Genomic DNA, 56,753 nt, shown 5'->3' on the forward strand with positions numbered 1-56,753 from the left:
GAGGGCGCCTTCGACGCGGTGTGCGTCTACTTCTCGCTCCTGCAGATGTCACGGGAGGACCAGCGTGCGCTGGTCCGGCGGCTCGCCGGGGCGCTCCGGCCCGGCGGCCGTCTGGTGCTGGCCACGATCCCGCTGGACGTCGAGGGGGTGGAGGCCGTCTTCATGGGCCAGGAGGTGCGCGTGACCAGTTTCGGACCCGAGGAGTGCAGGGCCCTCGTCACCGGCGCCGGACTCACCCTCACGCAGGAGCACGACGCCGTGTTCACCCCCGGCCATCCGGGAGCCGTGCCCGAGCCGCACCTCTATCTCCACTGCCTGCGGGAACCGGTGTGACCGTGTGCACCCGTCCGGCCGCCGGCACTACGGCTGCAGAAGCTGTTCCGTCCAGATGACCTTGCCCCCGTCGTCCGTGTAACGGGTGCCCCAGCGCTCCGCCAACTGGGCGACGAGGAAGAGCCCCCGGCCGCCTTCGTCCATGCTGGCGGCCTGCCGCAGGTGGGGGGAGGTGCTGCTGCGGTCGGACACCTCGCAGATCAGCGTCCGGTCGCGGAGCAGGCGTACGCCGATGGGGCCCGTGGCGTAGCGGATGGAGTTGGTGACCAGCTCGCTGAAGATCAGCTCGGTCGTGAAGGCCTCCTCGGCCAGACCCCACTCACTCAGCTTGCGCGACACGTCGGCGCGTACCCGGGCGACCGCCGAGGGGTCGGAGGGCACCTCCCACTCCGCCACGTTCTCGGGGGCCATCCGGCGGGTGCGGCCGACCAGCAGGGCGACATCGTCGCGGGCGCGGGCGGGCACGAGGGTGCGCAGGACGGCCTCGCAGGTCTCCTCCGGGGTCCGCCCGGGGTGCCCGGCCAGCGTGGAGCGCAGGATCTCCAGCCCTTCGTCGATGTCACGGTGCCGGTCCTCGACGAGGCCGTCGGTGTAGAGCACCAGCCGGCTGTTCTCGGCGAGGTGCACGTCGAGGGTCTCGAAGGGCATCCCGCCCAGTCCCAGCGGGGGCCCGCCGGGCACGTCGGCGAACCGCGCGTCGCCGTCGGGGCTGACGACCACGGGCTGGAGGTGGCCGGCCCGCGCCATGCTGCAGCGCCCGGACACCGGGTCGTAGATCGCGTAGAGGCAGGTGGCACCGGTGACGCCGCCGCCCTCGGAGCCGTCGGCCGACTCGTCCTGGTCGATCCGGGCGACCAGTTCGTCCAGGTGCCACAGCAGTTCGTCCGGCGGCAGGTCCAGGGTGGAGAAGTTGTGGACCGCCGTACGCAGGCGCCCCATCGTGGCGGCCGCGTGCAGGCCGTGCCCCACGACGTCGCCGACCACGAGCGCGACCCGGGCGCCGGGCAGCGGGATGATGTCGAACCAGTCGCCGCCGACACCGCCGAGCCCGCCCAGCCCGGCCTGAGCGGGCAGGTACCGGTAGGCCGCGTCGATGGCGGTCTGGTCCGGAAGTCCGCGCGGCAGCAGGCTGCGCTGCAGGGTGACGGCGACGTTGTGCTCGCGCGAGTAGCGGCGCGCGTTGTCGATGCTCACCGCGGCGCGGGCCACCAGTTCCTCGGCGACCGACAGGTCCTCGTCCTCGAACGGTTCGGGCCGCTCGGACCGCCAGAACAGCGCCACTCCGAGGATCACTCCCCTGGCCCGCATGGGGACGGCGATCAGTGAGTGGAGGCCGCAGGCGACGATCCGCGCGCCCCGCTCCGGATCGGGCTGCTGCCAGCCGGTGTGCTGTGCCAGATCGGGTACGAGGACCGCCTCGCCCCTGAGGAGACCCGCCCCGAGTTCGGTGTCCGGCAGGAAGCGGACCACCGAGCCCAGCGGGTGGAGTCCGGTGTCGTCGCGGAGCCCGCTGAAGGCGGACCGCCGCAGCCCGCCGGAGGTCCCGCCGGCCGATGTCGGCTCCTCGCCGCGCAGCACCGCCTCGGCGAGGTCGACGGTGGCGTAGTCGGCGAATCTCGCGGTGGCGAAGTCGGCCAGCTCCTCGCACGTCCGGATGACGTCGAGCGCGGTGCCGATCTCGGTGCCCGCGTCGTAGAGGAGCTTGAGCCGTCCGCGCGCCATGGCGGCCTTGCCGGTGAGGGCCTGCAGCTCGGTCGTGTCGCGCAGGGTCGTCACGCTGCCCGGCGGGCCTCCGTCCCTGTCGGTGGCGCGCTGGCTGACGGCGAGCAGCCTGTCGCCGACGGAGTACACCTCGTCGGTCGCACTGCGTCCGGAGGCCAGCAGCCCGGTGGTGACCTGGTCGAGGCCGAGGTCCGTGACACGTCGGCCGTCGAGGTCGGGGGGCAGCGCCAGGAGTCTCCGTGCCTCGTCGTTGGCCAGCAGCAGCCGTCCGTCGCCGCCGACGATGACGACGCCCTCCCGCACGGAGTGCAGAACCGCGTCGTGGTGCTCGTACATCCGGGTCATCTCGGTGGGGCCGAGGCCGTGGGTCTGCCGCTTCAGGCGCCGCGTGACGAGCGCCGTGCCGCCCATGGTGAGCAGCAGGATCCCGGCTGCCGAGCCGAAGAGGAGGGGGAACTGGTTGTCCGCCACCCCGCTGACGCTCTTGATGGTGATTCCCGCGGACACCAGCCCGATCACCTTGCCGTCGGCGCCGGACACGGGGACGACCGCCTGGATCAGCGGCCCGATGGTCCCGGTGAGCTTCTCGGTGACGACGCGGCCGTCGAGTGCGGGGCCCACCTCGCCGACGAACTTCTTGCCGATCCGGTCGGGCAGCGGGTGGGTGAAGCGGATGGCGTCCCGGTTCAGGACGACGATGAAGTCGACCCCGGAGGCCTTGCGCGCGGCTTCGGCCTTCGGCTGGAGCACCGCGGTGGGATCGGGGCTCTTCAGGGCCGCTTCCATGCCCGGGGAGTTCGCGAAGGTCTCGGCCACGGCGACCGAGCGGTTGCGGGCCTCACGCTCGCTGTCCGCCCGGGACTGCAGCACGAGCGCGGCCACGGCGGCTGCGACGAGCAACACCACGATCGCCACTTGGAGGAGAAAGACCTGACCGGCGAGGCTTCTCATGCCGAGAAACGAACGCGGGCGGCCGTCGCGTCCGGCCATGTCCCCCTTTCTACACCCTGCCCATACGCCGGGCGAGCCGTGCGGGACGGTCCGCGCGGCCCCGACGGCCGGAACCGGTCATCGCGTACGGGCCCGGCCGCGGGCACCGGGCGCAGCCGTCCCGGGCCCCGTCCGCAGGGCTCCCGGCCGCGGGCACCGGGCGCAGCCGTCCCGCGCCGTCGGCGTCCGCTACGGGCGGGCCGGGCGTCCGAAGCACACCCGGACGCCGGGCGAGTACAACACGCTCTCCGGCTCCCCGGCGGGCGCGGGGAGTCCCGCGGCCGTTACGAGGTCCTCGTCGCACGCGAGGAGGTGCGCACGGTGCAGGGGCCAGCGGGGATGGGCGTTCGGGAGGTACATCGTGCGTCCGCGGAAGGTGCTGTGCATGCCCCAGCGGGCCGTCACGAAGTGTTCGAGTGCGCTGGGGGTGCGGATGCGGTCGCCGGTGCGCACCACGATCCGGCTGTGGGCGCCCCTGGGGCCGGGGGCCAGCCGCGAGCTGGTGTACGTGAGGGTGCCGCCGTCGCGCCGGATCGCCATGCGGGACCAGACGTACGGGAGCCGGAACCCCGCGCGGGCGACGCCCACGGGGATCAGGCGCGAGGCGTCGAGGGAGCGGAAGACCACCCCGCGCCGGCCGTGCGCGTCCCGCGAGTAGAGGCGGACGTTGGTCTCGGGGAACGTGCCGAGGTAGGGGATGCCGGGCAGGCGCAGCCATCCGACGCGGTACATGCGGAAGGCGACCAGTCCGACGTAGGTGACGCCGTCCAGCGTGTCCGGTTCGGTGCCCGCGGGGAGCAGTGGCGCCACGTCGGCCGGGTCGGCGGCCCAGTGCAGGAACGCGAGGTCCTGCCAGGACTGCGTCATCAGTGGTCTCATCGCCGGGTCAGGCGGGTCGGGGGTGACGGCCTGCGGCGTGCGGAAGGTGGGCGGCACCCGTCCAGAATGGCAGAGCCGGGGACCCCGCACCGGGGGCAATGACCTGGTGACCTGATCATCGAAAGGCCGGGCCCCGCGCCCGTCCCCTCTGCACACGGCGGCCGACGTCGCTCCGCTGGTGGCGGAGTGGTCGGGCAGGCTGCCCACGCCACGCGTGAACGCAGACGCGGCAGCAGCTCAGAGCGCGCGCGTGTGCGCTGCTGCCTGTGGCTCACCATCTTGCAGTGGCCCGGGCCCGTGGAAGGTGCTGCGGCCGTCGTGCACGAACTGGTACGCAATGCCGTCCTGCACGGCTCCACTGCGCGGAACCGGCACGTCACGCTCGGATTCGAGGCCCTCCCGAAGCTCCGGCAGGCGCGGCCCGGGCACCGTTGCCGTCCGCACCGGGCGCGCCGGCGCCGTCCGAGGCGCAGACCGTGTTGGTCAGCGCCGTGCCGTCGCAGATCCTGCCGCCCGGTCCGCCGTCCGCGTGCGCGGCCGGAGCGAGAACGCCGGCCAGGATCACTGCGGCCGCCAGCACCGCTGCGCACCAGCGGCTCGCGTCTGTCCGTCGGTCAGGCAGCCACAGGGACGCCGAGCATCGCGGAAGCCTGCTGCACGGGCTGAGAACCCGGGTGGGTGCCGTGGCCGGGACTGGAGTGCGGCAGGTAAGCCGAGTTGGGGGTCATGGCCCGCAGGACTTCTCCTGCGCTGGAGCCTCGGCGGTCCTGGCGTGTGACGCCCTGGCCGACCTGTTTGTCGGGGCAGGTGCGTCGGCCGATGATCACGGCTCGCCGGAAACATGCTCGGGCTTGATGCCGTTCATCGATTCGAGGACGCCGCTCCTGGTCAGGTCGAACGGGAAGCGGGCGATGACACAGCGCACGGTGCCTCACAAGGAGAGGCACGAAGAGGGAGCGGTTCCACCGCGGACGAGGCGACTCAGCGGGCGAGGGCGAGAACGCCCAGGGCACTGCCGTATTCGTCGACCACAGGCAGAGCATCGACGTCGCTGTGGCGCATCATGTGCCCGGCTTCGGCGATGGTGGTCACGGGCGAGGTGAACGGCCCTCGGCCGCTGAGGATGTCCCGCAGCCGGACCCTGTCCGAGTACGCGGAGCCGTCACGGAACGCTGCGAGCCGGGACCGGGTGACCAGCCCGGTGCACAGGCCGCCGTCGTCGCAGACAAGTAGATGTCCGGTACGGGCACTGGCCATGACGGACAGGGCCTCGACGGTCATGTCGTCACAGACCTGAGGTCCGGCGGTGTCCATCGCGTCGGCCACCGTCCTTCCTGCGGCTGTGGCATCGGTCGAGCGGGGCTGCATCTGGACCAGCATCAATAGGTGCCTCCTGCACAGGTGGGTCAACTTCCGGATCACGACGTTCTCAGGCAGCGGCGTCGAAGGAAGCCTGATGCGCGGTCACTCGCCCGGCCGCCGAGGCGGAGCTGCGCCGACCGCGTGAGGGCGCGCGGCGCCGGCGCCGCTCGACCACCGGCGCGGTGATCGTCACAGGAATACCTGAGGGGGCCTGGGCGCCGGTGATGCGACCGAGTGCCTCTTCGCCGGAGCGGACCTGGGTCGTCTGGGCCACGATGCCGGCGGCGGTCATGAGGCGGGTCATGTCCCGGCGCTGGTTGGGGGTGACAAGGGTGACGACGCTGCCGGACTCCCCCGCCCGCGCGGTTCGGCCGCCGCGGTGCAGGTAGTCCTTGTGGTCGGTCGGCGGGTCCACGTTGACGACGAGGTCGAGGTTGTCGACGTGGATGCCGCGGGCGGCGACGTTCGTGGCCACGAGTACGGTGACGTGCCCCGTCTTGAACTGGGTCAGGGTCCGGGTGCGCTGCGACTGCGCCTTCCCGCCATGCAGAGCGGCGGCCCTCACACCGCTGGCCAGCAGGTGGTCGGTGAGCTTGTCCACGGCCCGCTTGGTGTCAAGGAACATGATCACCCGGCCGTCGCGGGCTGCGATCTCGGTGGTCGTACGGTTCTTGTCCGCGCCGTGGACGTGGAGCACGTGGTGCTCCATTGTGGTGACCGCACCGGCGGAGGGGTCGACGGAGTGGACGACCGGGTCGCTGAGGTACCGGCGGACCAGGCGGTCGACGTTACGGTCCAGGGTGGCGGAGAACAGCATCCTCTGCCCCTTGGGGCGTACTTGGTCCAGAAGTTCGGTGACTTGGGGCATGAAGCCCATGTCAGCCATTTGGTCGGCCTCGTCCAGCACGGTGATCGCGACCTGGTCGAGTCGGCAGTCACCGCGGTCGATGAGGTCCTTGAGCCGGCCAGGCGTCGCCACGACGACCTCGGCGCCACCGCGCAGCGCGTTGGCCTGCCGGCCGATCGGCATCCCGCCGACGACGGTGGCCATGCGCAGCTTGACCGAGCGGGCGTATGGGGCCAGGGCGTCGGTCACCTGCTGGGCCAGCTCACGCGTCGGCACGAGGACCAGGGCCAGTGGCCGGCGGGGCTCGGCACGCTGACCGGCGGTGCGGGCCAACAGCGCCAGGCCGAAGGCGAGGGTCTTTCCGGAGCCGGTGCGCCCACGTCCCAGGGCGTCGCGACCCGCGAGGGTGTCGGGCAGGGTCGCCCCCTGGATCGGGAACGGGACGCTCACCCCCTGGGCGGTCAGCGCCGCCAGCAACTGCCCCGGCATGTCGAGGTCGGCGAACGCCTCGACGGCAGGCAGCGCGGGAGTGACCGTGAGCGGCAGAGCGAACTCGCCCTGAACCGCGGCGCGCCGCCGCCCATTGCCGGCCGAGCGGCCCGAACCGCCGGAACGGGCCGGGGCAGCGGAACGGGTCGAGGCGGTCGAGCTGAAGCGGCTACCGCCCCGGCCGGGGTCGGCGGCACGGCTGCGGGAGGAACGATTGTTCGTACGTGTGGGGTTCATTCAGAACCTTCCTTGATACGGCACGTATCAAGGAATTCTCGCAGCGGAAGAACAGCGCAGGGAATCACAAGAACGGGCCGAGCGGAATGAGAAATAAAATGAGATCTTCGAGTGCCCCGAACGGGATGCCGACCACGGAATGAGTGACGCCATATCGGCGAGGCATCCAGTTCCACCAACAGGCGGAACTCGGAAGGATCGGGCAACGAGAAGGCTCTGCGGGCGGAAGTTTTCACCGCAGATGGCACCACTCACAGAGAATGCCCGTAGTTGGGGCCCGCACGCCTAAGATGCGGATCCCGGCTACGAAGTACGCGTCAGCGTCAGGAGGGAACGATGTTCTCGGCCGTCGGGCCCTTCTGGCCCGGTGCGATGTCGAAGGTGACCTTCTGACCTTCGAGCAGCTCACGGAAGCCCTGGGCGGCGATGTTCGAGAAGTGGGCGAACACGTCAGCGCCGCCGCCGTCCTGCTCGATGAAGCCGAAACCCTTGGCTGCGTTGAACCATTTCACAGTGCCTGACGCCATGTCATATCTCCTCTGGGGGGGCAGGTACGTCGGAATCCGTGATGCACGGATGCCGCGTCGCCGCGATGATGCCCCGCCCGGAGAGAAACCGGAAATACAATGAAGCTTCCGCTGGTCGAAAATACCTACGCGGAAGCTTTAAGTTTTGGGAACCACAACTGCAACCGAGATCGACAGTAGCATGCCGTAATGGTCCGCGTACGGTGAAAAAATGCCACTCCCTTCGCCGCGGTAGGAACACTCCCAGCGCGGCGCACCGAACCCTCACGCCGTGGCCATAGATATCGGCCCGCCCCGAGCACAGCGTTGCAGGAAGGATGCGCACCCTCACCGCGCAGGGATGCCGACCGCTCGGGTAGAGGTCAGCGCACCAGCGCTTCACCCGTCAGAACGGAGTGTCAGGGTAGGCGCACCTGTTGCCCAACAGCCCAGAAGCGCGGCCGATGTTCGCGGGCTGGAGCTACGCGGCCCGGGATGTCGCACATGACGGCCTGCCCAGCCTGGCGCCCCGAAGGGCACATCACGAGCTGAGCGGCACGCGGCAGGGAAGCTGCCCCTTGTTCCCAGGCGAAGCCCTGACTGTGTCGAAGCCGCTCCACGGACGCCGCCCTGACCAGCCGATGGACATCTTGCGCGAAGAGGCAACGGCAGGACGGAGCACTCACGCCGAAGACGAGAGCATGCTTTCGAGTACGACAACCGCAGCGGAACTGCCCTTGAGCGCACTTCCGGCAGGCGGGTTCGGCATCTGCCGGTTTCCTACCGGACACGCAGGGCTTCAGGCCGAGGTCGGCGTGCTGGGCGGTTTGGTGTACCTCTCTTGCGGAACGCATGGAGGGGCCCCGGTGCCATGGCACCGGGGCCCCGAAGGAACTGCTACACCATCCGCCGACCCTGATCCTGCGCCGGCCTGCCGAGCCAGGGGCCGGGGCTCGCAACGCCGGCCTTCCCCTTCGTTCGCTTTTTCAACGTGGAACGATCAAGTGACGCCGGGGTCACGACGGCTCACGTACGCCCGCGCCGCCAGGGTCTCCCGTCGAACTGCTCATGAAGGTGCTCCAGCGCCCAGGCGACGACCTAGGCGAGCGGGTCGGCGCCGATCTCCTCCGGTAAAGACCTGTCGAGGTAGCGCTCCTGACCGCCGAGCGGCGCGGCGGGACCACCGGTCGGCGGGCCAGGGCCCCTGCCGCCTCGTTGCAGTGGTCCGTCCGCACGATGTGGAGAGAATCGCCTCAGGCACCCGGCGTGTCAGCCAAGTCGACAACGCCCGCTGAACCGCTCCGGATCGATGGAGGCCCGGGTGAGGCTTCGCACTGACAGCGGTGGGTACATCCGCAAGCATGGACGCCGGCGCATGGATATCGCTGATAGCTACGGGGATCGTCTTGCTCATCGGGGCGGGGCTCATCTGCTACGAGCATTGGGGATCCGGCGCGAACCAGACCCGGGAGCATGACCTCGGTCCGGACAACACCAGCGGCGGAGGCGGAGGCGGCTGACGCCCACGGTTCGGCCGAACCGCCACAGCCCGGACCTGCCGTCGATCTCACGACCGCACAGCAGCAGAGCCTCGAACAGCGGCCTGGATCTCGTCGGGCTCCCATCGCGACAATCGGTGCCTTGGGTTCAGCGTCGCCGCTTCAGGGTGAGGACGGCTGCAGCGATTGACGACATTCGATTCGGGCTGCACCGGGCCTTGCGGAAGATCCGCCACAACTTCAGCCGTGCGACACCACGCCCGACCGGAGCCAGTGCCGCGGACAGCACGCGGTTGACGGTCTGTCGGGTGGGCGTGAGGCCACGGCACGGTGGGCGTCCGAGGGGCGTCGTCACCCTCGGTCCGGCTCCCGCGTAGGCGCGGTCGGCCAGGACTGGAACACCCTGACGCTCGCAGATACTGATGATCCGGTGCGTACGGGCCGCGGTCAGGTCATGCGTGCGGCGGGGCAGTGCAGGCGAGATCCGCAGCAGCCGACCATCTGGAGCCGTCACCACCTGCACGTTCACCCCATGGGCGGTGCTTGTGGGAGTGGTCGGCCCGGCTGTCGCCGACCCGGTCGCACTCCGCCAGAGCGCCGTCGAGCAGAACGTGGTCACGTTCGGCCTCGCGCAGGGTGCACAGCAGGCCGGGCGCGTCGTCGGCCGGCATGCCGACGACGGCTGCCACGTAGGCGTGCGGGTGCCGACGGAGATACCGAACCCGTCAGCGAGCCGGGGTGCGGCTACTCGGACGAGCCACAGCTCGCCGGACCGCCAAGATCACACGCAGCCACCTCGCCGTCCGATCGGCGACTGTGACGTGGGCCGGCCCTACGGGCGGCCGGCCCGCACCGACACCACCAAAAGCGCAGATACGGTTCTGCGCAAGCGGGAACGTCGGACGAGCCCTACTGGTCACGACCCCATTCCTCGGGCTGGGTGTTGTAGAAGTAGTCGCGGTTCCAGGTGATCTTGCCGTTCTCCACGCGCGTGAGAGCCATCACGTCGAATACGAGCAGAACGCTCCCGTCCTTTGCCAATATCTTCTCGATGCGTTGACTGAGGACGACATCCCCCTGCGTGGCGATGAACTTGACGTCGAACTGATAGCCCTCGGCGCCCAGGTCACGGCGAGCCCGTTCGAGGTCGTTCACCAGTTCTTCGAGGGTGCCGACGGGGTTGGCGTCTGCGAGAACCGATTCCCAGGCGACCTTGTCGGCGACGAGCCGCTTGCAGGTGGCGATCGCCTCATCACAGGTAGGACCGAAGCTCTCCCAGAACTCCCGCACTACGGATTCAGATTCGGCGACACTCACGTCAGTTCCCTTCTCTGTTCACCTTTGCGCCTGACGACCGGTCATCCGGATATGACGCCAAAGACTACTTTCCCGATGATCCAAGAATGACGATAACAAGTTGCTTGGTCAAGTGATTGGGGGCGTGCCGCGGAGTCCGAGCGCGCGGCGGCCTGCCGCGGCGCCTCCTGTGTGACTCCGCCCCAAGGTGCTCCGGAGGGGATACGTCACCGCGTACGGTTGCCCGGCTTCTCCGGGCCCGCCCGTCCGGGAGACCTGCACTGGCCGTGGCCCGAGCCCGGCCTCAGGGGGCAGGGGGCAGGGGGCAGGCCAGCAGAGGGCCGGCGCCGTGTCGGCAGCGGCCCGTCCGCTCCCGCGCAGCGCTCCGCGGCACCTGCGTACGGTCACCGGCTATGAGCACACCGCGCAGACCCTTGGGCTACGGCCCTCAAGCCCAGCCCAGGCCGGTCGGCGGGCACGGGTATCACCCGGCGAGTCCGCGCCGCTCAGGCCGACATCGACACCGCCCCGTTGTACCGGCCAGGCACCACGGACCACCTGGGCCTGGATAGGTGTGCCGTTGCTTCAGGTGAACCCGTGCCCGCAACGGCGCGGGGACCCGAACCCCGACCTGAGGCACGGCCAAGAGCCGTTTCGGAGTTGACCTGCGGCCAACCGCCTCCGGCGCTCCGATGCGGACGCCTGGTTCCTGGCGGTACCTGCGGACGGCTCGGGTTGGTGGTGGTCACGAGCCCAGGTTGTGGTACATGACATGCAGGCCGACCGGACCCAGCACTGGATGCCGGAACGCGCCGGGAACGGTGCCGATCATGGCGAACCCGAGACGCTCATACAGCCTGACCGCCGGTGTGTTGGAGGCCGCGACAGCGTTGAACTGCACGCCGGCGAATCCGCTGCTTCGCGCCCAGTCCAGCAGATACTCGCCCAATGCTTGGCCGACACCCCGACCGCGCGCTTCTGGCGCGACCATGAGGTTTCCGCTGGCGATGTGCGAACCCGGTCCTGGCCGGTTGGCGTACATGTTGGAGGTGCCGAGTACGCGCTGGTCCTCCACAGCGACCACGACGTGCCCTGGCGGCGGTACCACCCACAAGTCGTGCGCCTGCACCTCAGTTTGTAGCGGGTCGTAGCAGAAGGTGTCCCCTTTGCGGATGATCTGCTCGACGACCGGCCAGACCTGCGGCCAATCAGGCTCCTCGAACGTTCGGATCTCCATCTGCGTGAGATTAACCAACGGTGTGGCACTCCCACCGGTTATTTCCCGTGGCGTGCTGCCGGCCAGGCTGCTCACCGGCGACGGAACAAGTTCGCCACGCGGCTGTTCACGCCCGCAGCCTCCGGTTGGTACCCGAAGACGGTGCCGCAGGAGCCCGGCCTGTTCCCGTGCTCGTGGACCCGTGGCCCGGCGTGCCCGCTCGGGACAGGGGAGCCCAAGGCCGATGCGACACACCGCCCAAGTCGGACGGCGGCACCATCACCGCTCCTCATCCGCCGACCGACCCGGTGACGGCCACACAAGCTGGCTCCGGCGGGGCCGCCCCCTACGAAACCGGCGGCCTCGTGAGTCCGGCCCCGCGTGTCCTCAGCGCGTGGCTGCGTTGAGCACGTCCAGAACGCTCTGCTGGCAGCCGTAGCCGGTGGTGCTGCTACCTCCGGCCCAGTGCGGGCCGTATTGGTCGAGCGGGTTGCGGTTGCGGTCGTAGGCGCTGTTCGCCCAGCGGGTGAGGGCCGCGGCGTAAGGGCGGTCCGACAGCCGGCGGTTGAGGACGCCGAGGCCGCGTACGTAGGCGCCCTTGAAGCTCGGGCCATCTCCCGTGCAGTTGTCGCCCTCCCCTGGTTCGCGCAGGACGCCGCCGGCCTCGAGCCGGGCGGTGGAGGCGTCGGCCAGGCCGCGCGCCGTCGTCAGGAGGCCGGCGTCACCGGTGGCCTTGTGGAACTCGGTCAGTGCGCCCAGGATGACGCCCTGGTTATAAGTCCAAGTGGGTTGACCGTTGTTGGCGCAGGAGTCGGTGAGACCGTCGTTGATCATTCGCTCAGCGTTGATCATGCCGCTGCGCTGGAACCAGTTCCATTCGCTCTTCGCCCGCTCCAGGTAGGCGGTGTCACCCGGTATCCGGTTGTGCAGGGCCGAGGTGAGATGAAGGAACAGCTCGTTGGTTATGGCGTTCTTGTAGTTGCCGTTGGTGCTCCACCGGACACCGCCACCGCATGTGCTGTTCCAGTTCGCGTACATGTGGTCCGCGTCCGCCCGGGCGGTGTCGAGGTACCTGCGGTCGCCGGTCAGGTCGTAAGCGGCGATCCAGGCCAGGCCCCACCACCCGGTATCGTCGAGGTACTCGTTGCGGAACTGCCCTCCTTGCGCGTTGACGTTCTTCTCGTACGTCTCGGCGATGGCGTAGGCATAGCTGTTCATGCCGCTGATCCGGATGTTGTCGATGATCGCGGTGAGCGCGTTGGCGCCGGTCCACCAGCCGTTGCCACCGAAGAGTTTGCTGCCCCGGTCGAACGACATCATCAGGGCGGTTGCCGCGGCCGTGCTCCTGCTGCCCGCGTTCCAGGTGGTACGCGCCCAAGGCGTGCACGCGATGGGGCCTCCGGCCGGCTGGCCGCAGGCCCGAAGGGCTCCGACGCCCTGATTGTTCCAGTCGTCGACGTTGTACATCTGTGTGCGCCAGCCCCGCCCTCCGGCAGGCACCGAGGTGTCGCCGAGAGCGCTTCCAGCCGCCCAGGTCAGGCCGCCGTCCAGCGACCGGTCCAGCCAAACACGGTCGTTGGGACCGCCGTTGTCGATGGATGCCCAACCCATCGCGTCGGCGTCGTTGAAGTGCAGCGCGATCGACCGCGCGGAGACCGTGGCCGTGGCGGGGACACGGTCCTGGGCACTCAGCGCTGGATCCCGCGCGTCGCAGTACTTGTTGCACACGACCGCGGACGCCGCCGCGGCGGGGGCTGATGACAGTCCGCCGACAGCAAGGGTCGACAACGTTGTCAGAGCGGCGCAGAGGGCGGCAGACATGGAACGCACTGGCTTCATGGGGAAGGCTCCCATACGTCTGGTCACGAGAAGGAGCGCCCTGCGACAGGGAGAGAGCGCTCTCCGAAAGTAGCCATGCATCATGCCCACGTCAACGTATTGGGCAGTGCCGGTGGATCGGACATCGACGAGCCCGGCTTATTGACAGGCCTTCAGGATGGCGGTCTGATGTGATTGCTTTCGCGGGGCGGGTTCACCTTGTGACGTCACCGTCGGGGGGACGCTTGTCACGAACACGAAGTGGCCGACCGTACCGGTCGGCCTCTCTCGCCCCCGAACGCACTTCGATCCGACAGCGACGGTCACACCGACGGTGTGACCTCCTAGTGGACAGAGCATCGGGACCTGGGCGGCGACACAGGAAGTCGGCCCACCGCGCTCCTCCCCGTGGCGGCGCGGGCTTCCTCCCCCGGCGTCCGCTTCCGCGCGGCCCGCCGGATCGATCCAGCGCTCGCACGAGTCCGGGTCGCATCGGCCGGGCTTCGGAGAGCCGACCAGCCCGTACCGACGGCGCCCCGGCCGACCCGACCGGCCGGTCGTCACCGGCCACCCACGTCCGCCCGGGCCCCGCACCGTCCTTCCATCACAACACCATGGAGCCGCAGCGATGAAACGATGGCGCATCCCCCTGACGTTCTGCCTCATATTCCTGGGGTTCACCGCACCGGTCACCGTTGCCGAGGCGGCGCCGGCGTCCGATCCCGCGTCGCTGGTCAACCCGCTCCTGGGCACCTCGAACGAGGGCAACACCTTCCCGGGCGCCGACGCCCCGTTCGGGATGGTGCAGTGGAGCCCCGACACGCCGTCGCGTCCACCCGGCGGCTTCTACGCGTACTCCGACAACGTTGTCACGGGCTTTAGCCTGAATCATCTGTCCGGCCCCGGATGCGGCGCCCTCGGTGACATCCCGATCCTTCCCACCACGGGCGCAATCGACGGCAACGCGACGGTGGGCTTCTCGCACGCCAACGAGTCGGCGGACGCTGGGGCGTACTCGGTCGCGCTCGACAACGGCGTCAAGACCGAACTGACAGCCACGCTCCGCTCCGGGATGGCACGTTTCACGTTCCCCGCGACCACTCAGGCGAACCTGCTGTTCAAGATGGGGTCGGGCAAGGGCAGCAACATCCGCTTCGACCGGGTGAGCAGCACCGAGGTCAGCGGGTCGCTCACCAACGGCTTCTTCTGCGCCTCGAGCCCGACCTACACCGTCCACTTCAACATGGTCTTCGACCGGCCGATGACCAGCAACGGGACGTTCAACGGCGGTAACTCGGTCACGTTCGACACGACGGGCAACCGGGTGGTCCATGCGAAGGTCGGGCTGTCGTACGTGTCCGTCAGCGGGGCCAAGGGGAACCGGACGGATGAGAACTCCGGCTGGAACTTCGACGCGACCCGCGATGCCACCCACACATCGTGGAACGCCCTGCTGGGCAAGGTTGCGGTCGCCGGAGGGACGACGGCCCAGCAGGAGGTGTTCTACACCGCCCTGTACCACTCGTTACTGCATCCGAACCTGCTGAGCGACAGCGACGGGAAGTACTGGGGCTTCGACAAGAAGGTGCACACCGTCAGCGGCAACCAGAAGGCCCAGTACGGCACCTACTCCGGCTGGGACATCTACCGGACCCAGGCGCAACTCCACGCGCTCGTCGCACCCCAGCAGGCGAGCGACAGCGCCCAGTCCCTGGTCAACGACTACGCGCAGGGCGGGTTCCTGCCCAAGTGGTCACTGAACTCGGCCGAGACGCAGGTCATGAACGGTGACCCCGGTCCGGCCGTCATCGCGGACTACCACGCCTTCGGCGCACGCGCCTTCGACACCGCGGCCGCCAAGAACGCGATGGTCAGTCAGGGCACCACGTCGAACCCCATCCGGATGGGTCTCGACCTCCAGACCAAGCACGGGTACCTGCCCTCGGACGGCACGTACCCACGCGACTTCTACGGTTCGGTGGCGACCCTGCTGGAGTACAGCGCGCAGGACTTCGCGACTGCCGCGTTCGCCGGGGCCCTGGGTGACACGACCACGCGGGACCAGTTCGCCAACCGGGCACAGGACTGGCGCAACGTCTTCAACCCCGCGAGCGGCTTCATGCAGCCGAAGCTCGCTGACGGTGCCTGGCGGCCGGGCTTCAGTCCCACGAGTAGTGACCAGTTCGTGGAGGGTACCTCCTGGCAGTACACGGGCGCGGTGCCCCACAACGTTCGTGGACTGGCTGACGCCATGGGCGGCAATGCGAAGATGGCTGCCTACCTGGACAACGTGTTGTCGGACATCCGGGGGGGCCGGCGGCTCGCACGCCGACATGCGCAACGAACCGTCCATCGCACTGCCCTGGGAGTACACCTACATCGGGCAGCCCTGGAAGACCCAGCGGATCGTCCGCCAGGTGCAGAACGAACTGTGGAACAACTCGCCAGCCAACTGGGGGGTGGGCAATGACGACCTGGGCACGATGAGCGCCTGGTACGTCTGGTCGGCCATGGGGTTCTATCCCCAGACACCTGGCACGGCCGACCTGGCTCTGGGCAGCCCTCTGTTCACCAACGTCACGATCACTCTCGGCAACGGCAAGAAGATGGTCGTCAACGCCCCGAAGGCCGCGACCGACGCGCCGTACGTCCAGAGCGCCACACTCAACGGCTCCACCTGGAACAACGCCTACCTTCCGCCGTCGTTCGTGAGCGACGGCGGCACCCTGAACCTCGACCTCGGCACCAGCGCGAACACAGGCTGGGCCACCGCTCCGTCCTCCGCTCCCCCGTCCTACGGTGGCAACGGCGGCCCCAAGCCGCCGGGCCCGCAGCCGCTGCCCACCGGTCCGGTGAGGTCCGGCATCGCCGGAAAGTGCCTGGACGTCGACCAGGGTTCCTCGGCCGACGGAACGAGAATACAGACATGGTCGTGCAACAACTCCGCCGCTCAGCAGTTCGCCCTGACGCCCGACGGCAACCTGCGGGGCCTCGGCAAGTGTGCGGATATCAGTGGCGGTACCGAGAACCATGCTTCGGTGGTCCTCTGGTCCTGCCACGGGGGACCGAACCAGAAGTGGACCTACAACGCCTCCACCAAGGCACTGGTGAACCCGCAGTCCGGCCGTTGCCTGGATATCCCCGAATCCAGTGACCGGGACGGCACCCAGCTCCAGATATTCGACTGCAACAGCACTGCGGCCCAGCAGTGGTCGCTGCCGTCCTGATCCCACGACACCTCGCCGGCACTGAACCGGCGAAACGGAGACAGCTCGGACCGGCACCACCAGTCGGCGGTGCCGGTCCGAGCTCTTTCGAGCAGGCCGGTTCCGGCCCTACCCGCGTGTTCCCGTCGACCATTCGGCCCCGCATCCGGCGACACCGCTCGGGAAGTCGCGCAGCTGCGGTGCTGTTCAGGCTGCCTGAATGAGTTCTGCTCGGCCGAACAGCAGGGCGTAACCAGGCGGAAGCTGTGCGAGGACGTCGTCCACGAGGCCGGGGCCCGCGATGCGGGTAACGGCCGCCAGGACAGCTCCGGCGTCCCAGCGCGCGGTGGCGGGTGTGCCGCCGGTGCGGGTGGCGAGGTCCTTGACGAATTCCCAGCCGGTGAGCGAGTCGGCGTCGGGGTTCTGTGCCGTGAGAGTAAGGGCGGCCTCGGCAGGAAGGCAGGCGGCAAGGTCGGCGCGTGTGTCTCTCGTGAGCTGACGGCCGAGACCTGCCAGCACAGCGTGTGTCACGGCCTCGGCTCGCTCGCGTGTGGGGTACGCGCCCTCGTACCTGATCCTCTCCAGTATCTGATCGAACGTCATACCCGATGCGGTGCAGTTCCGTTCACGCATGGAGCGCATGGGCACAGGGCCTTTCTCGGCTGGGGCTGCCGCTCAGCGAGGACCAAGCGGCAGCCGCTGGACTGGTCATGGGGGTGAGCGCGCCGTGTCGGACCCGCAGGAGGCTTCGGCCGCCCCACCGGAATGTCATTGAGGGGCGGCAGGCCAGGCTGCAGCCCCTGCCCTGACCAGCGGGCTGCCCAGAGGGATGGTTCGCGGGTCGGGGCATGCGCGTCCCGTGCAGAGCGCGCGCCGTGGGCCGGGCGGCCGAGCTTGCGGAAGGACTCACGCGCGTACGCGCGCAGAAGTGCTGGGCAGGGCGCCCGATGGTCACGTTCGGGCGCCCTGAGCAGAGCCGGTTCAGGTAGAGATCTGCCGGCGGGTGGCGCCTTCGCCGATGGCGATCTTGCGGGGCTTGGCACGCTCCGCGATCGGGATGCGCAGGGTCAGGACACCTGCGTCGTAGTCGGCATGGATGCGCTCGGTGTCCAGGGAGTCGGCCAGGACGATCTGCCGGGAGAAGACACCGAGGGGGCGCTCGGAGAGTTCCACCTTCACCGTGTCGGCCTTCGCGACCGGTCGGCGTTCCGCCTTCACAGTCAGCATGTTCCGCTCGACGTCGATATCGATCGCCTCGGTGCTCACACCGGGGAGATCGAAAGCGATCACGTAGTCGTCGCCCTCACGGTAGGCGTCCATCGGCATGACGGACGGCTTCGACCAGGTCCCGGACGTACCCGACAGCTGCTGGACGATCCGGTCCATCTCGCGGAACGGGTCAGTGCGCATCAACATCGCGAAACACCTCCAGTTGGTTCAGGCAGAAACTGCCAATGCGCTTCAACGTGCATCCGTTGTAACATGTCATCCAAGCGATGACAAGCAAGACGTCATCAAAAGGATGACGAAGCGACGGAGGTCCCCATGACCGAAGCCACCCCACCGACCTCACCAGTCCCCTTCCCCGCCGCCGCAGCCGCACTGGAGGCCATCGACCAGTCCGTGCGGGACGCACAGACTTCCCCCGCACAGACACCCACAGCCGCGACGCCGCACCCAACCGACTCCGGCCCGCACCCTGCACTGGCCGCGCTGCTGATGCTGCGCAAGGTCCGCGAGGAGCTCGCCGGCTGGGAGAGCGCACTGATCGAGACCGCCCGCGGACAGGGCGCAAGCTGGGCCGAGCTCGCCGGGCCTCTCGGGGTCGCCAGCCGCCAGGCTGCCGAACGCCGCTACCTGAGGCTGCGGCCCGGCGCGGCCGGGAGCACGGGAGAGGAACGCGTCCAGGCCACCCGTGACACCCGCGCCGCCGACCGCACCGTCACCGTCTGGGCCCGCGACAACGCCGCCGACCTCCGCCGCCTCGCCGCACAGATCACCGCCCTCACCAACCTCCCCGACAGCGCCGCAGAAGCGGTCGGCGACCTGAATCTGGCCCTCGCCGACAGCGATGCCGCCCGCCTCGTGCAACCCTTGACCGGCTTCCGACCCCACTTGCAACCCGAGGACAGCGGCCTCGCCGAACGCATCGACGCCCTGACCCAGCACACCGACCAACTCCGCCAGAACACCCACGACCAACGCAGCGCTTGAACCACCGCTTCGCCGACGAAGTCGACGAGGTTCGGCACAAGGGTCGCTACGATCGGCCTCACCGCAGCGCGCCCGCCCCCGAGGTCTAGGGCGATGAAGCCATTCATGACTGGCGTCGCGCGGTTTCAGCGACGTGCCGATCCCACCCGGCTCCAGTCCCTGGCCGACGCGAAAGGCACGATCGTCTGGGACCTGAGCGTCGACCACATCGGACAGATCCGTGTCGTAGACCCAGGGCCGGCCCAGCCCGTCTCCCGCGTCCCGAACCGATGAGCGAGACAATCGCACGACACGGCAACCGAGTTGAACTCCGTGGCCTCGACCGCGTACAACAAGGTCAACAGGGTCTCCTGATGCAGGTTCGTTGTCCTCAACAACTCCGGACTGCACCAGGGACCCTGACTTCGTGCATGGCCGGGGGCCGGAATCACCCATCGCGAACCCCACATTCGAACACATCGCACTCAAGATCGATAGAACCGCTCTACGATGGGTAGCTGCCTTTCCCACGCGTGCACCTAGAGCCCAGGGGGGCCATGGATATGGTTCGGCACCGCGCCTCTCCAGGAGATTCGTCTTGACCCGGCACACCGCGCACGCCGCCGACCCCGACCTGCAGGCCGACTGCGCGCACTGCTTCGGTCTGTGCTGCGTGGCGCTGCCCTTCGCCCGCTCGGCTGACTTCGCCGCGGACAAGGCCGCTGCCGCCCCGTGCGGAAACCTTCGACAGGACTTCAGCTGCGGCATTCACGAGCAACTGCGCGGCAACGGTTACAACGGCTGTACGGTCTTCGACTGCTTCGGGGCCGGGCAGAAAGTCTCGCAGGTGACCTTCAGAGGGCGCAGCTGGCGCGAGGAGCCAGAGGCGGCCCGCACGATGTACGAGGTTTTCCCGGTGATGCGGAACCTGCACGAACTGCTGCGCTACATCGCGGAGGCCCTGGATCTCCACGCCGCCCGGCCGCTCCGCCGCGATCTGCGCCGCGCCCACGACAGGCTCGACGCGATGACGCGCGACACGGCCCAGTCGCTGCTCGCCATCGACGTGATGGCGTTGCGCGCCGAAGTGAACCCGCTGCTGCTGCGGGCCAGTGAACTCGCCCGCGCCTCGGTGCCCGGCAAGAAGAGGGACCACCGGAACGCCGACCTTATGGGCAAGCACATGGCGACCGCCAAACTGCGCGGCGCCAGTATGCGCGGCGCCTACCTGATCGCCGCCGACCTCTCCGGGGCGGACCTGCGCGACGCGGACTTCATCGGCGCGGACCTTCGGGACGCAAACCTGTGCGGGGCAGACCTTACGGGAGCCCTGTTTCTCACCCAGCCCCAGCTCAATGCCGCTCGAGGCGACCAGGCGACCCGGATCCCAGCGGCGTTGCAGCGACCGGGCCACTGGGCCGCGTAACGCACGGATCCCTGTCGCGCTCCGCAGGGAGCGGCCCGCTCCGGCAGATCCCTCACTGCACGCCCGTCCGGACCCGGTAGAGAACCCCGTTGATCACCCGACGGTGATCACTCCACCGCCCCCCGCGGGGCCCCACCAGGAGGCAGGAACGACTCCAGCCGGTCCACTCCGCATTCGTCAGATCCGTCCATGCCGCGTTCACCTGGCGGTGGATGGCCGTGGCCCGCCCCTGTCGTTGGTCGTGACGGCCGGGAACGTGAACGACTCCACGATGTTCGACGCGGTGCTGGGCGCCGTCAAGGTGCCCCGCACCACGGTTGGCAGGCCCCGACGCCGTCCCGACCAGGTGCTGGCCGACAAGGCGTATTCCTCTCGGGCCATCCGGGCCAGCCTGCGGCGACGCGGCATGCGGGCCACGATCCCCGAACGGTCCGACCAGGTGGCCCATCGCAAGCGGCGCAGCACCCGCGGCGGCCGGCCACCGCCTTCGACGAAGAGCAGCACAAGGGCCGCAACGTGGTCGAGCGCTGCTTCAACCGTCTCAAGCAGTTCCGTGGGATCGCGACCCGCTTCGACAAGCTCGCCGTCCGCTACCAGACGGGACTCCACCTGGCCTCGCTCATCTTGTGGCTCCGCGACACCGCACCATGATCACCGTCGTTCCGTCGCGAGGGGCGGCCAACGTGCCAGGACAACTCACGTCAAGCCGTAACTCGCGTGGGCCGGTATCGCTGGGCTACCGCACCCGACCGGAACTCATGGCGGTCCACGGGCTCGAGCTGGATGCGCTCACGCAGACCGGCGAGCAACGTCGGCCCGTGTCCGGCAAGGACCGGCTGAACAAGGAACTCGTACTCGTCGATCAGTCCCAGCTCCGCCAACGCTCTGGGAAGCGTCACGCCACCCACCCACAGGCCCTCGCCCGACTCCTGCTTGAGCCGCTGAACCGCTTGCCCCAAGTCGCCTCGCACCAGGTCGGCATTCCAATCGACCCCGCTCAGCGTGCTCGACACGACGTACTTCTTCGCCCGGTCGATGCTCTCGGCGAACGGGATCTGCCACTCACCCATCCAGTCAGGCCACGTGCCCGTGGTCGGCTTCCGCCACGCCGACTCCATCATCTCGTAGGTCACCCGGCCGAACAGCAGGGCATCGGCTCGCTCCATCTCAGCGGTCCAGTAGCGCATCGACTCCTCGTCCGGGGGGAGCCCTGCCTCGTGATGGCAGCAGCCGTCGAGGGTGACGTTGATCGAGTATCGAAGTGGTCTCATCTAGGTGCTCTCCCTTGATGCATGCTCCGCGATTCACCGGACCGTACTCAGACGACTGCCGACGCCGTTTCTCATCGGCGCCCCGATCGCACATACTTTGACGCCGTCGCGATGCGCACCGCAACGTCGTCATGATGCGAACCGGACCGCAGACCGAACGCGCCACCGATTCGGCGCTCGGAGCGTGCAGGTTCGCAAAGGGATGGCGCCCTCAGCGCTCGACTTCGATGCACCGTGCCGCGTCACCTTCCGTCGGCTCAGGGTCAGCGACAAACGTCGCGAACATTGCCTGACGCGGCACTGATCCAGAGGTGCTCGTGGGCAATGCGCCGACCCGATGCACACCCGCTCACTTGGCCAAGCACATAGGGGCACCCCCCGGGCGGCGCTCAGTGGCGGAAGCGATCCTTCGCGCCCTCCTTGGTCGCCCGGGCCTTCCCCCGTGCCTCCAGAGCGGCCCCCTTGGCTGCGGTGGTGTTTTTGCCCATCGCCTGGGCCAACTTCCTCACAGCCTTCCCGACAACCTGCTCGGTCGTGGCCTTCGCCTTCTCTCCGGCGCTCATGTCAGCCCTTTCGTCGATGCTCTGCGACGCCCGTGCCCCGTTGACGGTAGAGAGGTGTGTCGTGAGATCAGCAACCTGGCCTTGCGGCGATCCGTTGTACCGGCGATCCCGCTCGAAAGGTTCTTGATCCCCGACCCGCCGCCCTTGGACAGCCGGCCAACGTCCTTCCCGCGCACAACTCGGAGCGGTTGCACACCGCGGTGCAAGCAGTCGGAGTCGGTCGCGGGTCTCAAAACCCTGCGTCCCCGCCCGCAGGGTTTTGATGCCCTACGGCGACCGGTCGCCGCCAAGCTCGTGGGCAGAATACGCTACTCATAACCATACTGAATACTTCGAATACAATTCAGATAGAGGTGCAGGATTTCTCGTCGGAGGATTCACTCGCTCTCCGGCGACGGCATCACTAAAGATCGTTTCGACGGCATCACGATGTCACCGTGCGATGCGGAAGACGTGGTCTTCGCTCCGGAGCCGAGGCGGCCTGGAACAGAAGACGACATCGCAGGGGGCGACGCGAAGCCGGCCCCATCACGAGGACGAAGGGGGAAGAGCGGCAGCCGGTCCGGTGGAAGGAAGTGGACCGCCGTTCGAGCGAAGGAGCATGTGATGAGTAGAGCCGTGGTCGGCTTGATGGCCGGAATGGCGCTGGGTTTCGCCGCGTACTTCGGTGACTTCTGGGCGTTCCTGCTCGTGCTGGGGCTTGGTGTCGTCGGTCTTGTGGTCGGGCGTGTGCTGGAAGGCGATGACGGACCGGGGGACTTCGTCCGCCGCCGAGACCGACAGCAGCGGATCCGCGACGACCGCCGACGGACGCGGGGAGACTGGCAGTTCTGACCCACACCGTTCCCCCGCGAGGCGTGCGATCACGAAGTGATCGTCACAGGCAGCGTTGTGGGTCCGGAGCGAGCGACTGGGGGTCGCGGGCCATCACTGCATGGCGTGGCCTACGCAGCGGGCGTAGCGTGGGCCGGGGGGCGAGATACGGCACACGGGAGTCTGCGTGCAGCAATCCGATTCCGCCGGGAGGTCACGGCATGGGACGGGGTATCCGCAACACCATTGGACTGATCTTGGCGGTCATCGGCGCTGCTGCAGCGCTCTGGGCGCCCTTCCGCAGTTGGTACAGCGGCCGGCTGGGTGAGGACTTCCGGGTCGGGGAACTCTTTACCGGAACCGGCGTGACGGACGCCGGCGCGGGCCTGTTCGCGTCCATGTTCTTGCCTCTCCTGGTCGCCGCGGTCCTCACGCTTCTCGGCGTGGTGTTCCGATCGAGATTGCTGGTCCTTGTCGCCGGAGTCATCACCCTCGGGTTCGCCATCCTGTGGATGATCCGACAGGGTCAGGCACAGGGCGGCCTGACTGTCTCCGGGGAGAGCAACGGGCTCGGCATCGGAATAGGGCTCGCCCTTCTCGGCGGTGTCCTGATGCTGATCGGATCGGCCATCATGCAGGGCCGCGAGCGCCGGGCCGTTCGGAAGGAGCGCCACGGGCAACAACAGCAGGAGCGCGACGCGGTGTACGACGACGACCGGGATCGCCGCGGCGTCGAGGCCGATCGCCCATATGGCGTGGCGGCCCGGGACCGGAGCATGCCTGACGCAACTGGGCGGGGCAACGCCGAGGATATGCGGCCCGTGGACACGTCCTCCGCCGGACAAAACACAACTGGCACGGGCACGCCGCGAGGGTTTGCCCGGAAACCGCAGCAACAACCATCGGCGCCGCTCGGCCGGCCGGTCCCGGCCAGGGAGGCGGACGGCGAAGCTCGCGGGCACGGTGATCGCGACCGCACCCAGTACGAGGAGAATGACGATGCCAGGGGCGGCTCCCACCCCGCCGGCGAGCACCGCTCGGGCCGAGGGTCCACGTACCGCCGGGACCAGATCTGAGCGTCGCCGCTCCCGGCGGGAATCCAGGAGCGTTGACCAGGAGAGTGGCCGTGGGTGAGGCCTCGACATGGTGGCCCATCGCAAAGAGTCGCGGTGAGGCCGTAGTCGCAGGTATCCCCTGCGATGGAGTCGGTCGGTACCAAGGCCGCGGCGAGGGCGAACGGGGCTTCCTCGCAGGAGGGGGCCGAGGGTAGAAGCTGGCGCTGGATCTCGGCAGCCAGGCTGAGCAGGGTGGTGCGCCGGCCCCAGTGACAGCGAGCTGCCGATTGGGATCGCGGCGAGGTCACCCGGCTCGGGTCGAAGCTACGAGTTGTGGTGAAACTCCCTGCGCCCTTGCCTGTACTCAGAAACCAAAGCATCGGCATTTTCGTAGGATGGAGAGGTCTGCGGATTCAAACCCGTTGATTGTCCGCCCTCTTCTTGCCAGGAACTCAGCAATTGCGCCTGCTGTTCTTCGGACAATTTTTCAACCCACCTCCGATTTTCCGAGGAAAGCTGGCCCAAGAAGGGTTCCAATGGGAGTGACACAGGCGCCCCAATCCTTGTGACTGATCACTATCGATGTGCTGCGGTGGGACCGGCAGGGGCCGAGATTACCGCTCCCTCGCGCTCTTGCCGCACGCCCGGGCAGCGCCGCGCGTCGTCGCAGTGCCGAAATCACTCCACCAGACCCGGTGAGCCGCTGAGACGATGGCTGGACATGAGGGGTGAGCTGTGAGGTACCCCCTGGCACGCTGAGGGTGTCACCCGCCGCGCGTTCGTCAGCGCACCCGCACACCGGCGCGGAAGACCGCCTGGACGTCCGGAAGCGAGGCGGGGTCCATCGCGGGGTTGCCGCGCACCGCGAGGAAGTCGGCACCGGCGCCCACGACGATCCGTCCCTCGCGCCCCTCGACCCCGCACGCACGGGCGGCCACGCTCGTCACGCAGGCGAGCGCGTCGAGGGCCGGCACGGGGGGCGCCGCCGTGATGCGCGCGGCGCCATTCCGGACGCCGCGCCCGGCGCATGCCTCACTGCAGGGCGCGCACGGCGGCGGCGAAGAGCGGGGGCAGGTGCTGGGCGGCGGGCACGATCATCCGCGCGGTAACCGGGCGGCCCGCCAAGCCCAGCAGCGCCCGGGTGAGCAGACGATGACGGCGGGTCAGCCGGGTCCATCGCGCGGGATACGCCTCGGGCCGGCCCGCGACGAGGCAGTCGACCGCCGCCGTGGCGGTCGCCGCCGCCAGGGCGATGCCCTCACCGGTGAGGGCGTCGACGTACCCGGCGGCGTCACCGACGAGCAGGACCCGGCCCGCGCCCTGCGTGCTGGCGGTCCGGCGCAGCGGACCCGCGCCGCGGACGGCGCCGTCCTCCCGTCCGCGCAGCGCACGGGCCAGGGCGGGGAACGCGTCGAGGTGCTCCCCGTGGGAGCGCCGGTGGCCGCTGAGCACGGCGACCCCGACCAGCCCGTCGCCGACGGGGGTCACGTACGCCTCGCCGTGCGGGGACCAGTGCACCTCGACGAGGTCGGTCCAGGGCGCCACCCGGTAGTGGCGGCGCAGTCCGTACCGGCGTGGCGCGGCGGGGGCGCGTTCGAGTCCGAGCGCGCGGCGCGTGGGTGAGTGGAGGCCGTCGGCGGCGATCATCCAGCGGGCCGTGAGCCCGGCCGCCGTGACGCGGTCCTCCCCCTGACGCACCCCGTCCACCCGGCCCGCGACGAAGCGCACGCCGAGATCCGCCGCGCGGTGGTGCAGCGCGGCGTGCAGCGTGGTGCGCCGGACGCCGAGCCCGGGACCTCCCCGGAAGCGCGCCTCGGCGCGCCGGTCGCCCTGGACGTACCGGATCCCCCGGAGTTCCCGGCCGGCCGGGGAGACTCCCAGCGCCTTCAGAGCCGCCACCCCGCTGGGCATGACGCCTTCGCCGCAGGCCTTGTCCACGGGTACGGCGCGGGGTTCCACCACCACGGTTTCCAGACCCGCGGCGGCCGCCCGGATGGCGGCCGCGAGACCGGCCGGCCCGCCGCCCGCGACCAGGACGTCGATCACGCGCGCACCCCGGCCTGCGCGGGACGTGCGAGAGCGTCGTCCTCGCACGGGATGCGTACGGCCATGAGGGCCGCGTTGAGCACGGTGAACAGGACGGCGGTCATCCAGGCGCCGTGCACCAGGGGCAGCGCGGCCCCTTCGGCCGCGACGGCCACGTAGTTCGGGTGGCGGATCAGCCGGTAGGGCCCGCCGGTGACCAGGGGGAGGCCGGGGACGACGATGACCCGCGTGTTCCAGCGCCGGCCCAGCGTGCGGACGCACCACCAGCGCAGTCCCTGAGCGGCGGCCACCACCGCCACCATGGTCCAGCCGAGCCACGGGACGAAGGCGCGGTCCGCCCGCCAGGTCTCGGCGATGCAGGCGGCGAGCAGCCCGGTGTGGAGGGCGACCATCGCCGGGTAGTGGCCGCGGCCGGCCTCCGTGCCGCCCTGCGCGAGGCTCCAGCGCGCGTTGCGAAGCGCGATCCCCAGCTCGGCGAGACGTTCGGCCGCGACCGCCGCCACCAGGGCCGTGTACCAGATCATGTGTCCCTCCGGACTACCAGCGCAGCAGCACCAGTTCGCAGCAGAAGCCGGGTCCCATGGCCAGCAGCAGCCCGGGCGATCCGGGCTCGGGCCTGCGCTGTTCCATGGTGTCGCGCAGGACGTGCAGGACCGACGAGGACGAGAGGTTGCCGGTCTCGGCCAGAGAGCGCCGGGTGACGTCCAGGGCCTCCTCCGGCAGGGTCAGAGCCTCGGTGACCGCTTCCAGGACCTTGGGGCCTCCGGGGTGGCAGACCCAGCGGGCGATGTCCTTCGGTTTCAGCCCGTGCGGTTCGAGGAAGCCGCCGACGTCCCCGGCGAGGTGGCGGCGCACGACATCGGGGACGGCGGGGTCCAGCACCACGGTGAAGCCGGAGCCGCGGATGTCCCAGCCCATGACGTGGCCGGTGTCCGGGTAGAGGCGGCTGCGGGTGTCCAGCACCTCGGGTCCGTCCCCGGGGGCCGGGTGGTCGCCGCCGACGAGGACCGCGGCGGCGGCGCCGTCCCCGAACAGTCCTGTGGCGACCATGTTGGCGGGCGTCGGGTCGTCCCGCTGGAGGGTGAGGGAGCAGAGCTCGACCGAGAGGAGTACGGCCACCTGCCCCGGCCGGCCGAGCAGGTAGTCGTGCAGCCGGGCGATCCCCGCGGCCCCCGCGACGCAGCCGAGCCCGAAGACGGGGAGTCGCTTCACGTCGGGGCGCAGACCGAGGCGCCCGACGAGCCGTGCGTCGACGGAGGGTGCCGCGATGCCCGTCACGGAGGTGAACATGAGCAGATCCACGTCGCAGGGCCGCAGCCCGGCCTTGTGCAGCGCGCCCCGGATCGCCTCCGCTCCCAGTTCGACGGCGGCGCCGATGAACACGTCGTTCGCCGCCCCGAAACCGTCCAGTCCGGCGTACTGCTCCAGGGGCAGCACGGTGTGCCGGGTGCGCACTCCCGCGTTCGCGTGGACGCGGTCGAGCAGGCGTCTGTCCGCACCCTGGGGCAGACAGGCCCGCGCCGTCATGTCGGTGATCTCGGCCTGGGTGTGGCGGTACGGCGGCAGGACGCCGTGGACGGCCGCGATCCGGGTCATCCTGGCCACCGCTTCGGGAACGTCATGGCCACATCCTGACTGCATACCGGGGCAAATCCGCGCACATGCGGTTCGCGGCAGCCGTGTTCGCGGCAGCCCGGGCTGCCCAGGGGCTGTCCCGGCGCGCCTGGTCGCGCGCTCACCGGGAAGGCGGAGGCGGCGCCCGAGGGCTGTCCCGCCATCCCCGGTGGATCAGCGCGCGGCGTCGGATGCGGTGCATCGCAAGGCGGCGGGACGTCCGCATACTGGGTGCATTCGGGCGTTCCGACGACGCGGCGAGGCGCCGTAGCTGTCGTCGCGCGCCCGCCGGGGATTACGGGAGAGCCCTTAGGATCGCCGGGTGGACACCACGCACGGGTCGGCGGCGCCCGCCCCCGTCGCGCGACGGCCCGGCACGGCACGGGGACTGCTGCTCTCCTGCCATCCGGGTCCCTCCTGTGCGGTGACCGTGCTGATCGCCGCACTGGCCGTCAGCTCCGGTCTGAGCGGCGGCCGTTGCGCGCTCGTCGCCGCGGCGGTGCTCGCCGGACAGCTCTCCGTGGGCTGGTGCAACGACGCCTTCGACGCCCGGCGCGATGCCGAGGCCCGCCGCCCGGGGAAGCCGGTCGCCGGAGGCGCGGTCAGCCGCAGGACGGTGTGGGGCGCGGCGTTCACCGCGCTCCTCCTGTGTGTGCCGCTGTCGCTCGCGTGCGGCGCGGCGGCGGGCGTGGCGCATCTGACGGGCGTGGCGGCTGCCTGGGCGTACAACCTGAGGCTGAAGGCGACGGTCCTGTCCTGGCTCCCCTATGCGATCGGCTTCGCCGCCCTTCCCTGCCTGGTCGCCCTGAGCCTGCCCGGCGGTGCCCCGCCCGCGTGGTGGGTGGTGTCGGCGGGCGCCCTGCTGGGGGTGGGGGCCCATCTGGGCGACGTATTACCCGACATCGAGGACGACCTGAGGGCGGGGGTCCGCGGCCTGCCCCAGTGCTGGGGACCGGTCCGCACCAGGCTGCTGCTGCCCGTTCCCCTTGTCGCGGCGACCGCGCTGCTGGTGTTCGGGCCTCCCGGCGGGCCCGGCGGACCGGGCGTCGTCGCACTCGCCGCCGTCGCCCTGTGCGGGACGGCGGCGACGGTCGCGGGGGCCGCGCCCCGCCGCGAAGGGCCGTGGCGCCAGGCCGCGCTGGCCGGCACGGTCGTCGTGGCCTCGGCGGATGTCGCGCTGCTGCTGGTGCGGGGTGCGGGAATCGCGTGACGGGTCCACGGACGCCGTGCCGCCCTCGAATGCGGCGGTGATGCGCTCACCTTTCGAGGATGCGCTCACATTTCTTACTGAGGGGTAGGCCCGCCCCGAGTCCTTGCTATACCTTGCGTCTAACAAGCGGGACGGAAGGCGGCCGGGCGAGGCGTGCGCCCAGCCCTCTCGCCCGGCCCTGCCGCCATGCCCCCTCACGGGCACGGCACATGACGGCCCGTCTCCCCGACCACGCTGTGACAGCGCCGAGGAACATCACTGACGAACCGAGGAGCCGCACCATGGCAAGCAGCACCGTCCGGCCGGACGCGCAGGACCGGCCCTCCGAGAACGACCTCACCCGCCGCCTGCTCGCATCCGCGGCGACGCTCGCCTACGACCCCGCCACCGAGGTCGACTGGGACACCCCGCTCGACAAGGCGCACCACGGCGCGAGCCCGGAGTGGAGCACCCTCTACGGCACCGCTTACTGGGCGGAGCTGACGGAGGAGCAGCGCACGGAACTCACCCGCCAGGAAGCCGCGTCGGTCGCGAGCACCGGCATCTGGTTCGAGATGATCCTGCAGCAGATGATCCTGCGCGACGTCTACGCGAAGGACCCGACGAGCGCGGACGTCCAGTGGGCCCTGACCGAGATAGCCGAGGAGTGCCGGCACTCGATCATGTTCGCCCGCGGTGCGCAGAAGCTCGGCGCCCCGGCCTACCGGCCGCGCCGCCTCGCGGTGGAGCTGGGCAGGGCCTTCAAGACACTCGCGTTCGGCGAGGCCGCGTACGCCGCGATCCTCGTCGCCGAGGAGGTCCTCGACGTCATGCAGCGCGACTGGATGCGGGACGAGCGGGTCGCGCCCTTCGTGCGCACGATCAACAACATCCATGTGGTCGAGGAGTCCCGCCACATGAAGTTCGCCCGCGCGGAGACCCGCAAGCACCTGAGCGGCGCCGGGCCGGTCCGGCGCCGCGTCAACGCGCTGGTCATCGCCATCGCCTCGTACGTCATCGTCACGAGCATGGTCAGCAAGGACGTCTACGCCAACGCGGGACTCGACCCGGAGCGCGCCATCGGCGAGGCGAGGGCCAACGAGCACCACAAGTCGATGATGCGGTCGAGCTGTTCGGGCCTCATGGACTTCCTGGCCTCCGCCCGCCTGCTCACCAAGCCCGCCCTGCTGTTCTACAAGCGCGCCCACCTGATCTGAGCGGACGACATGACCTACGCCATCACCCAGACGTGCTGCAGCGACGCCACCTGTGTCTCGGTGTGCCCCGTGAACTGCATCCATCCGACGCCCGGGGAACCCGGCTTCGGCAGGACGGAGATGCTGTACATCGACCCGGAGTCCTGCATCGACTGCGGCGCCTGCGCCGACGCATGCCCGGTGGACGCGGTCTTCCCGCTGGACTCCCTGCCCGCCGCACAGCGCGAGTACGGCCCCCTCAACGCGGCCTACTTCGCGGACCATGAGCCCGCGCCGGCACCCACCGGGCCGAACTTCCACGCGTGGGCCCGGCCGTCCTTCGAGCGCAGCCTGCCGTCGGACTTCGGCCCGCTCCGGGTCGCGGTGGTCGGCACGGGGCCGGCGGGGATGTACGCCGCCGAGGACCTGCTGCTGCACACCGCCGCCGAGGTGACGCTGATCGACCGGCTGCCGGTCGCGGGCGGCCTGATCCGCTACGGCGTGGCGCCCGACCACCTGTCGACCCGCAAGGCCGGCGACACCTTCGCCAGGTTCCACTCCCACCCCCGGGTGCGCATGCACCTCGGCCTGGAGGTCGGCCGGGACGTCACCCCCGCGGAACTGGCGGCGCACCACGACGCCGTGATCTACGCGGTGGGCGCACCGGCGGGCCGCCGGCTCGGGATACCGGGCGAGGACCTGCCCGGCAGTGTCGGCGCCTCGACGTTCGTCTCCTGGTACAACGCCCACCCGGACGTCGCCGCGGACGCGGTCGTCCTGTCCGCCGAGCGGGTCGTCGTGGCCGGCAACGGCAACGTCGCCCTGGACGTGGCGAGGATCCTGGTGTCGGACCCGGGCGCACTCGCCGCCGGCGACATCGCGGGCCACGCGCTCCACGCCCTGCGGGACGGCGCCGTCCGCGAGGTCGTGGTACTCGGGCGGCGCGGCCCCGAGGACGCGGCGTACACGCGGTCGGAGCTGCTCGCCCTGAAGCATCTGCCGGGTGTGGAGCTGGTCGTGGACGACCACGACGCGAGGGTGGGCGCGGCGATCGACGCCGCGCTCCCGGGAGAGCGGGCGGCCCTGCTGGCCGGTGTCGGGCGCGCGCGGGTGGACTGGTCCCGCCCGCCGTCCGAGGGGCGTCGGATCGTGTTCCGCTTCCACTCCTCGCCGCTGGCGGCACTCGGCGACCGAGCGGTCACCGGCGTGCGGGTCACGGAGGCGGGGAGCGGCGCGGAGACCCGGGAGATCGCGGCCGGAATGCTGCTGAGCGCCGTCGGCCAGCGCGGCGTCGCGGTCGCGGGGCTGCCGTTCGACGAGGCGGCCGGCACCGTTCCGCATGTGGCGGGCCGGGTGGCGGGGCGGCCCGGGACGTACGTCGTGGGATGGATCAAGCGGGGTCCGTCGGGTGGCATCGGGGCCAACAGGACATGCGCGGCCGAGACGATCGGCGCCCTGCTGGAGGACGCCGTCGCGGGCACCCCGCCGGAACACGGGCCGAAGGCCTTCGGGCGGCTTGCCCGGCGCCGTAACCGCGAGATCGTGGACGCCTGCGGCCTGGCGCGGATCGAGCGGGCCGAACTGGCCCTGGGGCACCGGGACGGACGCCCGAGACTGAAACTGGCGACGACGTCCGAACTGGTCGCCGCGGCGAAGGGCCGGCGGCGGACTGCGAGCTGAGCCCTCCCTGCCCTCACCCTGCTCCCCGTCCGGCCCGCCGACCAGTCGGCGGGCCGGACGGCGTTCCGCTTCCCATTCCGTTTCCGCGTGCGGCCGATTCCGTTTCCGCGTGCGGCCGATTCCGTTTCCGCGTGCGGCCGATTCCCTTCCCACCCCCGCCCTGGGAGGTGACGTGACATCAACTCCGTCCCGGGTGAACCCGGTTACACACTAAGGTTAGGCTTGCTTAACTAAGCATTCGAGCCGCATCGCGGTGTCCGAGGAGGAAGAACCATGCGCCAGTCGGCCTCCCCCGGGGCGGAACGCGACACACCGGACCCCCAGGGCTCAGGGAGACCCGGCCCCTCGCCCCTCACCACACCCCCGAGCGTGCTCGGGCTGAACGCCTACCTGATGTACGCCACGGGCAAGGCCGCACGCCGCAGACTCACGGAGCGGCTGTCGGCCCACGGGCTGCGCCTGTGGCACCTCACCATCCTGGCCATGCCGGAGGACGCCGGCCGGGTCTCCAAGGGCGACCTCGCCTCCCGGCTGGACATGAACCAGAGCGACCTCACCAGGACGGTCACCGACCTCGAACGCGCCGGTCACGTCCGGTGCGCCCGCGACCCCTCCGACCGCCGCCGCATAGAGGTCACGCTGACGCCGGCAGGCAGAAGCACCCTGACCGCACTCAACGCCGACGTCGCGGCGGCCGAGTCGGAACTCCTCGCGCCACTGGACGCGGACGACCGCGAGCGTTTCGCCCTGCTGCTCCGCCGCGTGCACGCGCACCTCGAACACGACAGGGCGGGCACGCCGTCCGACGTCGTCCCCAGGGCCCCGGCGTCACCCCGCAACGGGTGACAGGCATCCCGGGACCACTCGCGGCACCGAGTGAACGAGCGTTTTCGGGTGTGGTTAACATATGAGCACCGCCTAGCTCGAAAGATGGACTTGTGACTGCCACCGAGGACTCGTTCACCAACTGGAAGACCCGTGAGGAGATCGCGGAGTCGATGATCCCGATCATCGGGAAGCTGCACCGGGAGCGGGACGTCACGATCCTGCTCCACAGCCGCTCCCTGGTGAACAAGTCGGTGGTCAGCATCCTCAAGACCCACCGCTTCGCCCGGCAGATCGCCGGCGAGGAGCTTTCGGTCACGGAGACGCTGCCCTTCCTGCACGCACTGAGCTCCCTCGACCTCGGCCCGTCCCAGATCGACCTCGGCATGCTCGCCGCGACCTACCGGAGCGACGACCACGGCCTGTCGGTCGAGGAGTTCACCGCCGAGGCCGTGGCCGGGGCCACCGGCGCCAACAAGACCGAGCGCCGTGAGTCGCGTGACGTCGTCCTCTACGGTTTCGGCCGCATCGGCCGCCTGCTGGCCCGCCTGCTCATCGAGAAGACCGGCTCGGGCAACGGCCTGCGGCTGCGCGCCATCGTCGTACGCCGGGGAGCCGGGCAGGACATCGTCAAGCGCGCCTCCCTGCTGCGCCGCGACTCGATCCACGGGCAGTTCCAGGGCACCATCACCGTCGACGAGGCGAACGACCGGATCATCGCCAACGGCAACGAGATCCAGGTGATCTACTCCGACGACCCGACGACCGTGGACTACACGGCACACGGGATCAAGGACGCCATCCTCATCGACAACACCGGCCGCTGGCGCGACCGCGAGGGCCTGTCCAAGCACCTGGTCCCCGGCATCGCGAAGGTCGTCCTGACCGCGCCCGGCAAGGGGGACGTCCCCAACATCGTCCACGGCGTCAACCACGAGACGATCAAGCCGGACGAGCAGATCATCTCCTGCGCCTCCTGCACCACCAACGCGATCGTCCCGCCGCTGAAGGCGATGGCCGACGAGTACGGCGTGCTGCGCGGGCACGTGGAGACCGTCCACTCGTTCACCAACGACCAGAACCTGCTGGACAACTACCACGACTCCGACCGTCGCGGCCGCTCGGCGCCCCTCAACATGGTCATCACCGAGACGGGTGCCGCTTCGGCCGTCACCAAGGCGCTGCCCGACCTCGACGCCAAGATCACCGGCAGTTCGATCCGCGTGCCGGTGCCGGACGTGTCCATCGCGATCCTCAATCTGCAGCTCGGCCGCGGAACGGACCGCCAGGAGGTCCTCGACCACCTCCGTAACGTGTCGCTGACCTCGCCGCTCCGCCGGCAGATCGACTTCATCACCGCGCCCGACGCGGTCTCCAGCGACTTCATCGGTTCGCGCCACGCCTCGATCGTCGACGCGGGCGCGACGAAGGTCGAGGGCGACAACGCGATCCTCTACCTCTGGTACGACAACGAGTTCGGCTACTCCTCCCAGGTCATCCGGGTCGTCCAGCACGTCTCCGGCGTGGAGTACCCGACCTACCCGGCTCCGGCGGCCTGACTCCGCAGCCCCCGGCCGAAGGCCCCCGGCTCGCGCCGGGGGCCTTCGGCGTACCCCGGGCGGTGCGGCCGGCGGCGCGCGGCCGGCCCCGGGTGCGGACGCGGCGGCCTCGTTGCTCGACCGCCCGGGCCGCAGGGCGGACGGGAAGGCGTGAGCGCACGGGACGCCTCGGGCCGGCGTCCCCCTCTCCGGCTCGGCATGGAGTCCGGGTGCACGGGACGGCCCCGGACACGCCGCGTCCCACGAGAATGACCGCGTGACCGCCACCGCCCAACCGGCAGGAGACGCCATGTCCGTCCGCAGGGTCGTACCCGACATCACCTCGGAGGCCACCATGGAGGAGAACCGGGAGTTCTACGGCCGGCTCGGCTTCGAGGAGGTCATGAACCTCGGCTGGGTGATGACGCTCGCCTCGCCCACCGACCCCGCCGCGCAGGTCACCTTCATGGAGCACGACGCCACCGCACCGGTCGTACCCGACATGAGCATCGAGGTGGACGACGTCGACGCGGTCCACGCGGCGGTGCTGGCCGCCGGTGCGGAGATCGTCCACCCGCTGCGGGACGAGGCGTGGGGGGTGCGCAGGTTCTTCGTCCGGGATCCCAACGGCCGGGTGATCAACGTGCTGAGCCACCGATGACGGGTGCGGACGCGATCGTGGGGCTCTCGGACCGGCTGCCGCCGCGGGCTGAGGTGCCACCGTCCGGGCAGGCCGGCCGGTAGCGCCCCGTGGTCACCGGGGGCGGCCGCGCCCCTCTCGCCTGGTTCCGGGCGTGACGCGGTACACGTCCCGCACCGGGCATGTCCCGCTCCGCTCGGGACAGTCTCTGGAGTGGACCGCCTGCCGGGACCGAGCGGTCCCGGCAGGCCGTCCGCCGACCAGCTGAACACCGGAACGGACGTCGCGACCGGCTCAGGGGCCACGGCGGCCCGGGAGCGCGATCGCCCTGCCCGCACCCCCGTCGACCAGGTGAGAGATGACAAGCCACACAGACGAGATGCCCACCTCCTCCGGAGCCGTCGACTCGCTCCACGCAGAACGCACCCAGCGGCTCCGCAGACGGCTGGAGCGTCTGATCGGGATCGCGGCCACCGAGGGCAACGAGGTCGTCCCCCTGCGCAACGGTGACGAGATCTTCGCCGCGATGCTGGGCGCCATCCGCGGGGCTGAGCACACCGTGGACATGATGACGTTCGTGTACTGGCGCGGCGACATAGCGCGGGACTTCGCGGAGGCGTTGTCGGAGCGCGCGCGTGCGGGTGTGCGGGTGCGGCTGCTGCTCGACGGCTTCGGGAGCCGGCTGATCGAGAAGGACCAGCTGGCGATGATGGAGGACGCCGGAGTCGATGTGGCGTGGTTCCGCAAGCCGCTGTACCTCTCGCCGCTGAAGCAGAACCACCGCTGCCACCGCAAGGTCCTCATCACCGACGAGGAGGCGGCGTTCACGGGCGGGGTGGGCATAGCCGAGGAGTGGTGCGGCGACGCCCGGGACGAGAACGAGTGGCGGGACACCCACGTACGGGTGAAGGGCCCGGCGGTGGACGGCCTGGCGGCCGCGTTCGCCCAGAACTGGGCCGAGTGCCATGACGAACTCTTCACCGACCGGGACAGGTTCGTCGACGCCACGCACCACGGCGACGCCGTCGTGCAGGTGGTGCGGGGTTCGGCCAGCTTCGGCTGGCAGGACATGCAGACCCTGCTGCGTGTCGTCCTGGAGTCCGCCGAGGAGCGGGTGCGCCTGACGACGGCGTACTTCGCGCCGGACACGTATTTCATCGAGCTGCTGTGCGCCACCGCCCGGCGCGGTGTGACCGTCGAGATCCTGCTGCCCGGCCCGCACACCGACAAGCGGGTGTGCCAGCTGGCCGGACAGCACCACTACGAGGACCTCACCGCCTGCGGCGTGAAGATCTACCAGTACCAGCCCACCATGCTCCACACGAAGGCGCTCACGGTCGACGGCGTCGCCTCGCTCATCGGGTCCACGAACTTCAACCGGCGCTCCCTCGACCACGACGAGGAGGTGATGCTCACCGTCCTGGACCCCGCCTTCACCGCGACCCTGGACGAGCACTTCGAGGAGGACGTGCGGCGGAGCGTCCTCATTGAGGAGGGCCGCTGGAAGCGCCGTCCCGTCGGCCAGCGGGTGCGGGAGGCCGCGATCCTGCCGATCCGCCGCTGGCTCTGAGGCGTACGGACCCGGGAGTGTGGCGGCCCGCGCGCGGGGCATACGGGCATTCACCTGCCGTTCAGCGGGCGAGAGGGAGTGGAATCATGATCGAGTCTGTCGAAGCACAGTCGGGTGCGACCGCGGTGACGACGGAGCCCGTGCCCGATCTGCAACTGCAGTTGCTCATTCAGCTGCTGGACAGGGAGATGCGTTCCAGCCTGCCCATCACCCTCACCCTGACCGGGGGCGTCCTGCACGGCGACGTGATCGGGCACGAGGCGTGGAAGGCCGACTGGGCCAGGAGTCTGCGCCAGGTCGAGGGTGAGGGCGCGAACCTGATCGCGGAGTTCCCGGAGACCGTCGACCAGGGAATCCGGGAGCTGGGGGCCGGTGACGGCACCTCTCAGTTGCCCCGCTGGATCCATCTCCGGGACGCGACGCTGCTGTTCGGCGGCTCGGGTTCGCTGGGGCTCCCCCTGTGGCGTGGCCGGCTGGCCGACGTGTCGGGCTGGGCCCTGGGCCGCCCGCAGTGACGGACGGTCCCCAGCAGCCGACGCCGCGGGGCGCGTGGTCCCGGGCCGGCCGGCCGAATGCGCCGCCGAGCGGGCGTCGCCGGCGGAACCGGTCGGTCACCACGGGCACCAGGGGCCCGGCGCGCGCCGGGCGCTGACGTGATCGACGGCTCAGCCGCCTGTGGTCGCGAACGGGCCGCCCGCGGCGAACACCAGCCCGGCGAACCGTTCGCCCATGCGCGAGTGCGTGGCGGCGTCGGGGTGGAGACCGTCGGGCAGCGGGAGTTCGGCGTGGTCCTCCTCGCCGTAGAGTTCGCGTCCGTCGAGGTGGTGCAGGTGGGGGTCTTCCGCCGCACGCTGCTCGACGATGCGCGCGAGTTCGTCCCTGATGATGTTCAGGGTGAGCTTCCCGGTGGCGGTCTCCGCCGGATCGCCCGCCGCGCGGAACCGCAGCCTGCCCTCGCCGAGTGCGGTGAGGTCGGGAGCGCTCGGGCCCGGCGTGTTCTCGTGGATGGGGCACAGGACGGGTGAGACGACCAGCAGCGGTGTGGTCGGGTGTCCCTCCCGGATGATGTCGAGGAATCCGTGGACGGCCGGGGTGAAGGCGCGCAGGCGCATCAGGTCCGTGTTGACGAGGTTGATTCCGATCTTGACGCTGATCAGGTCTGCGGGGGTGTCGCGGAGCGCCCGGGCGGTGAACGGGTCGAGCAGGGCGCTGCCGCCGAACCCGAGGTTGGTCAGTTCCACTCCGCCGAGCGCGGCGGCGCGGGCGGGCCAGGTGCCTGTGGGGCTCGCGGCGTCGGACCCCTGGCTGATCGAACTCCCGTGGTGCAGCCATGTCCTGCGTCCGTCGGCCGGTATCGGCTCGACGGCGGCGTTCGCGCGCAGGGCGACCAGTTCGGTCGTCTCGTTGTGCGGGAGCCAGATCTCCACGTCCTTCATGCCGGCGGCCAGCCCGGCGAAGCGGGCGGTGCCCGCCTCCCCGCGCCGGACCTCGGCGGATCCCGTGGTCATGTCGACGGTCAGGACGTCGCCGCCGGCCACGGTGGTGCCGGCCACGAGGCTGCCGTCGACGAGCAGGTCGTAGACCCCGTCCGGCCGGGGCGGTGCGCCCACGTAGGCCCGCTTGGTCGGCAGGGTGTCCAGTTCCAGGACGGTGGCGCGGGTGCGCAGCGCGAGCCGCACCCCGGACGGCTGCGCCTCGGCCATGGCGAGTTGCGCGTCGGTGTTCCGGGTGCGGGCCCGGGCGGGGAGGCGGTGCGGCAGCAGCCCGCGCTCGGTCCGTTCCAGTTCGAGACACCCGCGCAGGAGTCGGCCGGTGAGCGGAATCTCCGTCATTTCACCGTGCGTGCCGTCGTGGTGGGTGTTCATCGGGTACCGCCTGTTCCGGTGTGCGTGGCTGGTGGTTTCGGGGAGGCCGGTTCGCGTCAGGGGGCCGCGGGCCAGTTCCGCAGCAGGGCGTCCAGCGCGTCCAGGACCCGTTCCCAGGTCTCCTGCGTGCCGGGTGAGCTGTGGCTGAAGCTCCCGCCGCCCTCCAGACTGATGTAGCCGTGGAAGACGCTGCCCAGCAGCCTGACCGCGTGCGTCTGGTCCGGCTCCGTCAGGTCGTAGCCGCGCAGGATCGCCCGCGTCATCTGCGCGTGCCTCACGCCCGCACTGGCGGCCGCGGCCTCGGGTGACAGCCGGAGCTGGGCCGCGGCGTAGCGGCCCGGGTGTTCCCGGGCGTAGTCGCGGTAGGCGTTGGCGAACGCCTCCAGGGCGTCCTTTCCGGCCCGCCCCGCCAGCGCCACGGCGACGCGGTCCGCGAGCTCCGCGAGTGCCAGGAGGGCGATCCTGGTCTTGAGGTCCTGGGAGCTCTTGACGTGCGAGTACAGACTCGCGTCCTTGACACCGAACCGCCGGGCGAGTGCCGCGACGGTGACCTTGTCGAATCCGGCCTCGTCGGCCAGTTCGGCTCCGGCCTGCGCCAGTCGTTCCGCGGTCAGTCCTGCACGCACCATGGGCACCATCCTCTTCGGCGAACTTGATTAAGCATACACCTAGGCTTCCTAGGCAATTACCTAACCTGTCTGGCGGCATGATCGCGGCGCTGTCAGTGAGCTGTATGGACCTGGGCCCTCCGCGTCAGGGAGGCGTCAGGGACCGTCCCGGCGAGCCCCGGCGCGGGGATAGCTTCGGTGACGCGGCCCCGGACGGTCACTCGCCCCGGACGCCGCCACCCGCCACACACCCCAGGAGAAGCCATGTGCCTGATCTCGTACGAAAGCGAACCCGAGCCCGAGGAACCGCTCCCGGCCGGGCCCCTGCACGTGCCCGTCCGGCCGGGAAGAGGTACGGAGAAGGCCGTCAGGCTGTTCCGCACCCCCCTGGGCACCCGCACGGCCGTCGGCTTCACGAGTGCGGCGCGCCTGGAAGCGACGCTCGGCCGCGGTCAGGCGTCCATCCGGCTTTCGGAAGCGCTGCTGCGCGCCCTGTGCGAACCGCTCGGGGCGCACCTGGTGACGGTCGACCCGACCCTGTCGGCTCCCGCCGTCACCGCCTCCACACCCCGGCCGGGCCGCGCCGCGGTCCCCGCCGTCTGAACGGGGACGACGCATGACCCTCACGACACCGCCCCCGGTCACCCCGGACGCCGACGACCTGTCCGTCTGGCCCGCCTCGTCCGGACGTCTCCCCGGAGGTGACCTGGCCGTCGGCGGGGTGCCGCTGTCGGAGATCGCCCAGCGCTTCGGAACACCGGTCTACGCCCTGGACGAGGGCGAGCTGAGAGCCCGGTGCAGATCCTACCGGGACGCCTTTCCCGAAGCCGAAGTGATGTACGCCGCCAAGGCGTTGCTGTGCCGGGCCGTCACCCGCTGGGTGGACGAGGAAGGGCTCGGGATGGACGTCTGCTCGGCGGGCGAGCTGGAACTCGCGGTCGCCTGCGGGTTCCCTCCGGAGCGCATGCTCCTGCACGGCAACGCGAAGTCCCCGCACGACCTGGAGGCCGCCCTGCGGCTCGGGGTGGGCAGGATCGTGATCGACAGCCCCTCGGAGATCGCGCGCCTGGCCGCCGCCGTCGGGACGCACGGTTCCCAGCGCGTCATGATCCGGGTGACCCCGGGGATATCCGCCGGCGCGCACGAGAAGATCCGTACGGGTACCGACGGCCAGAAGTTCGGGCTCTCCCTGACGGACGGTTCCGCGCAGCACGCGATCGCCCGCGTCATGGACCAGCCGCAGCTGCGGCTCACCGGCCTGCACTGCCACATCGGCTCCCAGATCACGGACATCAGGCCCTACGTCACCTCCCTGCGCCGCATGGTCGGGCTGATGGCCAGGATCCGCGACGTCCACGGTGTGGTGCTGCCGGAACTGGACCTGGGCGGCGGGCACGGCGTCGCCTACCGTCCCGGCGAACCGTCGATGGCGCTCCCCGCCCTCGCGCGCGCCCTGCGCGCGGAACTCGTGGCGAGCTGCGCCGCCGCGCGCCTGGACGTGCCGCGCCTGCTGATCGAGCCGGGGCGTGCCATCGCGGGCCCGGCCGGGGTCGCGCTCTACCGCGTCCTGGCCGTCAAGCGTGCGGGCGGCCAGGTCTTCGTGGCCGTCGACGGGGGCATGAGCGACAACCCCCGGCCCGCCCTCTACGGGGCGCGTTACGCCCCCCGCCTGGTCGGCCGGCACTCGTCGGCGGCGTCCGCACGGGCGACCGTCGTGGGCAGGCACTGCGAGGCCGGCGACATCCTGGCCGCCGACGTCGAACTGGCCGGCGACGTGCACCCGGGCGATCTGCTCGCCGTGCCCGTGGCCGGCGCCTACCACCTGTCCATGGCCTCCGGATACAACCTGGTCGGCAGGCCGCCGGTGGTGGCGGTCGGCGGAGGTTCCGTCCGGCTGCTCGTACGCCGGGAAACCCTCGACGACTTCCGCGGCAGGGACGTCGGGGAATAGGAGCGTTCCGCATACCGCACTTCCGGCCCGGCCCCTAAGCACCGTATCCCTGATTCCGGGGCGGATTCGGGACGGGTGACGTCGGTCTCCATGCCGGAGGAAGTGCGGTGTGCGGCCGTACCCGCACACCGCGAAACCTCTTCGGCATAGGCGGATCACAGCCGTCATCCGAACGCCGGAATGCCGTTCTTCACGCGCCGAGCGCCACGTTCCTGCTGGTCGTCGACGTGTCGGCGGCGCGAGGGCGCACCGGACGGACTCGGACCCGGTTTCCCGGCGTAGCGACCGCATCAAGAAATCCACAGCCCCCGTATGGAGCCCGTCAAAGGCGCTCGATGTGCCGCCGGACCTGCGGTTTGCTTTCCATCGGCCGCACCGGCCGATTCCCTTCCATTCACTTCACACAGGAGCTCACGATGGCCGATCTGGCCTTCGTCGTCACCACGGCAGCGATATTCGCGCTGGTGGCCTTCATCGCGAGGGGAGTGACGAAACTGTGACCGCCGAGAACATCGCCGGCCTGGTCGTGGCCGTCGCCCTGCTGGTCTACCTCGTCGTCGCGCTCGTACACCCGGAGAGGTTCTGAGCACCGAAATGAACCCTCTGACCGCAGGTGTGCTGCAACTGCTCGCGCTCGTCGCCGCGCTCGCGCTCGCCTACCGTCCGCTCGGCGACTACATGGCCCGGGTCTACTCCTCCGAGAAGCACTACCGGCCCGAGAAGTGGATCTACCGGGCCATCGGAGCCGACCCGTCGACGTCGATGCGCTGGCCCGCCTATCTGCGCGGCGTCCTCGCCTTCTCCGCGGTGAGTGTCCTCCTCCTCTACGCGCTCCAGCGCGTCCAGGGGTCGCTGCCCGGCTCCCTCGGTTTCGTGTCGATCGACCCCGACCAGGCGTTCAACACGGCGGCGTCGTTCGTCGCCAACACCAACTGGCAGTCCTACTACGGCGAGCAGGCCATGGGGCACGTCGTGCAGACCGGCGGGCTGGCGGTGCAGAACTTCGTCTCCGCCGCCGTCGGCATGGCCGTCGCCGTCGCCCTCGTGCGAGGGTTCGCACGCCACCGCACCGGTGAGCTCGGCAACTTCTGGACGGACCTGGTCCGCGGCACCGTGCGCATCCTGCTGCCCATCTCGGTGATCGGCGCGATCGTGCTGGTCGCGAGCGGCGTCATCCAGAACTTCTCCGGCATCCACGGCGTCCCGCAGTTCGGCGGCGGTTCCCAGCAGTGGAACGGCGGCGCGGTGGCCTCCCAGGAGGTCATCAAGGAGCTCGGGACGAACGGCGGAGGCTACTTCAACGCCAACTCGGCCCACCCGTTCGAGAACCCCACGCCGTTCACCAACCTCTTCGAGATCTTCCTGATCCTGCTGATCCCGTTCGCGCTGACCCGGACGTTCGGCCGCATGGTCGGCAGCCTGCGGCAGGGCTACGCGATCCTCGCCGCGATGGCCACCGTGTGGATCGGCTTCACGGCCCTCATGATGTGGACCGAGTTCGCCCACCACGGCCCGGCCCTCGACCTCGCGGGCGGAGCCATGGAGGGCAAGGAGACGCGCTTCGGCATCGGCGGCTCGTCCCTCTTCGCCGTGGCGACCACACTGACGTCGACCGGCGCGGTGAACTCCTTCCACTCCTCGTACACGGGGCTCGGCGGCGGGATCACCATGCTGGGCATGCAGTTGGGCGAGATCACTCCCGGAGGCGTCGGTTCCGGCCTCTACGGCATGCTGATCATGGCCGTCATCGCGGTGTTCATCGCGGGGCTCATGGTCGGCCGTACGCCCGAGTTCCTCGGCAAGAAGATCGGCACCCGGCAGATCAAGCTCGCGGCGTGCTACATCCTCGTCACCCCGGCGCTGGTGCTCGGGTTCACCGCCGTCGCGATGGCCCTGCCCACCCCGGGCGACTCCATGACCAACAGCGGGGCCCACGGATTCTCCGAGATCCTCTACGCCTACACCTCGGGCGCCAACAACAACGGCTCGGCGTTCGCCGGACTCAACGCCGACACGCAGTGGTTCAACAGCACCATCGGCATCGCGATGCTGCTGGGCCGCTTCCTGCCCATCGTCTTCGTACTGGCGCTGGCCGGCTCGCTCGCCGAGCAGCGCCCGGTGCCGGCCACCGCGGGCACCCTGCGCACCGACAAGCCCCTGTACGCGGGCCTGCTCGTCGGCACGATCGTCATCGTCACCGGACTGACCTACTTCCCGGCCCTGGCGCTGGGACCGCTCGCCGAAGGACTCGCCTCATGAGTACCGTCACCCCCACCCGTGTCCCGCACGACGACCACTCCGGCGGCGGCACGGCGGAATCGGGCCGAGCGGGCGGAGGTCTCTTCGACCCGGGGCAACTGCTCAGGTCCCTCCCCGACGCGGTCAGGAAGCTCGACCCCCGCGTCATGATCAAGTCCCCCGTCATGTTCGTGGTGCTCGTCGGCTCCGTGGTCACCACGGTGCTGGCGGTGAAGAACCCCGGTGACTGGTTCGGCTGGGCGATCACCGTGTGGCTCTGGCTGACCACCCTCTTCGCGAACCTCGCCGAGGCGGTCGCGGAGGGCCGGGGAAAGGCCCAGGCCGACACCCTGCGCAAGGCCAGGACCGGCACGGTCGCCCGACGGCTGGAAGGCCGCGAGGAGGTGGAGGTCCCCGGCACGGACCTGCGCGTCGGCGACCTCGTCGTGTGCGAGGCGGGGGACGTCATACCCGGCGACGGTGACGTGGCCGAGGGTGTCGCGTCCGTCGACGAGTCGGCCATCACCGGCGAGTCCGCCCCGGTCATCAGGGAGTCGGGCGGCGACCGCAGCGCCGTGACCGGGGGCACGAAGGTGCTGTCCGACCGGATCGTCGTCCGGATCACCACCAAGCCCGGCGAGACCTTCATCGACCGGATGATCGCCCTGGTCGAGGGAGCGGCCCGGCAGAAGACACCCAACGAGATCGCGCTCAACATCCTCCTGGCGTCGCTGACCGTCGTCTTCCTGCTCGCCGTCGTGACGCTGCAGCCCTTCGCGGTCTACGCGGGCGCCCGGCAGTCCCTGATCGTGCTGACCGCCCTGCTCGTCTGCCTGATCCCGACCACGATCGGCGCGCTCCTCTCCGCGATCGGCATCGCGGGGATGGACCGCCTCGTCCAGCGCAACGTCCTGGCGATGTCGGGACGTGCGGTCGAGGCGGCGGGCGACGTCTCGACGCTGCTGCTCGACAAGACCGGCACGATCACGCTCGGAAACCGGCAGGCCGCGGAGTTCCTGCCCACCCGCGGGACGACGGAGGCCGAACTGGCCGACGCCGCGCAGCTGTCGTCGCTGGCCGACGAGACTCCCGAGGGCCGGTCGATCGTGGTGCTCGCGAAGGAGCGGTACGGGCTGCGTGAGCGCAGCAGGGGCGAGCTCGCGCAGGCCACCTGGGTCCCCTTCACCGCCCAGACCCGCATGTCGGGTGTGGACGTGGACGGCCGCAAGGCACGCAAGGGCGCGGCGGGTTCGGTCATCGCCTGGGTGAAGGAGCGCGGCGGGCACGTCGCGGAGGACGCCCCGCTCCTCGCCGACCGGATCTCCGAGGCCGGCGGGACGCCGCTGCTGGTGGCGGTCGAGGACGGCGCCGGCGCCAGGATCCTGGGCGTCGTCCACCTCAAGGACGTCGTCAAGGCCGGTATGCGGGAGAGGTTCGACGAACTCCGCCGCATGGGCATCAAGACCGTCATGATCACCGGCGACAACCCGCTGACGGCGAAGGCCATCGCCGAGGAGGCCGGCGTCGACGACTTCCTCGCCGAGGCCACCCCCGAGGACAAGATGGCTCTCATCAAGCGGGAGCAGGCCGGCGGCAAGCTCGTCGCGATGACGGGCGACGGGACCAACGACGCGCCCGCGCTCGCGCAGGCCGACGTGGGCGTGGCGATGAACACCGGCACCTCGGCCGCCAAGGAGGCCGGGAACATGGTGGACCTGGACTCCGACCCCACCAAGCTCATCGAGATCGTGGAGATCGGCAAGCAGCTCCTCATCACCCGGGGGGCCCTGACCACCTTCTCCATCGCCAACGACGTCGCGAAGTACTTCGCGATCATCCCGGCCATGTTCGCGGTGGTGTACCCCGGCCTCGACAAGCTCAACGTGATGGGTCTGGCGTCGCCGGAGTCCGCGATCCTTTCGGCCGTCATCTTCAACGCGCTGATCATCGTCGCCCTGGTGCCGCTCGCCCTCAAGGGGGTGCGCTACCGGCCGACGGGCGCCGACAGGATGCTCCGGCGCAACCTCGGGATCTACGGACTCGGCGGCCTGGTCGCCCCGTTCGTCGGCATCAAGGTCATCGATCTCCTCATCTCCCTCATCCCCGGCCTCTCCTGAGCCAGAAACGGCTGATCAGCCATGAACACCTCCTTCAAGAACACCGCCCGGCTGCTCGGGGCGGGGCTGCGCGCCCTGCTCGTCCTGACCGTCGTCTGCGGCGTCCTCTACCCGCTCGCCGTCACGGGTGTCGCGCAGTCGCTGTTCCCCGACAAGGCCGACGGTTCCGAGATCAGTGACGCGAGCGGCAGGACGGTCGGATCGTCGCTGATCGGGCAGACCTACAACCTGCCGAAGCACAACACCGACGATCCCGACGAGGCCGCGGCCCCCGACCTCAGGTGGTTCCAGCCCCGGCCGTCCAACGGCCTGGGCACCAACAGCGTGAACCAGCGGTACACGCTGATCCTCTCCGGCGCCACCAACCGGGCCGCGGACAACGAGGACCTGATCGGCTGGGTGAAGGACGCCAAGGCCGCGGTCGTGGCCGACAACTCCACCGCGGCCTACAAGGTCCGGCCCCAGGACGTGCCCGCCGACGCGGTCACCTCCTCCGGGTCCGGCCTCGACCCCCACATCTCCCCGGCCTACGCGAAACTCCAGATTCACCGGGTCGCCGAGCGCAACCACCTCGGGGTGGAGCGCGTGGCCGCGCTGGTCGCCGCACACACCGAGGGCCGCACCCTCGGATTCATGGGCGAACCCCGGGTCAACGTCCTCGAACTCAACAGCGCGCTCAAGGACCTCGGCAAGGGCTGACCCCCGGAGCAGCAGGAGCGCAGGGCGGCGGCGCATCCCCCGAGGATGCGCCGCCGCCCTGCGCGCGGTGGAACAGGCCAAGGAGTTGCCGCTTCCTCGACACCTTCGGCACACAAGTTCCCTATTCTGTTCGCAAACTGATCATCCAGCCCTGCACACACAGGAGTTCACCGTGGCCCGACCCGATGACGATGCACCCGCCCTGCGCATCGACACCAGCCGCCCGCATCCCGCCCGGATGTACGACTGGTTCCTCGGGGGCAAGGACAACTACCCGGTGGACGAGGCCATGGGCCGCCAGATGCTGGCCGTCGAACCCGGTGTTCCGGTCATGGCCAAGGTGAACCGCGCCTTCATGCACCGCGCGACGCGCTGGCTGACGGGCCAGGGGATCCGGCAGTTCCTCGACATCGGCACGGGCATACCCACCGAGCCCAACCTCCACCAGGTCGCCCAGCAGGCGGCGCCCAGCACGCGCGTCGTCTACTGCGACAACGACCCGATCGTGCTGGCGCACGCCGAGGCCCTGCTCAAGGGCACTCCGGAGGGAGCGATCGACTACGTCCAGGCCGACGCCCGCGACGTGGACTCCATCCTCGAACGCGCGGGCAAGACACTGGACTTCAGCCGCCCGGTGGCCCTTTCGATGATCGCTCTGCTGCACTTCGTCAGCGACGAGGACGGCGCGTACGAGCTGGTGGAACGGCTGACCGGCGTGCTCGCACCGGGCAGCCACGTGGTGATCTCGCACCTCACCGCCGACTTCCACCCGGCGGCGGCCGACAAGGTCGACGAGCTCTACAAGGCCAACACGCTGACGCTGGCGCCCCGGAGCCGTGAGCGCTTCGCCCGCTTCTTCGACGGCCTCGACATCGTCGAGCCCGGCATCGTGGCCGCGGAGGCCTGGCACCCCGAGCTCGGCGAGCCGGTCCCCGGCCAGGACGACGTGATCAGCGCCGGTTACGTGGCGGTGGGCCGCACGTCGTAAAGGTTCGACCGTACGGCGGCGGGCGGCGGCACCGTCCCGTCCGCCGCCGTACGACCGGCCGTGGGGCCGCCGCTCAGGCGGTCCGCCCGTCGTCTCCCGCCCACCGTGCACAGGAGACGACCACGACGAGCGGCCAGAACGACTGGGCGAACGTGATCACGCGTTCGGCCGCTCCGGCCGTGTCGAGCACGAACAGGGCGAGCAGGAACCACGCTCCGCCGAGCCATATGAACACGCTCGCGCCGACGGACGGCCAGGGGCGCAGACCCCACGGGGCGGGCCCGGCGGGCAGCGGAACCGCCTCCCGTCGAACCGGCGCCGCCACCGCCACGGCCCCGGGACCGTCCCGCCTGCCCACGGCACGGCGTCGCATGGCAAGGACCGGCCAGACCGCGAGCAGCGAGAACCCGATCGCCACGACCACACCGTGGGAGAAGGAACCACCACTCAGCGGGGCCGGGAAGAAGGCCAGCAGGATCGCCGAGAGTCCGCCGCCCGCCAGCGCCGCGCGGCCGAAGGGCGCGGCGGGGCGCAGCCCGCACGCGGTGACGACGTGACAGAAGCCCAGGGCGACCAGAGCCGACGTCATCACCCAGTAGCCGCCCGCCCCGTCGGCGGCGAGGACACTGATCGTCGTTGTCGCGGGGTCGTACCCGGGACCTTGCAGTTCGGCCGACACGGACCAGCCTGCGACCAGGAGGACCGGGGCCGCCATCGAGGAGAGCAGGATCCACCAGGGGACAGTACGCATCGGAGAACGGTAGAACGCCGGAGCCCGCGAGCCGGGGTGCACACGCAGGCGGGAACACCGATCGGTTCGGCGGATGTTCACCCTGTACCCGGACGAGGGCCCGCCCGCCTCTCCGCACGACGAGTCCGCACGCCCGGACGTATTCCGCCGTCGAGGGGGTAGGCGCGTGATGCCGGCCCACCCGACGACGCGTTGTCCGGCACCGGACCTGGATCGACCCAGAGGAGAAACCTGCTGTGCTGACACCCAGTCCTCAGGACCTGCGAGTCGCCCTCGCGCGCTACGCCGACGCCCGCATCGAGGACGCGCGTCGTTCCACCGACGCCACCGCGCGTGCCGTCGAGGACGCCACCTACACGCTCTGCGTGATGACCGGCACCCGGGACATCCCGCAGGCGCTCCACATCGCCGACACCATGCTCGGCATGCGGACGCCCGCCTCCCCCACGGCCGCCGGTCCGCACCGGGGACTCCAGCAGGACGACAGCCTCCAGGCGGCCTGAGCATCCGTCAGCACGGCTCGCAGCACGGCGGGATGACCGGGGCGGGACAGCTCCGGCATGCCCGCCGTCGGCCTAATCCAGGGCGTCGCGACGGCGGCCCGGGGAGTCTGAACGGGTGGACGACACCCTGGCCGGCAGCGGCGCGGAGAAGAACGCCGAACGTCTGACGGCCCTGTCCGACGGCATCTTCGCGATCGCCATGACACTCCTGGTCCTCGACGTGCGCATTCCACCGGGACGGAGCGCCGCCGGCTTCAGGGAAGCCTTCCTCGACGTGCTTCCGGATCTGGGTGCCTACGCCCTGAGCTTCTGGATCCTGGCCGGCTTCTGGCGCGACCACCGGCGGATCGTGCGGCTGGTTCCGCCCACCGAGAAGCTGCCGCTCAGGCTGGCGCTCGTCTGGCTCGGCGCCATCGCGCTCATCCCCTTCCCGACCTCACTGCTGTCCGAGTACGCCGACCAGCCGCTGGCCGTCGCGGTGTACGCGGGCACGGTGTCCGTCACCAACCTGCTGGAACTCGCGGTGCTCAGAACGGGCCTGAAGGGCTCCGGGCCCCATGGCCCGGCCACGGAGTACACGGTCAGGTCGGTGTCGGCGGACCTGGTGTGCACGGCCACGGTGTTCGCGGTCAGCGTGCCCCTCGCCTACGGCTTCTCGACCGCGGTCGCCCTGTGGTCCTGGCTGGTCCTCGTGCCGGCCAAGATCGTCCTGGGGCGCAGGTTCCCCGACAGGCCCCCGTCGGCGGCCGTCTGACCCGCCGTCCGTCCCGCCTGCCGGGCACGCGGGACGGACGGAGGCCGGCACCGTCCCGGCACCGGCCTCGTCACGCGTCCGCCCGTGCCGCCGTCACGCGGGGGCGACGACGAGTGATTCGTAGTACGCGCCCAGCTTCCGCAGGTAGAAGAGGTCACCCGTGTCCTGGTCCCGCTCGAAGCGCGGGGCTTCCTTGATCTGCTCCTTGGTGCACCTGACCTTGATCACCCGTTCGGTGTCGTCGACGCCGGTCACCATGCCGGCCGGGACGACGACACTCCTCCCGAACTTCCAGACGCCCGCGTCGACCACGAGGTGGTCGTATCCCGGGACGGGCGAGAGCCTGACGACGGTGCCGACGCTCCCGTCGGGCGCCTCCACACCGTATTCGACCAGGTCGTCGCCCAGGGAACGGTTCAGCTCGGCCGGACAGGCCCAGACGGTGTTCATTGTCGCCTCCTCCTGGCAGCCGACCGTTCCGGCCGCCGGACCTTCCATATGCCCCGCCGAGCGCACCCGAAGCGCGGAGGGAGGAGGTGTTGTCGGCCAATCGGCGGTGCGGCCGGGACGTGCGCCGCCCCCGGCGGAGGGGGCGGCGGCGTTCCCTCCTACGGAGCCATCTCGTACGCACCCGCGAGGGCTTCGACGCGCTCCCATATCCGGGCCGAGCGGGCGCCGTCGACGACGGGACGCCGCACGGCGGCGACGGCCCAGTCCTGCTGCGCCCCGGTGGCCGAGTCCTTGCCGTGCAGTTCGACGGCGTACGCGGAGAAGTCGCGCACGAGGACGGAGAACAGTTCGTCGAGCACGTCCTCGTCCAGGTCGGTCAGGCGGGCCTGCTCCAGGATCAGCTGGCCGTGCACCATGAGGGCGAAGAGCTGCCCCACGGACAGCAGGAGGTCCAGGTCGCGGCTCTGCTCCTCGTCGGGTGCGTGGTGGGTGACGAACTCGCACAGGGCGTCGGCCTGCTCCCTGAAGCGGGCGACGTTGGGTACCGCCGCGTAGGCGTCGTACGCGGGCCGCCAGTCGTGGAACCTCACGGAACCGAGACCGCGCGCGGGCCCCTGCCGGAAGAGGAACGCGTCGTCGGCAGCGTCCGCGCGCGTACCCACGGGCTCGTGGGCGACCGGGTCCAGCAGGTGGTTGCGCAGGAACTTCAGGATGAGGGCGAGGTTGACGTGGACGGTGCCCTCGAGCTTCGGCAGGCCGCGGATCTCGACGGCGGCCTGCGCGAAGTAGGTGTCCTTCTCGAAGCCCTTGGCCGCGATGACGTCCCACATGAGGTCGATGACGCGCTCGCCCTCCGTGGTCACCTTCATCTTGGTCATCGGGTTGAACAGGAGGTACCGCCGGTCGTCCGGGCCGGCCGAGCGGAAGTAGTCGACGGCGCGGTCACTGAACAGCTTCATGCCGACGAGCCGGACGTAGGCGTCGGCGAGCTCCCGGCGCACGTGCGGGAAGGCCGTCACGGGACGCCCGTACAGGATGCGCGTGTGGGCGTGGGTGACTGCCTCGTACATCGCGTGCTCGCAGATGCCGATCGAGGCCGTGCAGAGGTTGAACTTGCCCACGTTGACCGTGTTGAGGGCGGCGTCGAAGGCATCCCGCCCCGTGTGCAGGACGTCGTCTGCCGAGACCGGGTAGGCGTCGAGGCGGAACTCGCTCACGTACTTGGAGGAGTCGACGACGTTCTTCACCAGGTGGTAGGCGGGGTGGCGGCTGTCCGCCGCGAAGAAGACGTAGCCGTCCGGGCCCTCCACGTCGGTGCGGCGGCCGAAGACGGAGACGAGCCCGGCGGCGTTGCCGTTGCCTATGTAGTACTTGGATCCGGTGGCGAGGAACCCGCCGTCGCCGTCGGGCTCCAGCAGCATGTCGGTGGAGTAGATGTCGGCGCCGTGCGCCTTCTCGGACAGGCCGAAGGCGAACACCTCCCCCTGGGCCAGGAGGTCCGCGGCCCTGCTGCGGGCGGCGGCGTTGTCGCTCTGCCAGACCGGGCCGAGGCCCAGGATGGTCACCTGCCAGGCGTACCAGTAGTCGAGCCCGTAGAACCCGAAGATCTCGTTCAGGGCGGCGATCCGGGCCGTGTCCCAGCGCTGGCCGTCCCGGCTCGCGTCGGACGCGGGGGTGAGGAAGGTGGCGAACAGCCCTTCCTTGGACGCGAACGCGAGGAAGTCCCCCAGCCAGGCGCGCGACCGGTAGTCCTCGATGAGCCGGCGCTTGCCGCGGTCCTCGAACCAGTCGACGGTGGCGCGGAGCAGCCTGCGGGTCTCGGGGTCGAAGTGCGCCGGATCGTAGGTACGCGGGTTGAACAGCAGCGGGTCGGCCATGGTGATACGCCTTCCGGAGGATCGGGGACGGGAGGGGGCGGGGCGGTTCAGGCGCGGGGCGGGGTGCCGCCGAGCCGTCGGAGGGTGGCGAGCACGTCGTCGAGCCAGGCCACGGTCATGCGCTCGTAGGCGATGCCGCCGCGCAGCACCACGTGCTGCAGCTCCTGGCCGGGGTCGAGCGGTGCCGGGGCGCCGGGACCGGTGAAGTCGCGCAGCTCCCCGGCGAGGTAGTGCGTGAGGCGGTCGCTGTGCGCCGCGTGGTGGCGCTCGACCTCGCGGAGCAGGGCGGCCGGGTCGTCGAAGGCCGCCCCCCGGATCTTCACGGCGAGGTCGTGACGGATGCTCTCGGGTTCGATCGGTTCGTGCAGCCACGCGGAGAGGACGGCGCGGCCGGGATCCGCGACGGAGTACTCGCGCTTGTCGGGGCGGCGCTCCTGCGGGACGTCGCGGACGTCGAGCAGGCCGTCGCCCTCCATGCGTTTGAGGACTCGGTAGATCTGCTGGTGCGAGGCGGTCCAGAAGTAGCCGATGGACCGCTCGAACCTCCGGGCGAGCTCGTAGCCGGAGCCGGGCTTCTCCAGCAGGGAGACGAGGATCGCGTGTTCGAGCGCCATGCCCCGATCGTGCTGTGCAACTTGTTGCATAGCAAGCGGCGGCGGCCCGGTGAGACACGCCTCACTCGGCGGCGGCTCGTCGGGGGGCCTCCCGGCCGGACGGCCGGGAGGCCCCCACCCGCGTCGCGCTCTGCCGCGCCGCCGCGTGGAGGGCCGTCGTCGTCAGATGACGTCACCGGCGATCCCGGTCAGGCAGACCGACTCCTGCCACAGTGCCAGCGCCATGTTCATGTCCTGGGCGCGCGCCGACATGCGCGCGGGTCCCGGTGCGCCCCTGGTCTCGCCGAGCAGCCGGGGACCGTAGTAGCTCCCGCCGGGCGCGTCCGGCACCGTGGCCGTGTACAGCGTGGGCAGGGCTCCGGCGGAGGCCGGCTGCGTGAAGACGCGTGTGGCGCGTTCGAGCTTCGCCGCCCAGGTCCGTCCGGCCAGGCGCGGGCCCGCCTGCCCCAGCTCCGTCGCGGACAGACCGGGGTGGGCGGCCAGCGCGAGCACCTGCTTGTCCGCCGCGTCCGCCCTGCGTTGGAGTTCCGCGGTGAAGAGCAGGTTGGCCAGCTTCGACTGCGCGTAGGCACGCCACTTGTCGTATCCGCGTTCGGCGTTGAGGTTGTCGAAGTCGATGCGGCCGATGCGGTGGGCGAGCGACGAGAGGGTCACGACCCGGGAGGGACCGCCGGCCCCGAGGAGCGGCATGAGGTGCAGCGTGAGCGCGAAGTGGCCGAGGTGGTTGGTGCCGAACTGCATCTCGAACCCGTCGGCGGTGCGCAGCAGGGGCAGGGCCATCACGCCCGCGTTGTTCACCAGGAGGTCGAGCCTGCCGTCGGTCTCCTTGGCGATCCGGCCGGCGGCCTCCTCGACGGCCGACAGGTCCGCCAGGTCGAGCGCGACGAGCCGGGTGTCCGATCGCGGCGCGGCGCGGCGCACGGCCTCCAGCGCGCACCGTCCGCGCTCGCGATCACGGCAGGCGAGGATGGTCCTGGCGCCGGACCGTGCCAGGACGAGCGCGGTCACCGCCCCGATTCCGCTGTTGGCACCGGTGACCACCGCGGTGGTGCCGGAGAGGTCGGGCATGTCGTCGAGGGTCCATGAGTGCATGCGTTACGCCTCCCCCGCGACGGCGGCCGCACACCCCCGGGCCGGTCACCGGGAGCGCGGGTCCGGCTCGCGCCGTCAGCCGGCTTCCGGCTCCCGGGGCTTCGGGTCCGGGTCCGGTGCGGCGGGCGTGTCCGTCGCGGTGTCCGCCGTGACCCGGGTCCCGGGGTGCCACAACGAGCAGAGGAAGGCGATGGCGAGCGCGATGGCCATCCCGTTGAAGACCCACTGGTTCGCCTCGGCGAAATCCATCCTGACGGCGTCCATCGAGTCCCGCATCAGGGCGGCGATCCGCCCGTCGCCGCCCGGTTCCTTCGCGTCCGCGTGTCCGGTGACCGCCTCCGCGACCGACCGGGCCGCCTCGCGGGCGGGTCCGTCCGGCACGCCCTTCGAGGTGAGGGTCTCGACGACCTTGTCGGTGGTCACGTGCGTCAGGACGGTGCCGAACACCGCGATGCCGATGCTGGCCGCGTAGTTGCGCAGGGTCTGGGTGATGCCCGTGACCTCGCCGTACGACGCGCCGATCGACCGGTTGACCGCGTCGGTGGAGGCCGGGGCCAGGAGGAAGCCGATGCCCGCACCGGCGAGCGCGGCGTACGGCCACTGGTCGTGGATCGAGAGGTCGGTCAGCTTGCCCGCCCACAGGGCGAATCCGACCGCGCCGAGGGCCGTGCCCAGCTTCATCGCCGGCCGGGCCCCCCGCCGGTCCAGGATCCGGCCGCCCCACTGGGACGCGATTCCGAAGCCGATGAAGAAGTACAGCAGGTACAGCGCGGCCTGGTTCGGCGAGGCGCTCAGGGAGACCTGCGCGTAGACGGAGGCGAAGAAGAACACGGGGACGAAGGCCGTCATCGCGAAGAACAGCACGAGGGAGTCGACGGTGAACGCCCGGTCGCGGAAGACCCGCAGGGTGATGAGGGGCTCGGCCACCCCGAGCTCGTACCGGCAGAACACCGCGAGCACGGCGAGGCCGCCCACGATGCAGGCCCAGGTGGCCGCGCTGCTCCAGCCCCACGCCGAGGCCTGCTGGAAGCCGAGCACGCTCAGCCCCATCCCGACGGCGACGAGGACCGCGCCGGGTACGTCGAGCCGCTCGCGCCTGCGTTCCTCGGGGATGCGGGCCAGGGCGGCGAGGACCAGTGCGACGACGGCGACCGGCACGTTCACCCAGAAGATCGCGCGCCACGTCCAGTCCGTCAGCCAGCCGCCGAGCAGCGGCCCGACGGCGGTGAGCGCCCCCGACAGTCCGAAGAAGAGCGCCAGCGCACGTCCGCGCCGCTCGACCGGGAAGACGGAGATGACGACGGCGAGAGCCGCGGGGAACAGGAGCGCCGCGCCGAACCCCTGGGTGGCGCGGAAGACGATGAGCCACTCCTGGGCGAAATCGCCGGTGGGCACGCATCCGCAGAGCACCGAGGAGACGACGAAGACGAGCGTGCCGGTCAGCATCACCCGGCGGTGCCCCATGATGTCGGCGAGGCGCCCGCCGAGTGCGAAGAAGGCGGCAAGGGAGAGCAGGTAGGCGTTGACGACCCATTGCATCCCCGAGGCCGAGAGACCGAGTTCGTCGATGATGCTCGGCGCGGCGATGGCGACGATGGTCTGGTCGATGAAGGTCATCGACACGGCGAACAGCATCGCCGCGAGAGCGAGGGTCTGACTGGCCGTGCCCTGTCCGTCCCGGGCCCCGGCGGGGTCCTGGCCGGGGCCCGGAGGGCCTCTGTGCTTGCGCATGATCCGAGTCTGGGCCGCACGTGGGCCGGGCGCACATCGGGGCGGGCCGCCCGGTGCGGCGGCGGCCGTGGTTCAGTCCTTCCTGACGAGCAGTCCGGCCGCGAGGAGTCCGGCGTGGCCCATGTCCGCGTCGGTGTACTCGCCGCCCAGCAGATGGGCGACGAACGCGTCCTGCTCCAGGGTGAACGGCTCGACGAACTCCTCGGCGTCGGGTGTGGGTTCGGAGACCTTCCGGCAGCCGCGCGCCAGCACCCCGTACCGCACGTGGGTCGCGTAGGACGCCAGGTACGTCCTCAGGAAGATCTCCAGCGTCCCCGCCCGGTATCCGCTCTCCTCGAGCAGTTCGCGCGCCGCCGCGTCCAGCACCTCCTCACCGGGCTCGACCATGCCGCCCGGGAGCTCCGCCAGGACCTTGCCGGGCCCGGGACGGAACTGGCGTACGAGAACGCCCCGCCCGTCCTCCGTGAAGGCGACGAGGGCGACCGTGGGCGAGCCGTGGAGGATGTCCCACCGGGAGTCCTTGCCGTCGGGCTGGACGTAGGTACGGCAGCTCACCGTCAGGTAGCCGGCCGGCTCGGGGCGCTCGCTCTTCAGCGCCCATGTCAATGCGTCAGGGCTCTTCGTCACGCACGGGATCATGTCCATCCCACAGCGGGACAAACGGGTCGGATGCCCCGGCCGGACCCCTCACCCCGGAGCGGCGGCCGGGGCGGGCCGGTGCGGCGGGGGTTCGCGTCCGGCGTGGGCGCGGTGCAGGGCGAGGAGCGCCTGGTCGTCCTTGGGCCGGCCGCCGATGTGCCGCCTGACGTCCTGGATGAGCGCGTCGAGGATCTGTCCGGGCGCGAGGTGGCCGCCGGAGCGCGTGCGGCGGCCGAGGGCGAGGGGCAGACGGGCGACGGGATCGTAGAAGCTTCCGGCGGCGTCCCGGGACTCGGTGATTCCGTCGGTGTAGCAGAGCAGGGTGGAACCGGCCGGGAAGGCATGGCTGTCCACCGGGGCGGACCAGACGCCGAGGTCGCTCATGCCGAGCGGCGGCGCCTCCTCGGAGGCGTCCAGAAGGGTGGCCCGCCCCCGGGCGTCCAGGAGCACGGGAGGCGGATGGCCGCGGTTGACCAGACGCAGGGTCTCCAGGTCCGTGGAGAACTCCACGATGAGCGCGGTGGTGAACCCCTCCGCCTGCTGCTGGCCTCCGCGGCGGCCGCCCTCTCGCAGGAGGGCCCGTTCCAGCCTCGTCACCAGCTGCGGGAGGTCCTCGGCCTCGTCCGCCGCGTACCGGAAGGCGCCGAGGTCGGCGCTGACGGCGCTGACCGCGCCGAGCCCCTTGCCCCGTACGTCGCCGACCATGACGCGGATGCCGAACGGGGTGCTCTGCACCACGTACAGGTCCCCTCCGATCAGGGCCTCGCTCTCGGCCGGCACGTACCGCGCGTCGATGTGCAGGTCGCCCAGACGTGACGGCGGCCTGGGCAGCACGGCGTGCTGGGCGACGGCGGCGACGTGCTGCGCGCGCCTCGCGCGGGCGTCCTGTGTGCGCAGCGTGCGGTGGATCAGGACGGCGAGGGCGGTGACCGCCGCCAGGGTGATCTGGTTGGCCAGGCCCGCACGCCAGCCGAAGGTGCCGTCGAGGCGTGCGAGGAAGGCGTGGACGATCATCGCCGTCACACCGGTCCCGATGATCCCGCGCACCCCGAAGAGCGGCGCCGCCGCGACCGGTGCCGCTATCAGGAGCGGCGCGGACGTGACGTCGTGCGGGGTGACCAGGTCGATCACCACGGCCAGCACGATGAGGCCTACGGGGATCCACTGGGTTCTCGGCGGGTGCGGCACTCCCCCACGTTGCCCGCCGGGGCGCCCCTCCGCATCCGGGCGAACCGCCGTTCGACGCACATGGCGGGGGTGTCGGGCGGGCACGAGCCCTCGCGGTGGCGGGCCGGCAGATGGCCGTCCGTGCGCGGTGACCTCCGGCCGGCGGGCGGCCACCTGCGGCAAACTCGCGTGTATCAGGCATGCACGTGCTCGTACGGAGCAACCGGTGCCTCACCGAGGGGAACTCATGCACCTTCAGAAGACGTCCGCCGTCCTCGTCGCCGCGGTCGCGGCGGTCTTTTCGCTCAGCGCCTGTACCGGGGGCGGAGCGGGCGGCGGTGCGCACCCGGGCGCGTCGGCGAAGACGTCCTCCGGGGCCGGCGCCGCGGCGAGTCCGAGCGCCACCGGGAGCCCGGGTGGCGCGGGGAGCCCGGGTGGCGCGGGGAGTCCGAGCGCCGCCGGGAGTCCGAGCGGCGCCACGAGTCCGGGTGACACCGCCGCACCCGGGAGCCGGGGGCCCGAGGCGGGAGACGCCCAGGCGTCCGCCTCCGCCGACGGCTCCTCGGCAGCCGAGGGCAGCTTCTGCCGGACCTCGCAACTGACGTTCAGCAGCTCCGGCGGAAGGGCGGAGGGCGAGGTACTGATCAACCTGAAGAACGCCGGCTCCACCACCTGCACGATGCACGGATT

51 protein-coding genes and 7 pseudogenes (2 of these 58 only partly in view) are annotated in these 56,753 nt (G+C 70.5%); 27 read left to right on the forward strand and 31 right to left on the reverse strand.

Annotated elements, in window-relative coordinates:
• Positions 1–333: the 3' portion of a class I SAM-dependent methyltransferase gene (locus tag OHT61_RS02835; RefSeq protein ID WP_329034754.1), read on the forward strand. The gene continues 306 nt to the left of window position 1, outside the view; 333 of the gene's 639 nt are visible here — the last part of the coding sequence; the start codon falls outside the window, past its left edge; the stop codon is at positions 331–333.
• A 27-nt stretch (positions 334–360) separates the two neighbouring features.
• On the opposite strand, the gene OHT61_RS02840 is transcribed toward OHT61_RS02835, so the two are convergent.
• The 10 genes and pseudogenes from OHT61_RS02840 to OHT61_RS02885 all read right to left on the reverse strand — a co-directional run bounded on the left by OHT61_RS02840 (position 361) and on the right by OHT61_RS02885 (position 11,397).
• Positions 361–3,045 carry a SpoIIE family protein phosphatase gene (locus tag OHT61_RS02840; RefSeq protein WP_329034756.1) on the reverse strand — a complete coding sequence of 895 codons (2,685 nt, stop codon included), beginning with the start codon at positions 3,043–3,045 and terminating at the stop codon, positions 361–363.
• Positions 3,046–3,234: 189 nt separating this feature from the next.
• Entirely contained in the window at positions 3,235–3,924 is a 690-nt protein-coding gene (locus OHT61_RS02845; protein ID WP_329043066.1) for a YqjF family protein, read from the reverse strand.
• 614 nt (positions 3,925–4,538) lie between these two features.
• A pseudogene (locus OHT61_RS02850) lies at positions 4,539–4,849 on the reverse strand (SCO5918 family protein).
• A 56-nt stretch (positions 4,850–4,905) separates the two neighbouring features.
• Positions 4,906–5,307, reverse strand: a complete 402-nt coding sequence (locus OHT61_RS02855) for a CBS domain-containing protein (RefSeq protein ID WP_329034757.1) — start codon at positions 5,305–5,307, stop codon at positions 4,906–4,908.
• 46 nt (positions 5,308–5,353) lie between these two features.
• On the reverse strand, positions 5,354–6,859 hold the full coding sequence (locus OHT61_RS02860; RefSeq protein WP_329034760.1) for a DEAD/DEAH box helicase: 1,506 nt from the start codon (positions 6,857–6,859) through the stop codon (positions 5,354–5,356).
• A gap of 323 nt (positions 6,860–7,182) precedes the next feature.
• Complete coding sequence (locus OHT61_RS02865; protein ID WP_329034762.1) at positions 7,183–7,386, reverse strand: cold-shock protein; 204 nt, start codon at positions 7,384–7,386, stop codon at positions 7,183–7,185.
• Between the two features lie 997 nt (positions 7,387–8,383).
• Positions 8,384–8,609: pseudogene (locus tag OHT61_RS32460) on the reverse strand (AraC family transcriptional regulator); the annotation flags it as partial.
• A gap of 403 nt (positions 8,610–9,012) precedes the next feature.
• Positions 9,013–9,600: pseudogene (locus OHT61_RS02875) on the reverse strand (transposase family protein); the annotation flags it as partial.
• A gap of 173 nt (positions 9,601–9,773) precedes the next feature.
• Positions 9,774–10,181, reverse strand: a complete 408-nt coding sequence (locus OHT61_RS02880; RefSeq protein WP_329034763.1) for a limonene-1,2-epoxide hydrolase family protein — start codon at positions 10,179–10,181, stop codon at positions 9,774–9,776.
• A gap of 724 nt (positions 10,182–10,905) precedes the next feature.
• Positions 10,906–11,397 carry a GNAT family N-acetyltransferase gene (locus tag OHT61_RS02885; protein ID WP_329034764.1) on the reverse strand — a complete coding sequence of 164 codons (492 nt, stop codon included), beginning with the start codon at positions 11,395–11,397 and terminating at the stop codon, positions 10,906–10,908.
• Positions 11,398–11,463: 66 nt separating this feature from the next.
• Between OHT61_RS02885 and OHT61_RS02890 the strand changes: the two are divergent.
• Positions 11,464–11,627, forward strand: a pseudogene (locus OHT61_RS02890) (LacI family transcriptional regulator); the annotation flags it as partial.
• A 136-nt stretch (positions 11,628–11,763) separates the two neighbouring features.
• On the opposite strand, the gene OHT61_RS02895 reads toward OHT61_RS02890, so the two are convergent.
• Entirely contained in the window at positions 11,764–13,197 is a 1,434-nt protein-coding gene (locus tag OHT61_RS02895) for a glycoside hydrolase family 76 protein (RefSeq protein WP_329034766.1), read from the reverse strand.
• Between the two features lie 625 nt (positions 13,198–13,822).
• Between OHT61_RS02895 and OHT61_RS02900 the strand changes: the two genes are divergently transcribed.
• Entirely contained in the window at positions 13,823–15,664 is a 1,842-nt protein-coding gene (locus OHT61_RS02900) for a GH92 family glycosyl hydrolase (RefSeq protein WP_329034767.1), read from the forward strand.
• Positions 15,573–16,421 carry a glycoside hydrolase domain-containing protein gene (locus OHT61_RS02905; RefSeq protein WP_329043068.1) on the forward strand — a complete coding sequence of 283 codons (849 nt, stop codon included), beginning with the start codon at positions 15,573–15,575 and terminating at the stop codon, positions 16,419–16,421. Before OHT61_RS02900 ends, OHT61_RS02905 begins: the two co-directional genes overlap by 92 nt.
• A gap of 186 nt (positions 16,422–16,607) precedes the next feature.
• Here OHT61_RS02905 and OHT61_RS02910 read toward each other — a convergent pair whose 3' ends face one another.
• Positions 16,608–17,042 (reverse strand): DUF2267 domain-containing protein, encoded by a 435-nt coding sequence (locus tag OHT61_RS02910; protein WP_329034768.1) that lies wholly within the window; start codon positions 17,040–17,042, stop codon positions 16,608–16,610.
• Between the two features lie 339 nt (positions 17,043–17,381).
• Positions 17,382–17,816: an Hsp20/alpha crystallin family protein gene (locus OHT61_RS02915; RefSeq protein ID WP_329034769.1), complete on the reverse strand. Its 435-nt coding sequence runs from the start codon at positions 17,814–17,816 to the stop codon at positions 17,382–17,384.
• A 129-nt stretch (positions 17,817–17,945) separates the two neighbouring features.
• On the opposite strand from OHT61_RS02915, the gene OHT61_RS02920 reads away from it, so the two are divergent.
• Together OHT61_RS02920 and OHT61_RS02925 are read left to right on the forward strand one after the other, a co-directional pair.
• Complete coding sequence (locus OHT61_RS02920) at positions 17,946–18,614, forward strand: HSP18 transcriptional regulator (protein WP_329034771.1); 669 nt, start codon at positions 17,946–17,948, stop codon at positions 18,612–18,614.
• Positions 18,615–19,191: 577 nt separating this feature from the next.
• On the forward strand, positions 19,192–20,019 hold the full coding sequence (locus OHT61_RS02925; protein ID WP_329034773.1) for a pentapeptide repeat-containing protein: 828 nt from the start codon (positions 19,192–19,194) through the stop codon (positions 20,017–20,019).
• Between the two features lie 35 nt (positions 20,020–20,054).
• Here the strand turns inward: OHT61_RS02925 and OHT61_RS02930 are convergent.
• A pseudogene (locus tag OHT61_RS02930) lies at positions 20,055–20,221 on the reverse strand (transposase); the annotation flags it as partial.
• On the opposite strand from OHT61_RS02930, the pseudogene OHT61_RS02935 reads away from it, so the two are divergent.
• Positions 20,213–20,670 (forward strand): annotated as a pseudogene (locus OHT61_RS02935) (IS5 family transposase); the annotation flags it as partial. The pseudogenes OHT61_RS02930 and OHT61_RS02935 overlap by 9 nt on opposite strands.
• A gap of 50 nt (positions 20,671–20,720) precedes the next feature.
• Here the strand turns inward: OHT61_RS02935 and OHT61_RS02940 are convergent.
• Positions 20,721–21,290, reverse strand: coding sequence for a dihydrofolate reductase family protein (locus tag OHT61_RS02940; protein WP_329034775.1), 570 nt, complete (start codon positions 21,288–21,290; stop codon positions 20,721–20,723).
• A 389-nt stretch (positions 21,291–21,679) separates the two neighbouring features.
• Positions 21,680–21,853, reverse strand: coding sequence for a hypothetical protein (locus OHT61_RS02945; RefSeq protein ID WP_329034777.1), 174 nt, complete (start codon positions 21,851–21,853; stop codon positions 21,680–21,682).
• Between the two features lie 606 nt (positions 21,854–22,459).
• Between OHT61_RS02945 and OHT61_RS02950 the strand changes: the two genes are divergently transcribed.
• Both OHT61_RS02950 and OHT61_RS02955 read left to right on the forward strand, forming a co-directional pair.
• On the forward strand, positions 22,460–22,687 hold the full coding sequence (locus OHT61_RS02950) for a hypothetical protein (RefSeq protein ID WP_329034779.1): 228 nt from the start codon (positions 22,460–22,462) through the stop codon (positions 22,685–22,687).
• A gap of 200 nt (positions 22,688–22,887) precedes the next feature.
• Positions 22,888–23,742 (forward strand): hypothetical protein, encoded by an 855-nt coding sequence (locus OHT61_RS02955; protein ID WP_329043454.1) that lies wholly within the window; start codon positions 22,888–22,890, stop codon positions 23,740–23,742.
• Between the two features lie 28 nt (positions 23,743–23,770).
• On the opposite strand, the pseudogene OHT61_RS02960 reads toward OHT61_RS02955, so the two are convergent.
• From OHT61_RS02960 to OHT61_RS02980, 5 genes and pseudogenes are all read right to left on the reverse strand, one after another.
• Positions 23,771–23,993, reverse strand: a pseudogene (locus OHT61_RS02960) (serine/threonine-protein phosphatase); the annotation flags it as partial.
• Positions 23,994–24,503: 510 nt separating this feature from the next.
• Entirely contained in the window at positions 24,504–24,695 is a 192-nt protein-coding gene (locus OHT61_RS02965) for an amidohydrolase family protein (RefSeq protein ID WP_329034780.1), read from the reverse strand.
• 58 nt (positions 24,696–24,753) lie between these two features.
• Positions 24,754–25,767, reverse strand: coding sequence for an NAD(P)/FAD-dependent oxidoreductase (locus OHT61_RS02970; RefSeq protein WP_329034782.1), 1,014 nt, complete (start codon positions 25,765–25,767; stop codon positions 24,754–24,756).
• The gene (locus OHT61_RS02975) at positions 25,764–26,291 is read right to left on the reverse strand and encodes an isoprenylcysteine carboxyl methyltransferase family protein (protein WP_329034784.1); all 528 of its coding nucleotides are present in this window, start codon (positions 26,289–26,291) and stop codon (positions 25,764–25,766) included. The genes OHT61_RS02970 and OHT61_RS02975 overlap by 4 nt, the downstream gene beginning before the upstream one ends.
• A gap of 13 nt (positions 26,292–26,304) precedes the next feature.
• Positions 26,305–27,363, reverse strand: coding sequence for a type III polyketide synthase (locus tag OHT61_RS02980; RefSeq protein WP_329034786.1), 1,059 nt, complete (start codon positions 27,361–27,363; stop codon positions 26,305–26,307).
• A gap of 340 nt (positions 27,364–27,703) precedes the next feature.
• Here OHT61_RS02980 and OHT61_RS02985 point away from each other — a divergent pair, with 340 nt between their 5' ends.
• The 8 genes from OHT61_RS02985 to OHT61_RS03020 all read left to right on the forward strand — a co-directional run bounded on the left by OHT61_RS02985 (position 27,704) and on the right by OHT61_RS03020 (position 36,534).
• A complete protein-coding gene (locus tag OHT61_RS02985) occupies positions 27,704–28,591 on the forward strand; it encodes a UbiA family prenyltransferase (RefSeq protein WP_443049350.1) in 888 nt (295 codons plus the stop codon).
• A gap of 281 nt (positions 28,592–28,872) precedes the next feature.
• Complete coding sequence (locus tag OHT61_RS02990) at positions 28,873–29,787, forward strand: AurF N-oxygenase family protein (protein WP_329034787.1); 915 nt, start codon at positions 28,873–28,875, stop codon at positions 29,785–29,787.
• Positions 29,788–29,796: 9 nt separating this feature from the next.
• On the forward strand, positions 29,797–31,446 hold the full coding sequence (locus OHT61_RS02995; RefSeq protein WP_329034789.1) for an FAD-dependent oxidoreductase: 1,650 nt from the start codon (positions 29,797–29,799) through the stop codon (positions 31,444–31,446).
• A gap of 273 nt (positions 31,447–31,719) precedes the next feature.
• On the forward strand, positions 31,720–32,292 hold the full coding sequence (locus OHT61_RS03000; RefSeq protein ID WP_329034791.1) for a MarR family winged helix-turn-helix transcriptional regulator: 573 nt from the start codon (positions 31,720–31,722) through the stop codon (positions 32,290–32,292).
• A 92-nt stretch (positions 32,293–32,384) separates the two neighbouring features.
• Complete coding sequence (locus tag OHT61_RS03005; protein WP_329034792.1) at positions 32,385–33,830, forward strand: glyceraldehyde-3-phosphate dehydrogenase; 1,446 nt, start codon at positions 32,385–32,387, stop codon at positions 33,828–33,830.
• 289 nt (positions 33,831–34,119) lie between these two features.
• Positions 34,120–34,470 (forward strand): VOC family protein, encoded by a 351-nt coding sequence (locus OHT61_RS03010; protein WP_329034793.1) that lies wholly within the window; start codon positions 34,120–34,122, stop codon positions 34,468–34,470.
• Between the two features lie 337 nt (positions 34,471–34,807).
• The gene (locus tag OHT61_RS03015) at positions 34,808–36,019 is read left to right on the forward strand and encodes a phospholipase D-like domain-containing protein (RefSeq protein WP_329034795.1); all 1,212 of its coding nucleotides are present in this window, start codon (positions 34,808–34,810) and stop codon (positions 36,017–36,019) included.
• 86 nt (positions 36,020–36,105) lie between these two features.
• Complete coding sequence (locus OHT61_RS03020) at positions 36,106–36,534, forward strand: hypothetical protein (RefSeq protein ID WP_329034797.1); 429 nt, start codon at positions 36,106–36,108, stop codon at positions 36,532–36,534.
• A gap of 150 nt (positions 36,535–36,684) precedes the next feature.
• Here OHT61_RS03020 and OHT61_RS03025 read toward each other — a convergent pair whose 3' ends face one another.
• Together OHT61_RS03025 and OHT61_RS03030 are read right to left on the reverse strand one after the other, a co-directional pair.
• A complete protein-coding gene (locus tag OHT61_RS03025) occupies positions 36,685–37,884 on the reverse strand; it encodes a GDSL-type esterase/lipase family protein (RefSeq protein WP_443049351.1) in 1,200 nt (399 codons plus the stop codon).
• 56 nt (positions 37,885–37,940) lie between these two features.
• Positions 37,941–38,513 (reverse strand): TetR/AcrR family transcriptional regulator, encoded by a 573-nt coding sequence (locus tag OHT61_RS03030; protein WP_329034799.1) that lies wholly within the window; start codon positions 38,511–38,513, stop codon positions 37,941–37,943.
• 243 nt (positions 38,514–38,756) lie between these two features.
• Here OHT61_RS03030 and OHT61_RS03035 point away from each other — a divergent pair, with 243 nt between their 5' ends.
• The 7 genes from OHT61_RS03035 (at position 38,757) to OHT61_RS03065 (ending at position 46,485) form a co-directional block, all read left to right on the forward strand.
• Positions 38,757–39,095 (forward strand): SAV_915 family protein, encoded by a 339-nt coding sequence (locus tag OHT61_RS03035; RefSeq protein ID WP_329034800.1) that lies wholly within the window; start codon positions 38,757–38,759, stop codon positions 39,093–39,095.
• 13 nt (positions 39,096–39,108) lie between these two features.
• The gene (gene lysA / locus OHT61_RS03040; RefSeq protein WP_329034802.1) at positions 39,109–40,443 is read left to right on the forward strand and encodes a diaminopimelate decarboxylase; all 1,335 of its coding nucleotides are present in this window, start codon (positions 39,109–39,111) and stop codon (positions 40,441–40,443) included.
• Between the two features lie 496 nt (positions 40,444–40,939).
• Positions 40,940–41,029, forward strand: a complete 90-nt coding sequence (gene kdpF, locus OHT61_RS03045; protein ID WP_329034804.1) for a K(+)-transporting ATPase subunit F — start codon at positions 40,940–40,942, stop codon at positions 41,027–41,029.
• 8 nt (positions 41,030–41,037) lie between these two features.
• Positions 41,038–42,702, forward strand: coding sequence for a potassium-transporting ATPase subunit KdpA (gene kdpA / locus OHT61_RS03050; RefSeq protein WP_329034805.1), 1,665 nt, complete (start codon positions 41,038–41,040; stop codon positions 42,700–42,702).
• Positions 42,699–44,798 (forward strand): potassium-transporting ATPase subunit KdpB, encoded by a 2,100-nt coding sequence (kdpB, locus tag OHT61_RS03055; protein WP_329034807.1) that lies wholly within the window; start codon positions 42,699–42,701, stop codon positions 44,796–44,798. The genes kdpA and kdpB overlap by 4 nt, the downstream gene beginning before the upstream one ends.
• A 21-nt stretch (positions 44,799–44,819) precedes the next feature.
• Positions 44,820–45,497 carry a potassium-transporting ATPase subunit C gene (locus tag OHT61_RS03060; protein ID WP_329034808.1) on the forward strand — a complete coding sequence of 226 codons (678 nt, stop codon included), beginning with the start codon at positions 44,820–44,822 and terminating at the stop codon, positions 45,495–45,497.
• 172 nt (positions 45,498–45,669) lie between these two features.
• Positions 45,670–46,485, forward strand: coding sequence for an SAM-dependent methyltransferase (locus tag OHT61_RS03065; RefSeq protein WP_329034810.1), 816 nt, complete (start codon positions 45,670–45,672; stop codon positions 46,483–46,485).
• 73 nt (positions 46,486–46,558) lie between these two features.
• Here the strand turns inward: OHT61_RS03065 and OHT61_RS03070 are convergent, their stop codons facing one another.
• A complete protein-coding gene (locus OHT61_RS03070) occupies positions 46,559–47,236 on the reverse strand; it encodes a DUF998 domain-containing protein (RefSeq protein WP_329034811.1) in 678 nt (225 codons plus the stop codon).
• A gap of 236 nt (positions 47,237–47,472) precedes the next feature.
• On the opposite strand from OHT61_RS03070, the gene OHT61_RS03075 reads away from it, so the two are divergent.
• Positions 47,473–47,739 carry a DUF5133 domain-containing protein gene (locus OHT61_RS03075; protein ID WP_329034813.1) on the forward strand — a complete coding sequence of 89 codons (267 nt, stop codon included), beginning with the start codon at positions 47,473–47,475 and terminating at the stop codon, positions 47,737–47,739.
• 115 nt (positions 47,740–47,854) lie between these two features.
• Complete coding sequence (locus OHT61_RS03080) at positions 47,855–48,493, forward strand: TMEM175 family protein (RefSeq protein ID WP_329034815.1); 639 nt, start codon at positions 47,855–47,857, stop codon at positions 48,491–48,493.
• A gap of 93 nt (positions 48,494–48,586) precedes the next feature.
• On the opposite strand, the gene OHT61_RS03085 is transcribed toward OHT61_RS03080, so the two are convergent.
• From OHT61_RS03085 to OHT61_RS03115, 7 genes are all read right to left on the reverse strand, one after another.
• Entirely contained in the window at positions 48,587–48,943 is a 357-nt protein-coding gene (locus OHT61_RS03085) for a hypothetical protein (RefSeq protein ID WP_329034817.1), read from the reverse strand.
• A 158-nt stretch (positions 48,944–49,101) separates the two neighbouring features.
• Positions 49,102–50,820 carry an acyl-CoA dehydrogenase family protein gene (locus OHT61_RS03090; RefSeq protein ID WP_329034819.1) on the reverse strand — a complete coding sequence of 573 codons (1,719 nt, stop codon included), beginning with the start codon at positions 50,818–50,820 and terminating at the stop codon, positions 49,102–49,104.
• A gap of 47 nt (positions 50,821–50,867) precedes the next feature.
• On the reverse strand, positions 50,868–51,434 hold the full coding sequence (locus OHT61_RS03095) for a PadR family transcriptional regulator (RefSeq protein ID WP_329034820.1): 567 nt from the start codon (positions 51,432–51,434) through the stop codon (positions 50,868–50,870).
• Between the two features lie 162 nt (positions 51,435–51,596).
• On the reverse strand, positions 51,597–52,526 hold the full coding sequence (locus tag OHT61_RS03100; RefSeq protein WP_329034821.1) for an oxidoreductase: 930 nt from the start codon (positions 52,524–52,526) through the stop codon (positions 51,597–51,599).
• Positions 52,527–52,601: 75 nt separating this feature from the next.
• Positions 52,602–54,257: an MFS transporter gene (locus OHT61_RS03105; protein ID WP_443049352.1), complete on the reverse strand. Its 1,656-nt coding sequence runs from the start codon at positions 54,255–54,257 to the stop codon at positions 52,602–52,604.
• A 72-nt stretch (positions 54,258–54,329) separates the two neighbouring features.
• Positions 54,330–54,884, reverse strand: a complete 555-nt coding sequence (locus OHT61_RS03110) for an NUDIX hydrolase (protein ID WP_329034822.1) — start codon at positions 54,882–54,884, stop codon at positions 54,330–54,332.
• A gap of 60 nt (positions 54,885–54,944) precedes the next feature.
• The gene (locus OHT61_RS03115) at positions 54,945–56,084 is read right to left on the reverse strand and encodes a PP2C family protein-serine/threonine phosphatase (protein ID WP_329034824.1); all 1,140 of its coding nucleotides are present in this window, start codon (positions 56,082–56,084) and stop codon (positions 54,945–54,947) included.
• A gap of 226 nt (positions 56,085–56,310) precedes the next feature.
• Between OHT61_RS03115 and OHT61_RS03120 the strand changes: the two genes are divergently transcribed.
• A protein-coding gene (locus OHT61_RS03120; protein WP_329034826.1) for a DUF4232 domain-containing protein crosses the window boundary here: on the forward strand, positions 56,311–56,753 show its 5' portion. Its footprint extends 277 nt past the window's final position; only the first 443 of its 720 coding nucleotides appear in the window; its start codon is at positions 56,311–56,313; its stop codon lies off the right edge, out of view.

The organism is Streptomyces sp. NBC_00178 (assembly GCF_036206005.1).
In the GTDB taxonomy this organism is placed as follows: Bacteria; Actinomycetota; Actinomycetes; order Streptomycetales; family Streptomycetaceae; genus Streptomyces.

Bases quoted from the DNA above. Each gene is read 5' to 3' on its own strand.
- OHT61_RS02900 (WP_329034767.1), top strand. From the start codon at position 13,823: ATGAAACGATGGCGCATCCCCCTGACGTTCTGCCTCATATTCCTGGGG.
- kdpA (WP_329034805.1), top strand. From the start codon at position 41,038: ATGAACCCTCTGACCGCAGGTGTGCTGCAACTGCTCGCGCTCGTCGCC.
- OHT61_RS03095 (WP_329034820.1), bottom strand. From the start codon at position 51,434: ATGGCGCTCGAACACGCGATCCTCGTCTCCCTGCTGGAGAAGCCCGGC.
- OHT61_RS02995 (WP_329034789.1), top strand. From the start codon at position 29,797: ATGACCTACGCCATCACCCAGACGTGCTGCAGCGACGCCACCTGTGTC.
- OHT61_RS03105 (WP_443049352.1), bottom strand. From the start codon at position 54,257: ATGCGCAAGCACAGAGGCCCTCCGGGCCCCGGCCAGGACCCCGCCGGG.
- kdpB (WP_329034807.1), top strand. From the start codon at position 42,699: ATGAGTACCGTCACCCCCACCCGTGTCCCGCACGACGACCACTCCGGC.
- OHT61_RS03035 (WP_329034800.1), top strand. From the start codon at position 38,757: ATGTGCCTGATCTCGTACGAAAGCGAACCCGAGCCCGAGGAACCGCTC.
- OHT61_RS02950 (WP_329034779.1), top strand. From the start codon at position 22,460: ATGAGTAGAGCCGTGGTCGGCTTGATGGCCGGAATGGCGCTGGGTTTC.
- OHT61_RS02885 (WP_329034764.1), bottom strand. From the start codon at position 11,397: ATGGAGATCCGAACGTTCGAGGAGCCTGATTGGCCGCAGGTCTGGCCG.
- OHT61_RS02915 (WP_329034769.1), bottom strand. From the start codon at position 17,816: ATGTTGATGCGCACTGACCCGTTCCGCGAGATGGACCGGATCGTCCAG.
- OHT61_RS02945 (WP_329034777.1), bottom strand. From the start codon at position 21,853: ATGAGCGCCGGAGAGAAGGCGAAGGCCACGACCGAGCAGGTTGTCGGG.
- OHT61_RS02955 (WP_329043454.1), top strand. From the start codon at position 22,888: ATGGGACGGGGTATCCGCAACACCATTGGACTGATCTTGGCGGTCATC.
- OHT61_RS03025 (WP_443049351.1), bottom strand. From the start codon at position 37,884: ATGAACACCCACCACGACGGCACGCACGGTGAAATGACGGAGATTCCG.
- OHT61_RS03015 (WP_329034795.1), top strand. From the start codon at position 34,808: ATGACAAGCCACACAGACGAGATGCCCACCTCCTCCGGAGCCGTCGAC.
- OHT61_RS03020 (WP_329034797.1), top strand. From the start codon at position 36,106: ATGATCGAGTCTGTCGAAGCACAGTCGGGTGCGACCGCGGTGACGACG.
- OHT61_RS02895 (WP_329034766.1), bottom strand. From the start codon at position 13,197: ATGTCTGCCGCCCTCTGCGCCGCTCTGACAACGTTGTCGACCCTTGCT.
- OHT61_RS03070 (WP_329034811.1), bottom strand. From the start codon at position 47,236: ATGCGTACTGTCCCCTGGTGGATCCTGCTCTCCTCGATGGCGGCCCCG.
- OHT61_RS02975 (WP_329034784.1), bottom strand. From the start codon at position 26,291: ATGATCTGGTACACGGCCCTGGTGGCGGCGGTCGCGGCCGAACGTCTC.
- OHT61_RS02990 (WP_329034787.1), top strand. From the start codon at position 28,873: ATGGCAAGCAGCACCGTCCGGCCGGACGCGCAGGACCGGCCCTCCGAG.
- OHT61_RS02920 (WP_329034771.1), top strand. From the start codon at position 17,946: ATGACCGAAGCCACCCCACCGACCTCACCAGTCCCCTTCCCCGCCGCC.
- OHT61_RS03085 (WP_329034817.1), bottom strand. From the start codon at position 48,943: ATGAACACCGTCTGGGCCTGTCCGGCCGAGCTGAACCGTTCCCTGGGC.
- OHT61_RS02940 (WP_329034775.1), bottom strand. From the start codon at position 21,290: ATGAGACCACTTCGATACTCGATCAACGTCACCCTCGACGGCTGCTGC.
- OHT61_RS02865 (WP_329034762.1), bottom strand. From the start codon at position 7,386: ATGGCGTCAGGCACTGTGAAATGGTTCAACGCAGCCAAGGGTTTCGGC.
- OHT61_RS02845 (WP_329043066.1), bottom strand. From the start codon at position 3,924: ATGAGACCACTGATGACGCAGTCCTGGCAGGACCTCGCGTTCCTGCAC.
- OHT61_RS03010 (WP_329034793.1), top strand. From the start codon at position 34,120: ATGTCCGTCCGCAGGGTCGTACCCGACATCACCTCGGAGGCCACCATG.
- OHT61_RS02910 (WP_329034768.1), bottom strand. From the start codon at position 17,042: ATGCGCTCCATGCGTGAACGGAACTGCACCGCATCGGGTATGACGTTC.
- OHT61_RS03030 (WP_329034799.1), bottom strand. From the start codon at position 38,513: ATGGTGCGTGCAGGACTGACCGCGGAACGACTGGCGCAGGCCGGAGCC.
- lysA (WP_329034802.1), top strand. From the start codon at position 39,109: ATGACCCTCACGACACCGCCCCCGGTCACCCCGGACGCCGACGACCTG.
- OHT61_RS02860 (WP_329034760.1), bottom strand. From the start codon at position 6,859: ATGAACCCCACACGTACGAACAATCGTTCCTCCCGCAGCCGTGCCGCC.
- OHT61_RS03060 (WP_329034808.1), top strand. From the start codon at position 44,820: ATGAACACCTCCTTCAAGAACACCGCCCGGCTGCTCGGGGCGGGGCTG.
- OHT61_RS02840 (WP_329034756.1), bottom strand. From the start codon at position 3,045: ATGGCCGGACGCGACGGCCGCCCGCGTTCGTTTCTCGGCATGAGAAGC.
- OHT61_RS02980 (WP_329034786.1), bottom strand. From the start codon at position 27,363: ATGACCCGGATCGCGGCCGTCCACGGCGTCCTGCCGCCGTACCGCCAC.
- OHT61_RS03090 (WP_329034819.1), bottom strand. From the start codon at position 50,820: ATGGCCGACCCGCTGCTGTTCAACCCGCGTACCTACGATCCGGCGCAC.
- OHT61_RS03100 (WP_329034821.1), bottom strand. From the start codon at position 52,526: ATGCACTCATGGACCCTCGACGACATGCCCGACCTCTCCGGCACCACC.
- OHT61_RS03000 (WP_329034791.1), top strand. From the start codon at position 31,720: ATGCGCCAGTCGGCCTCCCCCGGGGCGGAACGCGACACACCGGACCCC.